Source organism: Streptomyces sp. W1SF4 (assembly GCF_003950035.1).
GTDB lineage: Bacteria > Actinomycetota > Actinomycetes > Streptomycetales > Streptomycetaceae > Streptomyces > Streptomyces racemochromogenes.
This window is the reverse complement of record NZ_CP034351.1, coordinates 338,026-392,912: the sequence shown is the minus strand read 5'-3', so window position 1 is coordinate 392,912 and position 54,887 is coordinate 338,026. Positions and strand designations below refer to the sequence as shown.

General features: G+C 73.8%; 52 protein-coding genes and 2 pseudogenes (2 of these 54 only partly in view). 26 read left to right on the top strand and 28 right to left on the bottom strand.

Going from position 1 to position 54,887, the window contains the following annotated elements:
* The 5 genes in view from D1J60_RS35665 to D1J60_RS35645 are tightly spaced (at most 22 nt apart) and all read left to right on the top strand, a layout consistent with a single transcriptional unit that may run on beyond the window.
* Positions 1-2,706: the 3' portion of a lantibiotic dehydratase gene (locus D1J60_RS35665; protein ID WP_125824646.1), read on the top strand. It extends 378 nt beyond the left edge of the window; only the last 2,706 of its 3,084 coding nucleotides appear in the window; its start codon lies beyond the left edge, outside the window; its stop codon occupies positions 2,704-2,706.
* Entirely contained in the window at positions 2,703-4,016 is a 1,314-nt protein-coding gene (locus tag D1J60_RS35660) for a lanthionine synthetase C family protein (protein ID WP_125824645.1), read from the top strand. Before D1J60_RS35665 ends, D1J60_RS35660 begins: the two co-directional genes overlap by 4 nt.
* Before the next feature lie 22 nt (positions 4,017-4,038).
* On the top strand, positions 4,039-5,019 hold the full coding sequence (locus D1J60_RS35655; RefSeq protein ID WP_125824644.1) for a thiopeptide-type bacteriocin biosynthesis protein: 981 nt from the start codon (positions 4,039-4,041) through the stop codon (positions 5,017-5,019).
* 20 nt (positions 5,020-5,039) lie between these two features.
* Entirely contained in the window at positions 5,040-6,854 is a 1,815-nt protein-coding gene (locus D1J60_RS35650; RefSeq protein WP_125824643.1) for an ABC transporter ATP-binding protein, read from the top strand.
* Positions 6,842-7,531, top strand: coding sequence for a GNAT family protein (locus tag D1J60_RS35645; protein WP_125824642.1), 690 nt, complete (start codon positions 6,842-6,844; stop codon positions 7,529-7,531). Before D1J60_RS35650 ends, D1J60_RS35645 begins: the two co-directional genes overlap by 13 nt.
* A 73-nt stretch (positions 7,532-7,604) precedes the next feature.
* Here the strand turns inward: D1J60_RS35645 and D1J60_RS38460 are convergent, their stop codons facing one another.
* The 3 genes and pseudogenes from D1J60_RS38460 to D1J60_RS35635 all read right to left on the bottom strand — a co-directional run bounded on the left by D1J60_RS38460 (position 7,605) and on the right by D1J60_RS35635 (position 10,693).
* Positions 7,605-8,357 (bottom strand): class I SAM-dependent methyltransferase, encoded by a 753-nt coding sequence (locus D1J60_RS38460; RefSeq protein ID WP_241253710.1) that lies wholly within the window; start codon positions 8,355-8,357, stop codon positions 7,605-7,607.
* 15 nt (positions 8,358-8,372) lie between these two features.
* Positions 8,373-9,587: pseudogene (locus tag D1J60_RS38455) on the bottom strand (glycosyltransferase); the annotation flags it as partial.
* Positions 9,588-9,691: 104 nt separating this feature from the next.
* Complete coding sequence (locus D1J60_RS35635) at positions 9,692-10,693, bottom strand: GNAT family N-acetyltransferase (protein WP_241253681.1); 1,002 nt, start codon at positions 10,691-10,693, stop codon at positions 9,692-9,694.
* A gap of 128 nt (positions 10,694-10,821) precedes the next feature.
* Between D1J60_RS35635 and D1J60_RS35630 the strand changes: the two genes are divergently transcribed.
* Complete coding sequence (locus D1J60_RS35630) at positions 10,822-13,530, top strand: helix-turn-helix transcriptional regulator (RefSeq protein ID WP_125824640.1); 2,709 nt, start codon at positions 10,822-10,824, stop codon at positions 13,528-13,530.
* A 129-nt stretch (positions 13,531-13,659) separates the two neighbouring features.
* Here D1J60_RS35630 and D1J60_RS35625 read toward each other — a convergent pair whose 3' ends face one another.
* Positions 13,660-14,916: an aminotransferase class I/II-fold pyridoxal phosphate-dependent enzyme gene (locus tag D1J60_RS35625; RefSeq protein ID WP_125824639.1), complete on the bottom strand. Its 1,257-nt coding sequence runs from the start codon at positions 14,914-14,916 to the stop codon at positions 13,660-13,662.
* Between the two features lie 64 nt (positions 14,917-14,980).
* Between D1J60_RS35625 and D1J60_RS35620 the strand changes: the two genes are divergently transcribed.
* Positions 14,981-16,435, top strand: coding sequence for a PLP-dependent aminotransferase family protein (locus D1J60_RS35620; RefSeq protein ID WP_125824638.1), 1,455 nt, complete (start codon positions 14,981-14,983; stop codon positions 16,433-16,435).
* A 29-nt stretch (positions 16,436-16,464) separates the two neighbouring features.
* Here the strand turns inward: D1J60_RS35620 and D1J60_RS35615 are convergent, their stop codons facing one another.
* The gene (locus D1J60_RS35615) at positions 16,465-17,301 is read right to left on the bottom strand and encodes a helix-turn-helix transcriptional regulator (RefSeq protein ID WP_125824637.1); all 837 of its coding nucleotides are present in this window, start codon (positions 17,299-17,301) and stop codon (positions 16,465-16,467) included.
* Between the two features lie 124 nt (positions 17,302-17,425).
* On the opposite strand from D1J60_RS35615, the gene D1J60_RS35610 reads away from it, so the two are divergent.
* Positions 17,426-18,163, top strand: a complete 738-nt coding sequence (locus tag D1J60_RS35610; protein ID WP_125824636.1) for an SDR family oxidoreductase — start codon at positions 17,426-17,428, stop codon at positions 18,161-18,163.
* 147 nt (positions 18,164-18,310) lie between these two features.
* Here D1J60_RS35610 and D1J60_RS35605 read toward each other — a convergent pair whose 3' ends face one another.
* The 4 genes from D1J60_RS35605 to D1J60_RS35590 all read right to left on the bottom strand — a co-directional run bounded on the left by D1J60_RS35605 (position 18,311) and on the right by D1J60_RS35590 (position 20,511).
* A complete protein-coding gene (locus D1J60_RS35605; RefSeq protein WP_125824635.1) occupies positions 18,311-18,577 on the bottom strand; it encodes a DUF4235 domain-containing protein in 267 nt (88 codons plus the stop codon).
* Positions 18,574-18,942: a DUF3618 domain-containing protein gene (locus D1J60_RS35600; RefSeq protein WP_125824634.1), complete on the bottom strand. Its 369-nt coding sequence runs from the start codon at positions 18,940-18,942 to the stop codon at positions 18,574-18,576. Before D1J60_RS35600 ends, D1J60_RS35605 begins: the two co-directional genes overlap by 4 nt.
* The gene (locus D1J60_RS35595; RefSeq protein ID WP_125824633.1) at positions 18,939-19,346 is read right to left on the bottom strand and encodes a phage holin family protein; all 408 of its coding nucleotides are present in this window, start codon (positions 19,344-19,346) and stop codon (positions 18,939-18,941) included. The genes D1J60_RS35600 and D1J60_RS35595 overlap by 4 nt, the downstream gene beginning before the upstream one ends.
* A gap of 121 nt (positions 19,347-19,467) precedes the next feature.
* Complete coding sequence (locus tag D1J60_RS35590; protein WP_125824632.1) at positions 19,468-20,511, bottom strand: YihY/virulence factor BrkB family protein; 1,044 nt, start codon at positions 20,509-20,511, stop codon at positions 19,468-19,470.
* A 115-nt stretch (positions 20,512-20,626) separates the two neighbouring features.
* Here D1J60_RS35590 and D1J60_RS35585 point away from each other — a divergent pair, with 115 nt between their 5' ends.
* From D1J60_RS35585 to D1J60_RS35575, 3 genes are all read left to right on the top strand, one after another.
* Positions 20,627-21,022 carry a hypothetical protein gene (locus D1J60_RS35585; protein WP_125824631.1) on the top strand — a complete coding sequence of 132 codons (396 nt, stop codon included), beginning with the start codon at positions 20,627-20,629 and terminating at the stop codon, positions 21,020-21,022.
* A 131-nt stretch (positions 21,023-21,153) separates the two neighbouring features.
* Positions 21,154-21,315 (top strand): hydrophobic protein, encoded by a 162-nt coding sequence (locus tag D1J60_RS35580; RefSeq protein ID WP_125603700.1) that lies wholly within the window; start codon positions 21,154-21,156, stop codon positions 21,313-21,315.
* Positions 21,316-21,589: 274 nt separating this feature from the next.
* Complete coding sequence (locus D1J60_RS35575; RefSeq protein WP_125824630.1) at positions 21,590-22,006, top strand: hypothetical protein; 417 nt, start codon at positions 21,590-21,592, stop codon at positions 22,004-22,006.
* 133 nt (positions 22,007-22,139) lie between these two features.
* Here the strand turns inward: D1J60_RS35575 and D1J60_RS35570 are convergent, their stop codons facing one another.
* The 3 genes from D1J60_RS35570 to D1J60_RS38450 form a co-directional block, all read right to left on the bottom strand.
* Positions 22,140-22,466 (bottom strand): plasmid stabilization protein, encoded by a 327-nt coding sequence (locus tag D1J60_RS35570; RefSeq protein ID WP_125824629.1) that lies wholly within the window; start codon positions 22,464-22,466, stop codon positions 22,140-22,142.
* A 93-nt stretch (positions 22,467-22,559) separates the two neighbouring features.
* Complete coding sequence (gene ligD / locus D1J60_RS35565) at positions 22,560-23,510, bottom strand: non-homologous end-joining DNA ligase (RefSeq protein WP_125824628.1); 951 nt, start codon at positions 23,508-23,510, stop codon at positions 22,560-22,562.
* 152 nt (positions 23,511-23,662) lie between these two features.
* On the bottom strand, positions 23,663-24,250 hold the full coding sequence (locus D1J60_RS38450) for a DUF5133 domain-containing protein (protein ID WP_241253680.1): 588 nt from the start codon (positions 24,248-24,250) through the stop codon (positions 23,663-23,665).
* Between D1J60_RS38450 and D1J60_RS35555 the strand changes: the two genes are divergently transcribed.
* Positions 24,231-24,449 (top strand): ANTAR domain-containing protein, encoded by a 219-nt coding sequence (locus D1J60_RS35555; RefSeq protein WP_125824627.1) that lies wholly within the window; start codon positions 24,231-24,233, stop codon positions 24,447-24,449. The two genes, D1J60_RS38450 and D1J60_RS35555, sit on opposite strands and share 20 nt — an antisense overlap.
* 29 nt (positions 24,450-24,478) lie before the next feature.
* On the opposite strand, the gene D1J60_RS35550 is transcribed toward D1J60_RS35555, so the two are convergent.
* The 3 genes from D1J60_RS35550 to D1J60_RS35540 form a co-directional block, all read right to left on the bottom strand.
* Positions 24,479-25,240: an STAS domain-containing protein gene (locus D1J60_RS35550; protein ID WP_125824626.1), complete on the bottom strand. Its 762-nt coding sequence runs from the start codon at positions 25,238-25,240 to the stop codon at positions 24,479-24,481.
* 68 nt (positions 25,241-25,308) lie between these two features.
* Positions 25,309-25,680: a helix-turn-helix domain-containing protein gene (locus tag D1J60_RS35545; RefSeq protein WP_125824625.1), complete on the bottom strand. Its 372-nt coding sequence runs from the start codon at positions 25,678-25,680 to the stop codon at positions 25,309-25,311.
* 79 nt (positions 25,681-25,759) lie between these two features.
* Complete coding sequence (locus tag D1J60_RS35540) at positions 25,760-26,116, bottom strand: STAS domain-containing protein (protein ID WP_164721113.1); 357 nt, start codon at positions 26,114-26,116, stop codon at positions 25,760-25,762.
* A gap of 241 nt (positions 26,117-26,357) precedes the next feature.
* Here D1J60_RS35540 and D1J60_RS35535 point away from each other — a divergent pair, with 241 nt between their 5' ends.
* Both D1J60_RS35535 and D1J60_RS35530 read left to right on the top strand, forming a co-directional pair.
* The gene (locus D1J60_RS35535) at positions 26,358-27,107 is read left to right on the top strand and encodes a ZIP family zinc transporter (RefSeq protein ID WP_125824623.1); all 750 of its coding nucleotides are present in this window, start codon (positions 26,358-26,360) and stop codon (positions 27,105-27,107) included.
* Positions 27,108-27,273: 166 nt separating this feature from the next.
* Positions 27,274-27,549 (top strand): isoamylase early set domain-containing protein, encoded by a 276-nt coding sequence (locus tag D1J60_RS35530; protein WP_125824622.1) that lies wholly within the window; start codon positions 27,274-27,276, stop codon positions 27,547-27,549.
* An 11-nt stretch (positions 27,550-27,560) separates the two neighbouring features.
* Here D1J60_RS35530 and D1J60_RS35525 read toward each other — a convergent pair whose 3' ends face one another.
* From D1J60_RS35525 to D1J60_RS35515, 3 genes are all read right to left on the bottom strand, one after another.
* Entirely contained in the window at positions 27,561-28,751 is a 1,191-nt protein-coding gene (locus D1J60_RS35525; protein WP_125824621.1) for a PP2C family protein-serine/threonine phosphatase, read from the bottom strand.
* Between the two features lie 397 nt (positions 28,752-29,148).
* Positions 29,149-29,937 (bottom strand): hypothetical protein, encoded by a 789-nt coding sequence (locus tag D1J60_RS35520; RefSeq protein ID WP_125824620.1) that lies wholly within the window; start codon positions 29,935-29,937, stop codon positions 29,149-29,151.
* Positions 29,938-30,013: 76 nt separating this feature from the next.
* Positions 30,014-30,361, bottom strand: coding sequence for a carboxymuconolactone decarboxylase family protein (locus D1J60_RS35515; protein ID WP_125824619.1), 348 nt, complete (start codon positions 30,359-30,361; stop codon positions 30,014-30,016).
* 122 nt (positions 30,362-30,483) lie between these two features.
* On the opposite strand from D1J60_RS35515, the gene D1J60_RS35510 reads away from it, so the two are divergent.
* The 3 genes from D1J60_RS35510 to D1J60_RS35495 all read left to right on the top strand — a co-directional run bounded on the left by D1J60_RS35510 (position 30,484) and on the right by D1J60_RS35495 (position 36,000).
* Positions 30,484-31,389 (top strand): LysR family transcriptional regulator, encoded by a 906-nt coding sequence (locus D1J60_RS35510; RefSeq protein ID WP_125824618.1) that lies wholly within the window; start codon positions 30,484-30,486, stop codon positions 31,387-31,389.
* Positions 31,390-32,179: 790 nt separating this feature from the next.
* On the top strand, positions 32,180-34,882 hold the full coding sequence (locus D1J60_RS35500; RefSeq protein WP_164721112.1) for a LuxR family transcriptional regulator: 2,703 nt from the start codon (positions 32,180-32,182) through the stop codon (positions 34,880-34,882).
* 101 nt (positions 34,883-34,983) lie between these two features.
* Positions 34,984-36,000 (top strand): helix-turn-helix domain-containing protein, encoded by a 1,017-nt coding sequence (locus D1J60_RS35495; protein WP_125824616.1) that lies wholly within the window; start codon positions 34,984-34,986, stop codon positions 35,998-36,000.
* A gap of 51 nt (positions 36,001-36,051) precedes the next feature.
* On the opposite strand, the gene D1J60_RS35490 is transcribed toward D1J60_RS35495, so the two are convergent.
* From D1J60_RS35490 to D1J60_RS35465, 6 genes are all read right to left on the bottom strand, one after another.
* Positions 36,052-36,786, bottom strand: coding sequence for a GPR1/FUN34/YaaH family transporter (locus tag D1J60_RS35490; protein WP_125824615.1), 735 nt, complete (start codon positions 36,784-36,786; stop codon positions 36,052-36,054).
* A 17-nt stretch (positions 36,787-36,803) separates the two neighbouring features.
* Positions 36,804-38,690: an amidohydrolase gene (locus D1J60_RS35485; protein ID WP_125824749.1), complete on the bottom strand. Its 1,887-nt coding sequence runs from the start codon at positions 38,688-38,690 to the stop codon at positions 36,804-36,806.
* A gap of 163 nt (positions 38,691-38,853) precedes the next feature.
* Entirely contained in the window at positions 38,854-39,684 is an 831-nt protein-coding gene (locus D1J60_RS35480; RefSeq protein ID WP_125596799.1) for an alpha/beta hydrolase, read from the bottom strand.
* A gap of 61 nt (positions 39,685-39,745) precedes the next feature.
* On the bottom strand, positions 39,746-40,264 hold the full coding sequence (locus D1J60_RS35475; protein WP_125824614.1) for a DoxX family protein: 519 nt from the start codon (positions 40,262-40,264) through the stop codon (positions 39,746-39,748).
* Between the two features lie 2 nt (positions 40,265-40,266).
* Complete coding sequence (locus tag D1J60_RS35470) at positions 40,267-40,929, bottom strand: hydrolase (protein WP_125824613.1); 663 nt, start codon at positions 40,927-40,929, stop codon at positions 40,267-40,269.
* A gap of 175 nt (positions 40,930-41,104) precedes the next feature.
* The gene (locus D1J60_RS35465; RefSeq protein ID WP_125824612.1) at positions 41,105-41,896 is read right to left on the bottom strand and encodes a DUF4239 domain-containing protein; all 792 of its coding nucleotides are present in this window, start codon (positions 41,894-41,896) and stop codon (positions 41,105-41,107) included.
* Between the two features lie 346 nt (positions 41,897-42,242).
* On the opposite strand from D1J60_RS35465, the gene D1J60_RS35460 reads away from it, so the two are divergent.
* The 5 genes from D1J60_RS35460 (at position 42,243) to D1J60_RS35440 (ending at position 49,559) form a co-directional block, all read left to right on the top strand.
* Positions 42,243-43,820 (top strand): aldehyde dehydrogenase family protein, encoded by a 1,578-nt coding sequence (locus D1J60_RS35460; protein WP_241253679.1) that lies wholly within the window; start codon positions 42,243-42,245, stop codon positions 43,818-43,820.
* On the top strand, positions 43,817-45,349 hold the full coding sequence (locus D1J60_RS35455; RefSeq protein WP_125596787.1) for a GMC oxidoreductase: 1,533 nt from the start codon (positions 43,817-43,819) through the stop codon (positions 45,347-45,349). Before D1J60_RS35460 ends, D1J60_RS35455 begins: the two co-directional genes overlap by 4 nt.
* Positions 45,346-46,467: a glycine betaine/L-proline ABC transporter ATP-binding protein gene (locus tag D1J60_RS35450; RefSeq protein ID WP_241253678.1), complete on the top strand. Its 1,122-nt coding sequence runs from the start codon at positions 45,346-45,348 to the stop codon at positions 46,465-46,467. Before D1J60_RS35455 ends, D1J60_RS35450 begins: the two co-directional genes overlap by 4 nt.
* Positions 46,468-46,705: 238 nt before the next feature.
* A complete protein-coding gene (locus tag D1J60_RS35445; RefSeq protein WP_241253709.1) occupies positions 46,706-48,589 on the top strand; it encodes an ABC transporter permease subunit in 1,884 nt (627 codons plus the stop codon).
* A 1-nt stretch (position 48,590) separates the two neighbouring features.
* A complete protein-coding gene (locus D1J60_RS35440) occupies positions 48,591-49,559 on the top strand; it encodes an ABC transporter substrate-binding protein (protein WP_125824611.1) in 969 nt (322 codons plus the stop codon).
* Between the two features lie 60 nt (positions 49,560-49,619).
* Here the strand turns inward: D1J60_RS35440 and D1J60_RS35435 are convergent, their stop codons facing one another.
* Both D1J60_RS35435 and D1J60_RS35430 read right to left on the bottom strand, forming a co-directional pair.
* Complete coding sequence (locus D1J60_RS35435; protein ID WP_125824610.1) at positions 49,620-49,925, bottom strand: putative quinol monooxygenase; 306 nt, start codon at positions 49,923-49,925, stop codon at positions 49,620-49,622.
* A 104-nt stretch (positions 49,926-50,029) separates the two neighbouring features.
* Positions 50,030-50,878, bottom strand: coding sequence for a dienelactone hydrolase family protein (locus D1J60_RS35430; protein ID WP_125824609.1), 849 nt, complete (start codon positions 50,876-50,878; stop codon positions 50,030-50,032).
* Between the two features lie 224 nt (positions 50,879-51,102).
* On the opposite strand from D1J60_RS35430, the gene D1J60_RS35425 reads away from it, so the two are divergent.
* Positions 51,103-51,993, top strand: coding sequence for a helix-turn-helix domain-containing protein (locus tag D1J60_RS35425; protein ID WP_241253708.1), 891 nt, complete (start codon positions 51,103-51,105; stop codon positions 51,991-51,993).
* 111 nt (positions 51,994-52,104) lie between these two features.
* Here the strand turns inward: D1J60_RS35425 and D1J60_RS35420 are convergent.
* Positions 52,105-53,029, bottom strand: a pseudogene (locus D1J60_RS35420) (aminoglycoside phosphotransferase family protein).
* A gap of 173 nt (positions 53,030-53,202) precedes the next feature.
* On the opposite strand from D1J60_RS35420, the gene D1J60_RS35415 reads away from it, so the two are divergent.
* Positions 53,203-53,391: a hypothetical protein gene (locus tag D1J60_RS35415; protein ID WP_125824607.1), complete on the top strand. Its 189-nt coding sequence runs from the start codon at positions 53,203-53,205 to the stop codon at positions 53,389-53,391.
* A 16-nt stretch (positions 53,392-53,407) separates the two neighbouring features.
* On the opposite strand, the gene D1J60_RS35410 is transcribed toward D1J60_RS35415, so the two are convergent.
* Positions 53,408-53,938, bottom strand: a complete 531-nt coding sequence (locus tag D1J60_RS35410; RefSeq protein WP_125824606.1) for a GNAT family protein — start codon at positions 53,936-53,938, stop codon at positions 53,408-53,410.
* A 168-nt stretch (positions 53,939-54,106) separates the two neighbouring features.
* On the opposite strand from D1J60_RS35410, the gene D1J60_RS35405 reads away from it, so the two are divergent.
* Together D1J60_RS35405 and D1J60_RS35400 are read left to right on the top strand one after the other, a co-directional pair.
* The gene (locus tag D1J60_RS35405; protein WP_125824605.1) at positions 54,107-54,409 is read left to right on the top strand and encodes a DUF6087 family protein; all 303 of its coding nucleotides are present in this window, start codon (positions 54,107-54,109) and stop codon (positions 54,407-54,409) included.
* A gap of 102 nt (positions 54,410-54,511) precedes the next feature.
* Positions 54,512-54,887 carry the start of a hypothetical protein gene (locus tag D1J60_RS35400; protein ID WP_125824604.1) on the top strand. It continues 443 nt past the right edge of the window, so the window shows 376 of its 819 coding nt (coding positions 1-376); its start codon is at positions 54,512-54,514; its stop codon lies beyond the right edge, outside the window.

The following is a 54,887-nucleotide window of genomic DNA, read 5'->3' as shown; positions in this document are numbered from 1 at the left end:
GGCCCCGGGGACAAGCACGTCCGCCTCGACGCGGGCTGGTTCGCCGCGCAGGCCAGGACCTGGCTCGAAGAGCCGCGCCTGCGCCACGCCGCCGACGTGCTGGTCAACGACCTGTGTTTCCTGCGGGGAGACCGGCTGGTGCTCGGGTGCGGCCGTGACGACTACCGTGGCCGCGAGGTGACGGTGCGCGCCACCGCCTTCGTCCGCTGGGTACTGAACGAGGCGGCCGCACGCCCGGTCACGTGGGCGGCTCTGCTCGACAGGGCGGTCGCAGCCCATCCGGCCGTGGACCGGGAGCGGCTGGACGCGGTTCTGCTCCAGCTGGCACGCACCGAGTTCCTGCTGACCACGCTCGCCCCCGAGTCCCTGGACGAGAAGGCCCTGGCCCGTGTCCTGGACCTGCTGGGCGAGGACAGTGCCGAGGGCCGTCGCCTCACCACGGTCCTCGGCGCCCTCGAGGAATTCCGGAAGGCTCCGCCGGGTGGCGGCGCCGGCCTGTGGCACGCCGTCCACCTGGCCGCGGGGGTGACCGGCCCCGACGCCTGCGTGGCACAGGTCGACCTCGCCATGGCGGCGGACGTCGCGGTCCCGCCCTCCGTCACCGAGGAAGTGGAGAGGTACGCCTCCGCGCTGTGGAACATGACCCCGCAGACCGAGGTCTACGCCCACATGCGCGAGTACCGCGAAGCCTTCATGGACAAGTACGGCGAGGCGGGCGCCGTGCCGCTCCCCGAGCTGATCGACCCTCACACCGGCCTCGGCTTCCCCCGTGGCTACGGCAACCCGCCGGTCTCCCGCGACGCGCGCCTCGCCGCGTACGAGGGGAACAAGGAGGACACGCGGGACGGCCGCCGCCTCGAAGTGCTCGGCCGGCTGATCCAGCGCGGAATGCTCAGCCCCGACCGGGAGATCAACCTGAGCCCCGCAGACGTCGAGGCACTGACCGCCGGGCACGCAACGCCTCCCCCGCCGGCGCTCGAGCTCACCTTCCAGCTGCTGGCGGACCACACCGACGACCTGGACCGCGGTGACTTCACGCTGGTCGCGGCCCCGATGATCGGCTCGGCCACCGCCGGAGCCTCGATGGGCCGCTTCGCCGCCATCGCGGGCATCGAGCAGCCGCTGGGCACCCTGCTCCGCGCACCGGCCCCCGAGGGCATCACGGCGCAGCTGGTGTTCAAGCCGATGAACTCCCGGGCCGGCAACGTCACCCAGGCCGGCCGGCTCGTCCCGTACGAGATCGTCGTGGGCGGCATGCCCGATGCCGGCTCCCCCGCCTCCCTCGACTGGCGCGACCTCCTCGTGGCCGCCGACGGTGAGCGGCTCTGGCTCGTGCACGCGCCGAGCGGGCAGGAAGTGCACCCCGTGGTGCCCCACATGCTCAACCTGGAGACGCACGCGCCCAATCTCGTCAGGCTGCTCGCGGAGATGAAGCACTCCGGAGCCGCCCGCATCCTCCAGATCTGGGACTGGTCCGGCTTCGGCGCCGCCCCCTGGCTCCCCCGGGTCCGCCTGGGCAAGGCCGTGATCTCGCCCCTGCGCTGGCGCCCCAGCCTGGCGATGCGCGACGGCGCCCACTCTCCCGAGGCCTTCCTGACGGCACTGGAGGAATGGCGGGAGGAGCTCGGCGTGCCCGACCGGGTGTGTGTCTCCCAGGCCGACAACAGCTACGAGATCGACCTGCGCGAGCCGTTCCACCGGGAGCTCCTGCGCAGGGACGTCACCAAGGCGCAGGTGAGGATCACCGAGACGATGCGTGCGCTCGGGTCCTGTGGCTGGGCCGGCGGAAGAGCGAACGAGATCACGGTCCCGCTGGTGGCCCGCCTGCGGCCCGGCGCGACCCGCACGGCGCCGCCGCCCAGCCCGGTACCGGCCGTGCACCACTCACCCGGCGGAGAGTGGTTCTACGCCGAGCTGTCCGCCGTGCCGGAGACGCACGACGAGTTGATCTGCTCCCTCGACGAGATGCTCCGGCCCCTTCACGGACAGCTGGACAGCTGGCACTTCGTGCGCTTCCTCCACCCCGAGCCCCAAGTACGCCTAAGGGTCCGCTCGTCGGATCCGGACATCGCCGCAGGCCTCCAGGCACAACTGGAGCAGCTGCGCGTCCGCGGGCTGATCAGGGGATTCCGGGTGTGCCCGTACGAGCCGGAAACGGCCCGGTACGGCGGTCCGGACGTGATGGCCGACGCCGAGTCCGTGTTCTGCCTCGACAGCCAGACCGCGGCAGCGGAGCTCCGGCTGCTGCGGAGCGGGCGCGGACTGTCGCGGGAGCAGCTGACCGTGGCCAACTACGGCCTCATGCTCGACGCCCTCATGCCGCAGGAGTGGCCGGAGTGGATCGGGACGTTGTTCCCCAAGTCCACCGACGGCTCCCTGACGCGCCGGCTCGTCTCGGACACCGCACGCCTGGTCGTCCCGGGGGCGAGCGCCCTCAACCTCGAGCAGGCCCTCGCCACGCCAGGCCTCGCCGAGACCTGGCGGACGGCGCCGGCTCTGGAAGCGGTGGCGACGAAGCTGGACGCCGTCGCGCGCCGGACCGGCAGCCAGGCCGCCCGGCGCCGGGCGGTCCTCAGCTTCCTGCACATGCAGCACAACAGGCTCGTCGGCATCGACCGGGCGGCCGAGCTGCGCACCCTGACCCTGCTCGCGCACATCGCACGGGCACACACCGACCGTCTCAAGCACCACGGGGGACAGCGATGAGCGAGCAGACCCGCCGGACAGCGCGGGCGGTGGCGGACGCCCTCGCCGACCGCCTCGCGGACCCCCGGGCGATCCCGGTCGGCGACCTTCCCGGCGAGGCCCGACACGTCAACATCTCGGAGGTCGAGGCGGGGACGCTGGCCCGCGGTCATTCGGGCATCTCGCTGCTCTTCAGCAGCCGGGCCACGGGGAACTCCGCCGCCGCGGCCCACGGACACCTGCAGCACTGTTCGCAGCTCCTGCGCAAGCTGCCGCAGCCCGGGTTCGGCATGCAGGCCCACCTCACGGGGCTCGGGTTCGCCATGCTCGCGGCCCGCACCGCCACCGGCGGCTACGGCCAGGCCCTGGAGCAGCTGGACGAACACATAGGCCGGGCGGCCGAAGCGCTGTGCGCCCCTGCCGCAGCCGGGTCACGGGAGCTCGACCGGTTCGACGCCGTCAGCGGCCTCACCGGCATCGGCCGCTACCTGCTGCTGCGCGGCGAACCCGTGGCGCCGACGACGGAGAAGGTGCTGGACTCCCTGGTCTCCATGGCCCTCGAAGGGACGGCCCCTTCCGCCTCCGCCGACGGTGGCCTCCCCGGTTTCTGGGCGGACGAAGCCCCCTCCCCCTACTTCGCGGCCGACTCCGACGTGGCGCGGCACGGCCATCTCAACCTCGGCCTCGCCCACGGGATCCCGGGACCCGTCGTGCTGCTCTCGCTCGCCTACGCGCAGGGCATCCGCCGGCCGGGGCTCCTGGAGGCGGTGGAGCGGCTGTCGGACCTGCTGGTCGACTGGGTCCAGTACGACGGGTACGGCCCCTTCTGGCCCGGCTACCTCTCCCGGAGCGAGTTCCTGACGGGCACCCTCGCCTCTCCCCGTACGCGCCAGTTCCGCTGGTGCTACGACGTACCGGGGGTGGCCAGGGCCCTGCAGATCGCCGGCCGGGCCACGGACCGGCCCGACTGGACCGCTCTCGCCGGCGAAGCGGTGGCCGCGGCACTCTCCGTACCCGCCGAAGCCTGGGGGGAGACGGGCATGGGCATGTGCCACGGCTGGGCCGGTCTCCTGCACCTCCTGGGCCACTTCACGGACGGCCCCCACGCCACGGCCGTCAGGGCCGCCCGGGACGACATCGCCACGCGGATCACGGACGGCTTCAACGAGGCGTTCCGCTTCGGCTACCGCCCGGCCCACGCGGACAACCCGCACGGCGGCGACTACCCGGGGCTGCTGGACGGTGCGGCCGGGATCGCCCTGGCACTGGATTCCTACGCGGACGAGGGAAGGCAGGCGTTCCCCTGGGACGCCGCCTTCCTGACCGCCTGATGCGGCGAGGAGCGGGCACGGCATGAGCGCACAGCACACATTCGACCCCTCTGCCCTACGGCTCGGGCCGCACGCGGAGCCCCTGCCGCGGTTCCTCAGGAGGGCCGCCGACGAACTGGAGGGACACGGCACACACGACCCGCGCCTGGTCGCGGCGATCGAGGCCCTGCTGGCCGGCGGACTGGACGCGGTGCACGAGAGGACGGACCGACCGCAGTGGGCGGAGTACCGGCTGCACCTGCCCGCGGCCATGGGCCAACCGGAGCTGTACGCGGCTCTCGGCCACCTCGCTCGGCAACTGCTGTCCACGGAGCGGGCCGAGGACTTCTTCTTCATGCACAAGGAGCCGGGCATGCGGGTCCGGTTCAGGTTGCCCGCCTCCGGCGGGAATCCGCAGGAGACGGTCGGCGTCCTCGACGCCGCCATGGCCGAATGGCGGCACCGGGGGCTGGCCGAGGCCTGGTCACGCGCGGTGTACGAACCGGAGCAGCACCTCTTCGGCGGGCCGGTGTCCATGGCGAGCGTGCACCGCCTCTTCACCGCGGACTCCCTCGCCTGGGCGGAGCACTGGGCGCGCCGGCCCGAGGACCGCAAGCCGGCCTGGGCGGTCTCCCTGGTGATGATCGAGGCCCTGCTCGACGAGCTCCGGATCGTGGGCTGGGAAGACCGCGACGTCTGGGACCGTCTGCGCCGGCAGGCCGGGCGGAGCATGGCCGGCGAGGAACCGGAAGGCTGGGGCGAGACCGTCACGAAGATCCACCGTGTGTGGTCCGAACCGGGCAGGCTGGCATCCATTACCCGGCCCTGGAACCTGCCGTACCCCGAAGCGTTCGCGCGTGCCGCCCGGACGGAGTGCCCGCGCTGGCTGGCGGAGTACTTCGCCTCCCCCGAGGCGTACGTCGGGCCGCGGGAGGCGGCCGCCTTCTTCATCGTCTACCACTGGAACCGCGCGGCACTCCCGTTCAGCCGGCAGTGCGCGATCGTAGAGGCGCTGCTGCGGTGACCGACCATCAGGGAACGAGCATGACCGTCACCACCGACGCCGGGACCGGTACGCCCAGAGGGGGGAAGGCCTCGCCGTCCGCCGCCCCGGCCGCACGCCGGGTGGCGAGGCTGTTCCGGCCCCACCGCGGGAAGATCCTCCTGATCATCGCGCTGGTCGTCATGGACACCGCCGCGTCGGCCAGCTGGCCCTTCCTGCTCAGGGAGATCCTCGACGCCGCCCTGCCACACGGCGACATCGGCCTGCTGACGCTCCTGGCGGCGGGAATGGTCCTCGCCGCGGTCGTGGCGAACGCGTCCGGGGTGCTCCAGAACCTGCTGTCGAACCGCGCCGGCCACGAGGTGATGCACGAGCTGCGTTCCAGGACGTACGAGCACGTCCAGGGTCTGCCGGTGAGCTTCTTCACCGCGGCCCGCTCGGGCGACCTCCAGGCCCGCCTCACGAGCGACATCGCCGGCATGGAGACCACCCTCACCTCGACGCTGACCTCGGTGCTCTCCAACGGTGCGAGCGTCCTGGCGACCCTGACGGCGATGCTGCTGCTCGACTGGCGCATGGCCCTGTTCGTCCTGCCCCTCCTGGCGGCGTTCGTGGCCGTGAGCCGTTGGGTGGGTGCCGAACAGCGGAGCCTGACGGACGACCGGCAGCAGCGCGTGGCGGACATGACCGGGATGATCGAGGAATCGCTCTCCGTCTCCGGGGTGCTGCTCCGGCGCAGCATGGGGCGCAGCAGCTCGACGGCCGCCCGGTTCCGCGAGGCGTCGAGGCAGCTGGCGGCGGTGTCCTTGAAGGCGGGGCTCTCGGGGCAGTGGCGCATGTCGGCACTGGGCATCCTGATGGCCAGCGCCCCGCCCCTGCTGTACTGGGGGGCCGGTGTCATCGCGCAGGCCGAGGGGTCCCTCCCCTCCACCGGAACCCTCGTCGCCTTCGTCGCCCTCCAGCAGGCACTGGTGTGGCCTGCCACACAGCTGTTGTCGACGGGGGTGCAGCTCCAGGCCTCGATGTCCTACTTCCAGCGCATCTTCGAGTACCTCGACGTGGAGAACGACATCGTCGAGAGCGAACGGCCGGTGGTCCTGCGGGAGACGCGGGGCGAGGTCCGCTTCGACGGTGTCGGTTTCGGCTACGCGGCCGGGGGCGCCTGCCTGTCCGAGGTGGACCTGGTGGTCCCGGCCGGCAGCCATCTGGCGGTCGTCGGCGCCACCGGCTCGGGCAAGACGACCCTGGGCCACCTCGTTTCGAGGATGTACGACGCACGGGAGGGCACGGTCCGCATCGACGGTGTCGACGTACGGGACGTCTCCTTCGCCTCGCTGGCCGACACGGTGGGCGTGGTCGCGCAGGAGCCGTTCTTCTTCAACGAATCCGTCCGGCAGAACCTGCTCTACGCCAAGCCGGACGCCGACGAGGAGGAGCTGTACGCCGCGGCGCGGACGGCCCGGATCCACGAGGTGGTCCTCGCCCTCCCGGAGGGCTATGACACGGTCCTCGGCGAGCGCGGGCACCGGCTGTCCGGCGGCGAACGGCAACGGCTCGCCCTGGCCCGGACACTGCTGCGCAGACCGCCGGTCCTGGTCCTCGACGAGGCCACCAGCGCCCTCGACGTGGAAACGGAGGCCGCGGTCATGGCGAGCCTGGAGAGCGCAGCCCACCGGGTCACGCGCATCACCATCGCGCACCGCCTGTCGACCGTGCGCAACGCCGACCGCATCATCGTCCTCGACCACGGCCGGATCGTCGAGAGCGGCCGTCACGAGGAACTGACCGACCGGGGCGGCCGTTACGCGGAACTCATCGCGGCCCACGAGAACGGAGCCCTGGCATGGACCCGGTGACCTTGTCCGACGATCGGCTGATCCTGCGGCCGATGCGCCCGTCCGACGCCGGACACGTACTCGCCGGATGGCAGGACGAGACGGTGCGCCGGTGGACCGAGGTGCCGGCCGAGCCGACGCTCCGGCAGGCGCGGGCGTTCGTGGAGGTGGTGTGCGCCCAGGGCTGGCAGGACGCGACCAACCTGATCTTCGCCGCCGAGCTGAAGCGGACCGGCGAATTCGTCGGTTCGCTGGGCGTGTTCGGCCTGAGCTGGGCCGGCCTGTCCGAGCAACTGGCATGGGTGGGCTACTGGACCGCAGCCGGCCAACGGGGCCGTGGCCACACGTCGGCGGCCCTGCGCATGATGTCCGCATGGGCGTTCGGCGCCCTCGGCGTCGACCGGCTGGAGGCGGTGGTGGAGGTGGGCAACGACGCCTCCCTGGCCTGCGCTGAGCGGGCCGGCTACGTCCTGGAGGGAACCCACCGGGCCCGCACGGTCCAGAACGGCTCCCGCCGCGACGCCTGGGTCGCGGCCCTGCTCCCGCAGGATCTGGACCGGCCGTCCTCCGTCCCGTACCCGTGCGCTGCGCCCGGGCCGCCGCATCCTGCCGGACAGTGGCCGGCGCGCACCGGCCCGGCGGCCGGCACTGTCGGCGACGGCCGGCCGGCCACGGGCGCGGTCCGCCTCCCCGGGTAGGCCGGTCACGGCGGCCACGCCATCGGCCGGGCCGCTGCGCCGGGCCCGCTCGACGGGGTCGGCGCTGTCGTGTTCACCTCGTTCCCGGTCGTCCAGGGGTCTGGCGCAGGACCAGGCAGAGGAAGCCGAAGCTTTCCCGGTATCCGTGCAGCCACTGCGACCGGTGGGTGTCGGCCGTCGCCAGTACGTGGGCGGCGGCCGGGTCCGTCGGGTGGTCCAGGGCCCATGCCGCCAGCGAGCCCCAGCATGCCCACTCGTAGGCGTCCAGCTCGCCGCGGGTGCTGACGTGGCCGTGGACGGGGGTCCAACCGTCGGCGACGACGCGGTCCACCGTGGTCGCCAGGGTGTCGAGGTCGCCGAACATCTCGACGGCCGCCGGCGAAGGGGGCCGGTCCCAGAACGACTCGCCGATCAGGACGCGGCCGCCGGGAGCCAGGTGCCCGCGGGCCGCCGCGAGCGTGGGCAGGAGACCGCCGAAGGCGTGGGTGGCGCCGACGCTGATGACCAGGTCGAACGGCTGTGAGGAGACGAAGTCCGCGGCGTCCTCCTGGTGGAGGACCAGGCGCTCGCCGACTCCGAGTCCGCTCGCCGCCCGGCGGGCTTGCGTCAGGGCGGCTTCGGAGACGTCGACGCCTTCGGCGTGCAGGTGCGGGCGTGCGGCCAGGGCGCGCAGCAGCCATTCCGCCGTGCCGCATCCGAGGTCGAGGACGCGCTCGTCGCCTCGCGGCAGGCCGTGTTCGAGCAACCGGCCGACCGCGTCGTCGTCGAGCGGGGACTTGATGGGGTGACGGGCATGGGCGATCTCGGAGATCTGTTCGCGGCTCATCGGCGCGGCCTGTTCCGTGCCGAGGAGCAGGTTCGCGGCCACCGTCGTCCCGTCGGTGCGGATCGTGCCGGCGACGGCCTTCGCCCGTGCTGCCGTTTCGGGGGCGAGCGCTGTCGCGAGGGCGGCCGACAGGGACTCGGAGGTCGGGGCCGGGCCGTCGTGGGCCGCGCCGATGCCGAGCTCGGCCACGCGGCCGGCCCAGTAGGGCTGGTCCGCCATCTGGGGTACCACGACCTGGGGCGTGCCGGCTCGGGCGGCCGTCGTCGTGGTGCCCGCGCCGCCGTGGTGCACGATGGCGGCGACCCGGGGGAAGAGGGCCTGGTGGTTGACCTCGTCGACGGCGAAGCAGTCGTCCTCGCCGTCGCCCGGTTCCAGGTCGGCCCAGCCGCGGGAGAGCAGGACGCGGTGGCCCTGCGCGCGGACGGCCTCGATGGCGGCCCGGGTGACATGGTGCGCGTCGCGCACGGGAATGCTGCCGAAGCCCACGTACACCGGTGGTGTTCCGGCGTTCAGGAACGCCTCCAGATCGGCGGGGAGCGGGCGTTCGTCCGGTCGGATCCACGCGCCGGTCTGTACCACGTCGAGGTCCGCGGGCTCGGGCCACGGGCTCAGGACCGGGTCGGCTGCCAGCAACGGCCGATCGGTGAGGACGTGGTCGCGGACGCCGTCCACCGGGGGCAGGCCGACCGATGCCCGGTGCGCGTTGACCGCCTCGCCGAACAACGCGTTCAGGTTCTGCGCGTTCAGCTCCCACAGGACCCGGTTGTCGGTCACCTCCGGCGGGACGGGCCGGCCCGGCCACGGCAGCGGCGGGTGGTGCGGCGACGGCAGGAACGCCGGAAAGTAGGCCACGGGCACGTAGCGGATGCCCCGTCGCTCCGCCACCGACCGCGCGGCGGCCATGGCGGGGAGCAGGCCGGTCGCCACCACCACGTCACAGCCCTCCGCGCTCGCGGAGACCGCGTCGTACGTGGAGGTGAGCAACGCGGCCGTGCGCTCGGCCAGGCCCTCCGCCGCGGTCGGCGCCGCCCCGGTCACGACCGCCTTCACGACCGGCCGCAGCGGCCGGCCGATGGGTGTCAGGGGGAGGTCCTGCTTCTCCAGCAGCTCCGCGAAGTCCGGCGGCGCGCACATGCGCACCTGTGCGCCGAGCGCCCGCAGACTCACTGCGAGTCCCACCATCGGCTCGACGTCTCCGCGCGACCCGTACGCCATCAACAACACACGCATTGAGCGACTCTCGTTTCCGTGGATGCCGGCCTCGGCCGGTCGATGTGCGGCATCAGCGGCAGGCGGCCGGCTACGGCAGCCACCGGTCGACCGCGGTGCGGAGCTCAGACCGCCGGGACGTCGAGCTGGTACTCACGCGTGCGCCGGTAGAGGCGGAAGCCCAGTGCCTGGTTGACCGCCAGCATGTGGACGTTGTCCTCGGCGTTGTCCGTCTCGATTTCGACGACTTCCTGGTGGTCGGCTCGCAGTCGGCGGACCATGGCGGCCTTGACCCACAGCCCCAGCCCGTGGCCGCGGTGCGCCGGCACGACGGCCGTGTCGTACTGCTGGGCCCGCGGCGACGCTCCCCGGGGAATCACGATCTCGGTGTAGCCGGCCACGGTGCCGTCGTCGTGGACGGCGGCGGTGGTCAGGAGCACGTCCCCTCGGTCGGAGACCACCTTGGCCATGGCGCGGACGCGTTCGGGGTCCCACGCCACGCTGCCGTAGTCGAGGTCGCCGGTGGGCATGTCGTTCATCGCGTTCTTGGCCGCGGCGAAGGCGTCGGCGAGATCGTCGGGAACCGTTCCCGTCCAGCCGGCCAGCCTGTACCCGGTGTGCCTGGTTCCGGCGGCCAGGAGCACGGCTTCCTCGTCCAGCCGGTCGAAGTGCAGCAGCAGGTGATCCAGGCCCAGCGCCCGCCGGAAGCCCCACCGTTCGCAGAAGGCCTCGCCCGGGCTGTCGGCCGGGGCTTCGACGATGAGGCTTCGGCGCCCCTCGGTGCGGCAGGCCGCCACGACTGCCGACAGCAGGCGCGAGCCGGCTCCCCGTCGCCGGTGTGCGGGGTCGACGTGGAGTTCCAGTTCGGCGAGGTGGTCCCTGCCCGGGGTGGCGAACAGCCGCAGGCCCGCGACGGCGAACGGGACTCCGTCCGCTCCGGCGGCGAGCCAGGTCAGCCGCTGGCTGTCCAAGGGGGGCTGGGTGAGCTGGGCGTGGACCTGCCCGGGCCCGGGAAGCGGCACTCCCGGCAGGTCGTGGGCCATCGAGGCGGTGACGACCCGGTGCCAGACGGTGGCGTCGGTGACCGAAACGCTGTGGAGCGGTACGACGTGGACGAGCTCGGACAAGGTGAGGACTCCCGCGATCGATGTGGCGTGATGCACGGAAAGCTATGGCGGTCTGACGGACCGGCACATCGGTCGGCATGACTTAACGCCTTGATCAACAAGGCGGGGTCGTTAGGTATGTTTACCCCATGCTGTACGGGCGGGAGACCGAGCAGGACCAGATACGCCGGATACTCGACCGTGCCGGCGACGGTGCCGGCTGTGCGCTGGTGATTCACGGTGAGGCCGGGATGGGCAAGACGGCACTGCTGGAGTACGCCGCCGGGCTCGCGGGCCCCGGGCGGGTACTGCGGACCGTGGGCATCGAGTCGGAGATGGAGCTGGCCTTCGGTGGTCTGCACCAGCTCCTGTGGCCCGTCACCAGCCATCTGGAGCGGCTGCCCGAGCCGCAGGCCGCCGCGCTGAACGCGGCGTTCGGGCTGTCCGGGGAGGCGGTGCGCGACCGCTTCAGCCTGGGGACGGCGGTGCTGACGATCCTGTCGCAGGCCGCGGGCGGCGGTCCCCTCCTGTGCGTGATCGACGACTCCCAGTGGCTGGACCGGGCGTCCCTGGACGCTCTGACGTTCGCGGCCCGCCGGCTCCACTCCGAGGGCGTGGTGATGCTGTTCGGCGTACGCGACGGTGTGCCCGGCGGGCAGATCGCCGGCTTGCCCCGGCTGCTGCTGCACGGCCTCGACCCCGCGGCCGTCGACGCCCTGCTGACCGACCGCGTCGCCGCCCTGTCGCCCTACGCGCGGGACCGGATCGTGGAGCAGGCGCAGGGCAATCCGCTGGCCCTGCTGGAGCTGCCCGCGGCCCTCACCGCCGAACAGCGCGCAGGCCAGCTGAACCCGATCGCCCTTCCCGCCGGGCTGGCTTCGCCCTCCAGCCGGATCCAGGAGACGTTCCAGGAGCAGATCCGCCGCCTGCCCGACCCCACGCGGGCCATGCTGCTGGTGGCCGCCGCCGACGACTCCGGCGACCTGGACCTCGTACTGCGGGCGTCGACCCGCTTCGGCGCCACGCTGGAGGACCTGGAACCGGCTGAACACGCCGCGCTCGTCGTGCTCACCGAGAACAGGGTCGCCTTCCGCCACCCCCTCATCAGGTCGGCCACCTACCAGAACGCCGCCCTGGCCCGGCGCCTGGCAGCCCACAGGGCGCTGGCGGACGCGCTGGACGGGGAGTCGGGCGTCGGCAAGCACACCGACCGCAGGGCCTGGCACCTGGCGGCCGCCACGACCGGAGCCGACGAGGCCGTCGCCGCGCAGATGGTGGGCGTCGCGCAGAGGGCGGGAGGTCGTCAGGGCACGGCGTCCGCCTCGGCTGCCTACGAACGGGCGGCGCAGCTGACCGCGGACTCCGCCGGGCGCGCCCGGCTCCTGGCCGCCGCGGCCTTCACCTCGGCCGAGGCGGGGCAGTTCCACCGCACCGCGGCCCTCACCGACCGCATCAACGCACTCACCCTGGACCCGGTCATGCTCGCGGACTTCGCGCGCGTGCGGGCCATCGTCGAGCTCGACCGGGGATCGCCGGGCGAGGCCGCGCGCATCCTCCTCGAATGCGCGGACCGGATCAGCCGCTCGGCCGATCTGGCTCCGGTGCTGACCGAGGCGGTCCAGACGGCGCGGTCCTCGGGCGACGGGCAGCTGCTGGCCGAGGTCGCCGCCCGGCTCCCCGACTCGCCGGACTACGCGGTGGCGAGGGCGATGACGGGCCCCCTGGACGCCGTCAGGGACACGATGCGTCAGGCGCGGGCCGCGGGGAGGGAGGCCGGGTTCGCCGAAAGGATCCTGGCCAGTACGTACGACCAGCTCTTCGCCGATCACCGTGCCGCTCTCGACACCGCGACCGACTGCGTACGCGACTGCCGGGACCAGGACGTGGTCGGCTGGCTCCACACCGCACTGCACCTCCTCGCCGACGCCCAGCTGTCGCTGGGGCTCTACGATGAGGCCCGCGCCGCCGCCACCGAAGGGCTGGCCGTCGCCGAGCAGTTCGGCCGCCGCCACCGCGAAACGTACCTGCGGGCGACCCTGGCCACGATCGCGGCCCTCCAGGGCGAACAGGAACGGTGCGCCGGCCTGAGCGAAGCGGCACTGCGCTACGCCGATGCGCACGGCATCGAACTGGCCGCCGCCCACGCGCACCGGGCCCTCGGCCTGCTCGCCCTCGGCCTCGGCCACGCCGGGAACGCCCTGACCCACATGGAAGCCGCGCGGTCCCGAGTGGGGCACCCCGCTCTGGCGGCCTTCCTCCTTCCCGATCTGGTGGAGGCGGCCGTCCGGGCCGGGCAGCGGGAGCGCGCCGCGGAGCCCGTGGAGCTGCTGGCCCAGTGGGCGCAGGCGGCGAACCGGCCCGCCGCACTCGCCCTCTCACATCGCTGCCGGGCACTGACCGGTCCCGAGGGCGAGGCCGAGCGGCATTTCACGGCCGCCCTGCGCCTGCACGACGCGGACACCACGCAGCCTTTCGAACGCGCCCGCACCGAGCTGCTGTACGGAGAATGGCTGCGCCGCGAACGACGCCGGACCGACGCGCGCAGCCGCCTGCGTACCGCCCTGGAAGCGTTCGAGACGCTCGGCGCCCAGCCGTGGGCGGCCCGGGCCCGCACCGAACTCCAGGCCAGCGGTGAGACCCTGGACCCCGACAGCCGTCCGAACGCACTCCTCGGCCGGCTCAGCCCGCAGGAGCGCGAAGTCGTACGGCTCGCCGCCACGGGCGCCACCAACCGCGAGATCGCCACCCGGCTCTTCCTGAGCCCCCGCACCGTCGGCCACCACCTCTACCGGGCCTTCCCCAAGCTCGGCGTCAGCAACCGCACCGAGCTCCCGACCCTCCTGGGTCAGGACCGATGAGCCGGCGGAGCGCGCCCGGCCGGGCACGGGGGCTTCGGCGCTGACGCGCGGTACGCGGCATGCGGCGTGCGGCATGCGGCGTGCGGCATGCGGCATGCGGCATGCGGCATGCGGCATGCGGGGTCGGTCCTACAGGGCCTTGGTCAGGGCCTGGTCGAGGTCCGCCCACAGGTCCTGGACGTGCTCGATTCCGACCGAGACCCGGACCGTGCCCGGTCCGATGCCGGCTGCCGCGAGGGCGTCGGCGCCGAGCTGGCGGTGGGAGGTGGAGGCCGGGTGCATGACGAGGGTCTTCACATCGCCGAGCGAGGCGCTCAGCGATGCCAGTCGGACCGCTTCGACGAAGGTCCGGCCGGCTTCGCGGCCGCCCGCGAGGTCGAAGGAGACGACCCCGCCACCGCCCCGCGGCAGCAACCGCGCCGCCACCTCGTGGTCGGGGTGCCCCACGAGGGCGGGGTGCCGGACGGCGGTGACCGCCGGGTGCGCGGCCAGCCTCGCGGCGAGCTCGGCGGCGTTGGCACACTGCCGCTCGATGCGCAGCGGCAGCGTCTGCAGTCCGCGCAGGGTCAGCCAGGCGGCGAACGGATCGGTGGTGGCGCCCTGTTCGACCGCGTGGTGGCGGACGGCGCGGTAGGTCTGCTCGTCCCTGAAGACGGCGATGCCGCCGAGAACGTCGGCGTGACCGGCGAGGTACTTGGTCGCCGAGTGCACGACGATGTCGGCGCCGTACTCGATCGGACGGCACAGCAGGGGCGAGGCGAAGGTGTTGTCGACGACGGTGGCGACTCCGGCCTCGCGGGCGACGCCGATCAGGGCGGGCAGGTCGGAGACCCGCGTGGTGGGGTTGGCGATGGTCTCCAGGTAGAGCAGCCGGGTCTCCGGGCGCAGCGCGGCCCGCACCTCGTCGGGGTCGGAGCCGGAGACGTAGGTGACCGTCACGCCCCAGCGGGCGGTGAGGTCGGCGAGGAGGGCGTACGTGCCGCCGTAGAGGCACCGCTGGGCGACCACGTGGGCGCCGCCGGCGAGCAGTGCGAGCATGACGCCGCTGATGGCGCCCATCCCGGAGGCGTAGGAGAGCGCGGCGGCCCCTCCCTCCAGGCGGGCGACGGCGGTCTCCAGGGCGCGGACCGTGGGGTTGCCCAGTCGGCTGTAGACGAAGGTGTCGGTCGAGTCGAACGCCTCGGCCATGGCGTCGGCGGTGTCGAAGGCGAAGACGTGTCCCTGGTGGAGGGGGACACCGAGCGGCCTGCTGCCGCGGATCTCGGTCTGCGGGGAGTGGACGGCGAGGGTCTCCGGGCGCGGTGCCGGGGCGGAGGGGTGGGCGGCGGCGGGGTGCGTCTCGGCGGAGGGGTGGAGGGCGGCGGCGGGGTGCGTGTCGGTGCTCATGACGTCCACTCTGAGCACGCGGGGCTTGCGGTGACAGGACCAATCCCGGCAGATTGGTCTCCTGATGGAGCCAATTGCGCTGGACGACCTCGTCGCCCGGCTCGGCCGCTGGTCGGCCGGCCGGGGACCCCTGTACCTCCTCCTGGCCACGCGGATACGGCAGTTGGCGGACGACGGGCTGCTCCCGCCGGGCACGCCGCTGCCGGCGGACCGCCGGCTCGCCGTCGCGCTCGCGGTGGGGCGTACGACGGTGGTGTCGGCGTACGAGACGCTGAGGCAGGAGGGCCGTCTGATACGCCGCCAGGGCAGCGGAACCCGGGTGGCACCGGCGGTCCTGGCGCCGGCGGAGCCGCGGGTGACGGTGACGTCCAACCCGCTGTTCCTGCACCTCCTCGACCCCTCGGGGCGGGACGGGGTGATCCTCCTGAGCTGTGCCGCGCCCGTCGGTCCGCCGCCCGCTGTCGCCGAGGCGTACGGAGGGCTCGTCCTCCCGGCCGACGACCTGGGCTACCACCCGGCCGGCCTGCCCGTGCTGCGCGAGGCGGTGGCGCGGCGCTACGGGCGGCGGGGCGTGCCGACCTCCGCTGAGCAGGTCCTGGTCACCACCGGCGCCCAGCAGGCCATCGCGCTGCTCACCCGGCTGCTGCTCGCGCCCGGCGACGGTGTGCTCGTGGAGGCGCCGACCTATCCCGGTGCGCTGGACCTGTTCCGTGAGGCGGCGGCGGTGCCGTATCCGGTGCGGATGGGGCCGGACGGCCTCGACGTGGCGGAGGCGGTCAAGGTGATGGAACGCCACCGCCCTGCCATGGCGTACGTGATGCAGCGCTTCCAGAACCCGACCGGCGCGGTGCTGCCGCCGCTGCAGGGGCGGCGCCTGGTGGAGGCGGCGCAGGCGTACGGGGTGCCGCTGGTGGACGACGAAGTCCTCACCGACCTGGGCTTCGGCGACGTCCCGGAGCAGCCGCCGCTGTCCTCCTGCGGTTCCGAGGTGATCGCCGTGGGTTCGCTCAGCAAGGCGGTGTGGGGCGGCCTGCGGATCGGCTGGGTCCGGGGGCCGGCCCCGCTGGTGGCCCGGCTCGCCCGGCTGAAGGCGATCCACGACCTGGGCAGCGACGTTCCGGCGCAGCTGGCGGCGGTGCGGCTGCTGGAGGACTTCACGCCGCTGCTGCACCGCCGGGTGCGGGAACTGCGGGTCGGCCACGACCGTCTGCGGGCGGAGCTCGCCCGCCGGCTGCCCTCCTGGAGCTGTCCGCCGGCCGAGGGGGGCCAGACGCTGTGGGTGCGGCTCCCGTACGGTGACGGGGTCGCCTTCGCGCAGGTCGCGTTGCGCCACGGGGTGGCGGTGCTGCCGGGCTCGACGATGGATGCCCTCGGCGGGAGCACCCGCATGCTGCGCCTGCACTTCCTGCTCCCGCCGGACGTGCTCTCGGAGGCGGTGCGCAGACTCGCGGGGGCGTGGGCCGAGTACGCTCCGCGGCCCGGGGCCCGCACCGCGGCCCTGAGCGCGATCACCGTCTGAAGCGGACGACGCGCCGAGCGGGGAGTCGGTCAGTGCCGGTCCGGGGCGGGGATCGCCGTGGCGTGCACGGAGCCGAGCAGGCGCAGGGCCTGCGCGCTGGGGCTGTCGGGCTCCGCGTGGTAGACGATGAGCTGCTGGCCGGGGGCGTGGCGTACGTCGAAGGCGTGGTAAGTGAGGTGGAGGGCGCCGACGTCGGGGTGGCGGAAGTGCTTGGCCGCGCGGGTCTTGCCGCGCACGGTGTGGGTGCTCCACAGGCGGGCGAAGTCCGCGCTCCGTGCGAGCAGTGCGTGGACGAGTGCGCGTAGCCGCGGGTGGCCGGGATGTAGCCCCTCGGCTTCTCGGAGGTGGCCGACGACGGCCTTGGCCGTGTGGTCCCACTGGGCGTGGAAGTGCCGGCCGGCCGGGTCGAGGAAGACCATCGTGGCGAGGTTGTCCGCCGGGCGGAAGGGTGAGTAGAGGGCTTCGGCGAGGGCGTTGGCGGCCAGGATGTCGAGCGCGGGGCCGGTGACGACGGCGGGGGTGTCGGTGTAGCCGTCGATCAGCTCGCGCAGGGCGGGGTCCGCCTGGCCCTCCGCGCAGTGGGGGCGGGCCGGCACCGTGCCGGCGAGCCGGTGCAGGTGGGCCGCGGCGTCGGCGTCCAGCAGCAGGGCGCGGCTGAGCGCGTCCACGACCTGGGCCGAGGGGTGGCGCTCGCGCCCCTGCTCGAGCCGCGTGTAGTAGTCGGCGTTCACGCCCGCCAGTACGGCGACTTCCTCGCGGCGCAGCCCGGCCACGCGGCGCGTGCCGTGACTCGCCATGCCGACGTCGCCGGGCCGGACGGCGGCGCGGCGCGCGCGGAGGAAGTCTCCCAGGTGGTTGTCGTTCACGGCCCCAGGCTAGGCGGCTCGTCGCGTGCGGTGCCTGGGTGTGTCGCACCCGGGCACCTCCCGGCCTGGGCGGCGGCCGGGGCCCGGCACAGACTCGGTTCCCTGCCCAGACGAGGAGCCGGAATTGAACGCCCACACCACCAAAATCGTCGCCGTCACCGGAGCCAGCAGCGGGATCGGCGAAGCCACCGCCCGCCGGCTCGCCGCCGACGGCCACAGCCTGCTCCTCGGAGCGCGCCGCACCGGGCGTCTCGACGCGCTGGTCTCGGAGATCACCGCCCTGGGCGGCACGGCCGCGGCCCGGCGGCTGGACGTCACCGACGCCGCCGACGTGCGGGCGTTCGTCCTGGCCGCCCGCGACCTGTACGGGCGGGTGGACGTACTGGTCAACAACGCCGGTGTCATGCCGCTCTCGCCGCTGGCGGAGCTCAGGACGCGGGAGTGGGACCGGATGATCGACGTGAACCTGCGGGGGGTGCTGCACGGGATCGCCGCTGCCCTTCCGGTGATGCGCGCCCAAGGCGGCGGGCACATCGTGAACGTCGGGTCCGTCGGGGCGTACGAGGTCGTCCCCACCGCGGCCGTGTACTGCGCCACCAAGTTCGCCGTCCGCGCGGTCTCCGAGGGCCTTCGCCAGGAGTCCGCCGGCGACCTCCGGGTGACCGTGGTCTCCCCCGGTGTGACCGAGTCCGAACTCGCCGACGGCATCACGGACCCGGCGGCCCGGGAGGCGATGCGCGGCTACCGCTCAGTGGCACTGCCGGCCGACGCCATCGCGGGCGCGATCGCCTACGCCGTCTCCCAGCCGCCGGAGGTGGACGTCAACGAGATCGTGGTCCGCCCGTCGGCGAGCGCCCAGTAACACCGACCGGACGCCCCCGCCCCCGCTGCGGCCCGGCGCGTGGCGACCGGCGGGGCCCCGGCCGGTGCTGAGCGGTAACGTCCCGTACGGTGCGGAGCCTGGTCCGCCGGACGGTGCGGAGGAGCACCGCTCCGGGCCGGGGAGGGGTCAGCCGGGCCAGGTTCCGGTGAGCCGGCGGGTGGTGGCGGCTCCTGCCCGGTCGACGGCGGCCCTGACGACGGCGAAGATCGCCCCTTGCAGGGCCGCGGCGAGAAGGACCTCTTGCCAGGTGCGGTGCTCGTCGGTGGCGTCAGGGGCGTCGTCTTCGTGGCCGATCACCTTCCACGCCTGCCTGAAGGCCAGGCTCGCGGCCATGCCGCTGACGGCGCCGAGGGCGAGTCCCACGGGCTTGTAAGCGATCTTGGATGCCTTCACTTGTGCCTCCGGTTTCGGCGCAGGAGCAGGAAGACGGCCAACGCTGCGGCAGCCACCAGCAGCGGGGTGCGGTTGCTCCGCGTCAGGGTGGCGGCCGAGGCGGCCTTGTCGAGGACGGGGTCCGGGGTCTTGTCCTTGATCAGTTCGGCGGCCTGGGTGGCCTTGTCCCGGAGGTGACCGGTCAGGAGCGCGGCCTGCTCGGCGGCCTGCTCCTTGACCTCGGTGGCCTTCGCCTTGGTCTGCGCCTTGACGTCGGTCTTGGCGGCCAGCGCCTCGACGGTCTGGCCGAGCTGGTCGCGGGTCCGCTCGACCTGCGCGCGCAGCTGGTCCGGGGTCGGCTCGTCGGCCTGGGGCTGGTTGCTCATCGGTGGGCCTTCTCCTTGATCTCGGCCACATCGGCCTTGATGCTGTCGATGGTCTTCTCGGGGGCGGGACCGCCGGCCCGGGCGACCTGCTTCTTGCCGACCATCCCCAGCAGTGCGGCCAGGGCCGCCAGGGCGGCGCCGATGATCAGGGCTGATGCCCACAGCGGCAGGACCAGGGCCAGAGCGGCGACGGCGGCGGCGACCAGCGCCTGGGCGGCCAGGACGCCGACGAGGCCGGCGCCCCCGAAGAGGCCTCCGCCCAACCCGTACCGCTTGCCCTTCTGGGTCATCTCCGCGCGGGCCAGCTGCATCTCTTCCCGGACCAGCTCCGAGATCTGCTGCGAGGCCCGCGTCACGAGCTCGCCCACCGGCGCGTCGCTGCCGTGGCTTCCCATGGCGCTCATCGAACTGTTCACCTTCCTCCACTCCGCAGGGGGTTCTCGGGGCGCGCATACCCTGCCGTCAGCCGGTCACCCACGGCCAGGGCGGCGCAACGGTGGCGGTGTGCCGGCCGCCGTCCGGCCCTCAGCCCAGGCGCTCATGGTCTTCCTCGCTCCATTCGCGGGTGTCCCGCGGCTCGACGTAGGGCTCCTCGTCCGCGGGGTGGCCGCCCGCGATCGCGCGCTGACGCACCATCTCGGCGTCGAACTCCAAGCCCAGCAGGACGGCCAGGTTGGTGATCCACAACCACACCAGGAAGATGATCACGCCCGCGAGGGTGCCGTACGTCTTGTTGTACGAGCCGAAGTTCGCGACGTAGAACGCGAACCCGGCCGAGGCGACCATCCAGATCACCAACGCGAGGCAGCTGCCCGGGGTCACCCACTTGAAGCCACGGCCCTTGGCATTGGGCGCGGCCCAGTACAGCAGCGCGATCATGACCGTGACCAGGACCAGCAGGACGGGCCACTTCGCGATCGCCCACACCGTCATCGCGGTGTCGCCCACCCCCAGCGCCGAGCCCGCCTGGCGGGCCAGGGTGCCGGTGAAGACGACGATCAGCGCGCTGACCACGGCGAGGATCATGAGCACGACGGTCAGCCCGACGCGCAGCGGGAGCACCTTCCACACCGGCCGGCCTTCGGGCATGTCGTAGACGGCGTTGGAGGCGCGGATGAACGCGGCCACGTACCCGGAGGCCGACCAGATCGCCACGAGCAGACCTACGATCGCCAGGAGCGAGCCGATGCCGGCGTTGCCCTGGAGCTGCTGCACCGCGTTGCCGATCACGTCCCGAGCCGCTCCGGGGGTGAGCTTTTGCAGGTTGTCCAGGACCTGCCGGGTCGCCGACTCGCCCGCGACGCCCAGCAGCGACACCAGCACCAGCAGCGCGGGGAAGAGGGCCAGCACCCCGTAGTAGGTCAGCGCCGCCGCCCGGTCCGCCAGCTCGTCGTCCTTGAACTCCTTCAGGGTCCCGCGCAGCACCGCCTTCCAGGACCGCTTGGGCAACTCGGAGAGCCGATCCGGTGCCCGTTCCTCAACCTGCCGGCCAGGGCCCGGGCCCGGGTCGGCGGCCTCTCCGACGGGGCGCCGGTCGCCCTCGGGTTCTGATCTCTTCGTGGGTCTCATAGGGGGCGCTTTTCCATTCCGGCCGCGCCCATGCGGCTCGCGCCGCAGCGACTGCTCTCGGTTCGGTCCGGTTTCGTCCGAACCGCCGTGACCCGGTCTCAGTAGGATCATGATCATGAATGAGTGGAGTGCTCTTGGCCCGGCGGACGAGAAGCTGACGCAGGAAGCGGCCGAAGTCGCTGTGACCTGGGTACTCGCGGGACAGCTGACGGATGAGCGGTCGAAGCAGTTGATCGTGGGCGACCACCTGAGGAGCCACAGCTGGATGGGCGAAGCGGATTGGGTCCACCGCTGGGAACGAAGCTTCCTTGACGCCCTGGCGACGGCCGCCGACAGCGAGGAAGGCCGACAGCTCGTGGCCGCGGCGAAGGACACGGCGCTCCGGGACATGCAGAGCCACATGTACTTCGAACTCGACCAGGCGGGCTGGCTCGGCCCCACCCCCGGCCACCAGCGCGTCTGCGCGTCCCTGCGCCGCATCATCGCCACCGGCCCCCCGAAGGCCCCGTAGAGCTCTGTCCTGCCTGGCCCTTTGACGAGGCGGCCATCTCAACTGCCCCTCGACGGGCGTAGGAAACACATAAAGTTCGCGCGCATGAGCGGTGGGTGGAGGGGCACACGACGGCTCGGAGGTTGATAACTATGGTTCCCCTGCTTCTCGTTCTCCTGCTCGCCCTGATCCTCTTCGGTGCCGGTTTCGCGGTGAAGGTCCTCTGGTGGGTCGCCATCGCGGTGCTGGTGCTGTGGCTGGTCGGTTTCGTCGCCCGTCCCAAGGGCGGCAGCGGCCGCTGGTATCGCTGGTAGCCGTCTCCACGCGGCGGTGGCCCGCACCCTCTCCGAGAGGGTGCGGGCCACCGCCGTTTTCCGTGCCGCTTCCCGGCCGGGACGCGGCACTTGTCCCGATGTCCGGGTGAGGGCGGTTGCCGCGGGTATGCGAGGCGACAACCGGGACGGCTGTCGTGACGCAGCAGGGAACCTGCTCACCTCCACCGATCGGCGGCCGCCCCGGCCCCGGGGCCGTCCCCCGCCGCCGGGCGGCGCCTTCCCCGTGGCCGGGCCGGGGTCCTAGGGTGTGTGCATGGACATGCGGGCGGGTATCGAGGGCCTGGCCGAGGAGGCCGAGCAGCAGGTCCGGGACCACACCTGGGAACTGGTCCCCGCTGACCGGGTGGTCGCTTCGAAGGCGGCCGCCGATCTTCACACCGCCGTCGGCCCCCCGCACGTGCAGGAGGCCCTGCCGGCGGTCGACCGGCTGGAGTGTCTGCGGGAGGCTCTGGCCGTGCTGGCCATCGCCCTGGCCAGCGTCCACGGGCGTCTGGCCTGGTTCCTCGGCGCGGCCACGACCGTCCTCGCCCCGGTCCTGCACTGGCGTGCCCTGCCCGTGGAGGGCGGGTCCGCCTTCGGCACCACCGCGGCCACCCCGCAGCAGTACGCGGACGCGGAAGGGGCGATCCACCGCCTCCAGGCCGCCCTCACCCGCATCACCACCACCTGACCGGCCGCAGGACCGGCCCCGCCCGACCAGCCCGCCCCGGCGGGCACGGCCGTGAGGGGCCCTGCCGCGCCGAGTCCCGGTGCAGCCCTCAGCCGGCCGCTCCGACGGGCGGGCATGCGCCGTGGGAGGGCCGTCAGTGGCCGAGGGCGTTCTTGAGCTGCTGCTTCGTCATCGTCGAGCGGCCCTCGATGTTGCGCTCCTTCGCCTCCTGATACAGCTCGTCCTTGCTCCGCTCCGACGAACCGCCTCCACCCGACCTCTGGCCGCCCTGCTGCGAGGCCGACCTGCCCTGCGTGGAACCGCGGCCGGCCGTCTTGCTCTCCCCCGCCCGCGCGCGTTCCTTGTTCACCGTCCGGGAAGCCATCTCCTTCGCACGGCCCTCCGACATGCCGCGCTCCTCACCGGACTCCTTGATGTGCTCGTACTGGCGCTCACGCTTCGCGCTGGAACCTCTGGGCATGACACATCCCTGTCTCGACGTTGTCGGGTCACGGCCATGCTGAGGGCCGCCACCCCTCCCCGCACCTCCACCCGGGCCAGACGAGCAGCAGCCTCACACCGCGTGCTGTGGTGTTCCTTCGTCGGGCGCCAGTGCGGTGAGCAGGGCGCGGGCGTTCCGGAGGGAGCGGGGCCGGGGAGGGGTCGTCCACGGGTCGTCCGCCAACAGGCCGTCGATGGTGGAGAGGGTCCAGCGACGGGCGGTGAGCCGGGGATCGTCGAGGTCGCTCCAGGCCAGGGGGGCGGCGACCGGCGCGCCGGGGCGGGCCCGGACGGCGTAGGGGGTGACGGCCGTCTGGGCGTAGGCGTTGCGCCCGATGTCGAGGAACAGGCGGCCGCGCCGGTCCTTCTTCCTGGGCTCGGTGGTGAACCGGTCGGGGTGGCGGGCGGCCAGGACGCCGGCGACACCGCGCGCGAAGGCGCGCACCTCGTCGAAGGGCGCACGGCCGTCGAGGGCGATGACGACGTGGAGGCCGCGGGAACCCGTGGTCATGAGCAGGGACGGCAGTTCCAGCTCGCCCAGGAGGTGGTGGAGGCCGCGCGCGGCGTCCCGTACCGGCGCGAAGTCGTCACCGGCCGGGTCGAGGTCGAACACCAGCCGGTCCGGGTGGCCGGGCCGTTCGGCCTTGGACAGGAAGCGGTGCGGGGTGATGCACGCCTGGCCGGCGAGGTAGAGGAGCGTGGCCGTGTCGTCGCACAGGGCGTAGGTGACGGTTCCGTCCTCCTTGGGCAGCTCGGCCCGGTGGATCCAGTCCGGGAAGTGGTCGGGGACGTCCTTCTGCATGAACGCCGGGCCGTCGATGCCGTCCGGATGCCGTTCCAGCATCAGGGGCCGTCCGCGCAGGTGGGGCAGGATGCGGGGGGCGACCGTCCGGTAGTAGCCGGCGAGGTCGCTCTTGCTGATGCCGTCGCCGGGGAAGAGGACCTTGTCCGGGCGGCCGATCTCGACGGTGCGGCGGCCGGCCCGGAGGCGCTCCGGCGGGGTGGAGTGCTGCTTCGGGGTCATGGGCCCTCCCGGCCGGTGGTCTGCGGGTCGTCGGCGGCTCGGCGAAGTTCCTGTCGGCGCGGCTACCCGGGATCGCCGCCGTCACCCCTGGCGTTCGCGCCCGGCTGTCCGGGGCGGGTCAACCGCGCCGGCGAGCCACGGCCCGCGGCCCGCTACGGCTTCGGGGCGGCCCCGGGCGTCATCCTGCGCGCGGCCAAGTACTGTTCGGCGGCCTGGAGAGCCGCGTGGGTGCTGCGTTGCCCGATCAGGACGCACAGCGTGTACGCGGCGTTGCCGAGGTCGGCGCGCGTGGCCGGATCCTCGGGGGATGCCAGCAGACGGCGTCGGACGGCGCGCAGGTGGTTGAGGTGCTGGCGCAGGACGAGGGCGTTGGGCATGAGGCGGGAGGCGCCCGCGTCCGGCTCCGTGGGCGAGGTGCGGGCCCGGTCGATCGTCTGGGCCAGTGCCCGCTCCAGCCCCGGCTCGACGGGGGCGGCGCCGGCGTGCAGGGCGAAGACGGCCTCGGCCACGGCAGCCGCCGCGGTACCGGTCAGGCGGGCCGCCGGCTTCGAGGCCGCCCACGGCTTCCCCCTGCGCCTGGGCGACGAGACGATCGGCGCGCTGAACCTCCTCGCCCGCACCCCGGCCTCCATCCCCCCGCAGGACGCGAGCCTCATGAAGGCGCTGGCCCGCGTGGCCGCGACCTCCGTGCTGACGTGGACCGGGAGCCGCTGCGCCCGTATGACATCGTCACCCGCCACCCAGGCGGCGCTCTCCTCGAAGGGCGTACCGGACATCGCCGCCGGCATGCTCGCCGCCACCGCCGCCATCACCCCCGCCGAGGCGGGAGCGCGGCTGCGGGCCTACGCACGCGTGCACCACCGGCGGCCCGCCGACATCGCCGACGCCCTCGTACGCAGGACCCTGAGCCCCCGGTCCGTCCTCGCGCCGGAGACCTGACCGGGGGGGGTGGGCGCGGCGCGGGTGTCCTACACCCCTGGCCGCAGGCGTTCGGGCCCGGCGCGGCCGGGTCCCGGGCGGGTCCGGGGCTCGGAGGCCGCTCTGGCCGCTCCGGCCGTGCGGACGGCGGTGGCGAAGTCCTGGAGCCGGCGCAGCAGCCGGGTGGGCCTTTCGGTCTGCGGGTACTGCTGATCGACGAGGTCCAGGAGTCCACGCGGCTGGGGCTGCCAGTTGTAGGCGAAGAACGCGATTCCGCGCGCGTCCAGGCGGCGTGCGAAGCCGATCAGCGCGTCCAGGCCCGTGACGTCCATGAGGGTCAGGTCCTGCATGTCGCAGGCCACCACGTCCACGTCCGCGAGACCGGCCGTCGCCTCCTCGAGAACCGCTCCGGTGCTCTCGTCGAGCCGGCCGACGGGGGCGAGGTGCACGGTCGGGCCGTAGCGGCGGTGCTCGACCCACAGGACAGGGGGGCGGACGGTGAGCACCCGCTCCACCCCGGACAGGTGCAGGACGCGGGCCACCGGCCGGCTGAGCGCGGTCAGGACGAGCGTCTTGCCGGCCTGCGCGGCCAGCTCGTCCAGGTCCAGCAGGACATGCAGTCCTGCGCTGTCGCAGAAGGTGACGGCGGCCAGGTCGACGTCGAGTCCGGTGTCGCCGGCTTCCAGGGCCGCGGTGAGTTCCTCGCGCAGGCCCGGAGCTTCGTCCATGTCGATCTCGCCGCTGACCCGGGCCAGGACCCGCTGGGGGCCCGATTCGAAGACCACGGCGACGTGGTCGGGCTGGGAGGTCATGGCCTTGCTCCCTTCGCGACCCAAGCTGCGTGAGGCCCTCGGGATGGGGGTGGCGCGCGGCCCGCGGCTCAGCCGCTCCGGTCGCGCTCACGGGGGTCACCGTGCGGCGAGGGCCGGCCGGCCGTCCCGGCCTTGGAGGTCAGGTCGACCAGGAGTTGCAGGAGGTCCGCGACCTCGTGGCCGCCCTCGGCAGGGTGGCGGAAGGGGGTCCCGGGCGTGACCTTGTAGAGGTTGCGGCGGCCGTTGCGCACCCGGGTGAGGTACCCGGCGCTCTCCAGGTCCGCAACGATGGACTGCACCGCACGCTCGGTGATCAGGCAGGTCCGGGCCATGTCCCGCAGCCGTATCTCGGGATCTGCCAGGATGCTGGCGAGGATCCGGGCGTGGTGGGTGACGAACGTCCAGCTGGTCCGAGGCCCTGTCGGCCCTATCGGCTCCATGTCTGAATTATGCGCTTTGTGATTCCGGATCGGCCAGACCCGAACCCGGATGCGCCATGCCGCTGACGAGGGGGGCCGGTCAGAAGGGCGGGGCCGGGTCGATCGTGAACAGGGCCGAGGCGTTCGTCATCTCCAGCAGCCGCAGGAACTGACGCCGGGGCCCGGCGAGGCGCAGATCCTGCCCGGCTCTGGCGGCGAGGGTGCGGGCGGTGAGGAGGGCGTTGAGGCCGGAGGAGTCGCAGAAGGACAGGTGCCGCAGGTCGGCCACGACGCGGGCGGGCCGGGGCTCGGCGGTCAGGGCGTCGTGGAGGGCCTGGCGGAAGGCCGTGGCGCGGACGAGGTCCATCTCGCCGTAGGGGCGGACCACGGTGACGCTGCCGCGGGCGTCGACCTCGATTCGTTCGCTGCCGTCCTCGTCTTCGTGGTGGCCTTGCACGCGGGGGTCCTCTCGCCGGTCCGCCCACCGTAGGACCCGGCAGCGGATGCCGGCCCGCGCGACACCGGCCGCAGCGGGGGTTGCCACCGGCCGGGTGAGCGGCCCGGGCGTCGGCCGCGTACACCGCCGGCGGGGAAGCCGGGCCGCTCACAGCGCCGGCGACCCGAGCCGGCACAGGCCGTTGCGGCCCGGGTTGGCGGGTACACGCGCAGCATCTGATGTCAGCGGGAGAGGGGATGTCGTGGTGGGAGCGCTGGTTGCGGGTGGGTGGGGCCTGTTCGCGGGCGCGGCGCTGCTGGTCGGCGCCGCCATCGGCCTGTTCGTACGGGTCCCGCCCCGCTGGATCGCGCTCGTCATGGCGTTCGGCAGCGGCGTGCTGATGTCAGCGGTGTCCTTCGAGCTGATCGCCGAGGCGTACGAGCGCTCCGGCATCGGGCCCGTCGTCTGGGGCGCGGTCGGCGGGGCCGCGGTGTACTCGGGGGCGAACGCGCTGCTGGCGCGGCGCGGTGCCCAGCACCGCAAGCGCTCCGGGGAGCAACAGCCGTCGGAGTCGCAGTCGCCCGGTTCGGGCAACGCCATCGCGCTGGGCGCGCTGCTCGACGGGGTTCCGGAGTCGGTGGTGATCGGCACCAGCCTCCTGGGAGGCGGGCACCTGGGCGCGGCGACGGTGGGAGCGGTGTTCATCAGCAACCTGCCCGAGGGCCTGGCCAGCGCCGCCGGCATGCGCGGCGCGGGGCGCAGCCGCCGCTACGTCTTCACCCTGTGGGGCGGCATCGCGCTGATCAGCGGCTTGGCGGCACTCGCCGGGTACGCGCTGCTCGGCGGGGCCTCCGAGGCGGTGCTGGCGGTGATCACGGCGGTGGCGGGCGGGGCGATCCTCGCCATGATCGCGGACACGATGATCCCCGAGGCCTACAGCAAGGTGCACCTGCTGACGGGCCTGGTCACCGTGGCCGGGTTCTTGTCCGCGTTCGCCCTGGGCCACCTCTAGGGTCTGTCGGCCCCCGGCCGGACCGTCACACGCTGGGGTGCTTCGGGGTGTGGCGGGTGGGTGAGCGTGCGGCCGGGACGGCGGCGTCAGCGGTCCCGTCCCGTGGCCGGCGTCGAGCATGGGGCCGTATCCCGCCCCATCCGCTTCAGCCGTGAGGAGCCCTGCCGTGCTGGAACGCGCCCTGCGCAAGAACTCCGCCAAGGTCACCTTCGTCCTGCCCGCCGACACGCCCGCGGCCGAGGTGAGCGTGGTCGGGGACTTCAACGACTGGCGTCCCGGCGTCCATGCCCTGACCCCGCGCAAGGACGGCAACCGGGCCGTCACCGTGGAACTCCCCAAGGGCAGCAGCCACTCCTTCCGCTACCTCGCCGCCGGGGACTACTGGTTCAACGAGGACATGGCCGACGCCCAGGACGGCCCGAACAGCCGCATCCACACCTGACCGGCCGGCTTTCAGGTGGTCGTGGGGTCGGCGGCCTGGGGGCCGTGCCAGTCCAGGCACAGGACGGTGGCGTCGTCCCTGGGCGGGCGGCCTTCGTAGGCGTCGGAGACCGCGCCGACGAGCGTGCGTACGACCTCGCGGGGGTGGTCGTAGGCGGTCTTGCGGAGCAGACCCGGGAGGTCGACGGTTTCGGCGTCGCGTTCCTGCATGCCGTCGGTGTGCAGGAGCAGCCGGTCGCCGGGCCTCAGGTCGAGGTCCTGCACCTGGTAGGTGCCCTGCAGACCGAAGCCGAAGGGCAAGTTCACGGCCAGGGGCAGTTCGCTGACCGTGCCGTCGCGCAGCCGCAGGGGCCAGGGGTGGCCGGCGTTGACGAGCTGGGCGCTGGTGCCGTCGAGGGCGATGCGCAGGAGCTGGCCGGTGGCGATGCTGTGGTGGCCGTGGTCGAGGAGGGCCCGGTGGAGCTGGCGGGCCTGTTCGGCGAGGGTTTCGCCCGCGCGGCGGGCGCCGCGGGAGGCGTTGACCAGGAGGGTGGCCATGAGGGAGGCGTTGACGTCGTGGCCCATGGCGTCGGTGATCGAAAGGTGCAGGGTGTTCTGGTCGAGGCTGTAGTCGTAGGTGTCGCCGGCGATGTCGGAGGCCGGCACCAGAGCGCCGGCGAGCGTGAACTGGGGGGCCTCGCAGGAGGAGGCGGCGGGCAGGAGCTGGCGCTGGATCTCCGCGGAGAGGCTGACCTCGGTGGTGCGGTTGCCCCAGTGGTAGAGGTCGGTGAAGCGGCGGTCGGTGACGATGATGTACGCCAGCGCGTGCGCGGCTTCCTGGATCTGCTCCAGCACGCCCGGGGTGACGTCGGGGAGGAAGAGTTCCAGGACGCCGATGGCGTCCCCGCGGTTGGTGACCGGCGCCAGGACGCGCCGGCCCTGCCCGCCGTCCGGCGCCAGGAGCAGGCGCTGATGGTGCAGGACCTCGTCGTAGACGCTGCTGCCGGCGAGCGGCACCTGCGCGGCTCGGTCCTCCCGCTGTGGGCCCGCCGTGTCGTGGACGCGCAGCAGGCGCCGCCCGACGACGTCGACGAACAGGAACGACACGTACGCGGCGCCGAACCGGTCGCGCAGGTTGCGGGCCACGACGTCGAGGGAGTTCACCGGCGCCGCGGCCTCCGCCGCCGCCAGCACCTCGGCCAGCCCGATCCGATCATCCGCCACATCCGCCTCCTAGGGGTCTGCGAACTCTCCTTCCCCCGAAACGACGAAACCCCCGGACTGACACGACCACCTGACGCCGTGGGAAATCGGGTACGCGCCGCGGATACGGCCTGCGAGGCTGTGGGGATGACCGAGACGACCCCGTACGACGCCGACCGCGCCCGATTCACCCGACAGGCTCTCGCACGCCTCGTGCTGTGCGATCACGCGGCGGACGTCGCGGACGGCGCAACCGGGCTGATCGCCACCGAGAACGACCCCGACACCGGCCGAAAGCGCGTAGCCCGGCTGCCCACGGCAGCGTACGACCCCGCTTGGGCATGCGACCGGCTGGACACCTGGGCGGGAACCGGCTCGCTCTGGCCCGCCGTCGGCGGCCTCGGGCGGGAGGTCGGGGTCAGGGGGCCCATGGCAGGCGGAGGGCCTCGATTTCCGTGTCGTTCAGGAGGGCCTCGATGAGCGGGGCGGGGCCCGCGACCTTGGTGGCCCAGAGGTCGTAGTCCGTGCAGAGGACCCAGGACCGGTCCTGGGCCCAGAGGTTGGAGGGGGTCCAACCGTCCTCCTCCGGGTGGTCGTACAGTGCCTTGGCATCCGCGAGCGTGCCGGCCCGCAGGTGCAGGTCGTCGAAGTCCTCAGCCCTGTGCAGCAGCGGGTTGTAGTAGGCCGTGCAGCGGGTCTGCGGACCCTGCGGGCTGTGCTGGGTGAGGATGTCGACCAGGCGGTTCCAGTCGGTCCGGTCCAGACGGCCCTCGGACGGCCCCGCGATGCCGACCGGCCAGCCGCTCGGCTCCCGGAGCGAGGGGAACGAGCGGTGGCACGGCAGCCGCCCCTCGGGCGCCACGGGATCACCGGTCCGCTTCGAGAGTTCCGCCCAGCGCAGCCGGCGCCAACGGGGGCCGGGGGGCTCGCCCGGCGTTCCCCCGAACACGTCCGCGGGGTCGAGGCCCGGGATGACCTCGGGCCCGCCGCCGTTCAGTACGGCTCGTTGGTACGCGGCGTAGGACATGCCGGTGGGCCCGAGTTCGTGTTCGTACATGGAGTGCAGGACCCAGGCGGCGTCGGGCAGTGCCGGCGGCATGAAGCCTGTCAGGCCGTCATCGTCGGCGAGCTCCCGCAGCCAGTCGGTCCCCCCGGCCGAGGTCAGCGGCCACCGGGCCGTCGCCACGGCAGCGGATGTCTCGTTCATCCGTGTCATCCGTTGAGGATCTCACCTGCCGCGGCGAGCGCCGGCCTCACTTCCCGGCGTTGAGGTCAGCCCCGGCTCAGGTGGCGGACGGGGCGTGGTGGCCGTGCTGTTCGTAGAGGCGGTCGGCGAGGAGGGCGTGGGCGAGGGTTCCGCCGGCGCGGACCGAAGCGGTGACGAACGCGGTCTCGGCGAGTTCCTCTGCGGTGACGCCGTGCTTGCGGGCGGCTGCGGTGTGGACGTCGAGGCAGTACGCGCACTGGGTGACGAGGGCCACGGCCACGGAGATCAGCTCGCGGTAGCGGCGCGGGACGGCGCCGTCCTCGCGGTCGACCGCCTTCTGGAAGGCGAGCCAGGCCGCGAACTCGGGCGCCGCGGCGGCGCCCACGGAGCGGGCGCGGTGGAGGTCGTCGGGGTGGGCGTACATGGGTACTCCTTGGGGAAGTGGAGGTTGGTGGGGGGGGACGGCTCCACCTCATCCCGGGTGCTGCCTCCGCGTCCAAGACCGGTTCCGTGGGGGCGGTGCCGTTGTCGGTATCGTGGCCGGTCATGGACTTGAGGGCGTTGCGCTGTTTCGTCGCGGTCGCGGAGGAGGGCCACTTCGGCCGCGCCGCCGGGCGGCTCCACCTCGCCCAGCCGCCCCTCAGCCGCCGGATCCGCGATCTGGAGGCGGACCTGGGGTGCCGGCTGTTCGACCGGATCCCGACCGGGGCGCGCCTGACGGCGGCGGGAAGGGTGCTGCTCCCGGAGGCGCGCGACCTGTTGGCGCGGGCCGAGCGGGCCCGCGAGCGGGTGCGGGCGGCGGAGTCCGTACGCGAGGTCGTCCTGGGCGCCGTCGCCGGAGCCGGCCTGGACTCCTGCCCCGCCGCGCTCGCGGTGCTGCGCGACACCCACCCCGGGCTGCGGCTCAGGCTGCACGAGGCGCCGGTGACCGATCCGACGGGCGGGCTGCGGGAGCGTCGGGCCGATCTGGCACTGACCCGTCTCCCCTTCGACACCGCGGGGCTGACCGTACGTCAGCTCGGCGTCGAGCCCCTGGTGGCGGCGCTGCCCGCGGACGACGCGCTCGCCGCGCGGTCGCGGCTGCACGTGCGGGAACTCGCGGGGAGGCCGCGCTTCCGGCTGCCGGCCGGCACGGACGCGCGGTGGCGCGCGTACTGGCTCGCCGCTGCCGAGGACACTCCCGGGCCGGTGGTGACGTCCGTCGAGGAGTGCCTGCACGCGGTGGTGTGGGACGGGGTGACCGGGATACTGCCGGCCGGGGCCGCGCGCCGGCACGCGCGCCCCGGCATCGCGTTCGTCCCGGTCGACGGCCATCCGCCGAGCCGCGTGGTGCTGGCCCGCCGCGCGGACGCCCCCGATCCGCTCGTGGACGCGGTGGCCGCCGCTCTGGCGGACGCCCATGCTTCGGCGGGCGCCCTGGCCGGTGTCGACGCCGCCGTTCCGGTCGCGTAGCGGGCGGCCGCCGCCGGTGCCGAAGCCTCCCGCCCGGCGTCCTCTCGGATACCGCCGCACCGGTGCCGGCCCCTCGCGGACCGCTCGGGCGGCAGGCGGGCCGTCGGCAGCCTCGCCTCCCCCGCCCAGGAGACTCAGCCATCGCGGTGGTGGTTCACTTGCCGGACAGCTTGGTGGGGGTCAGGGGAGGTCGTGTGGAGGAGCCAGGGTTCCGTGTGCTGGTGACATCAGCCGGCAACCGGGGAACAGAGGCCGTACGTGCCATACGTACGGTCACCGGCCTCAGTCTCTGGAACAGCAAGCTTCTGCTCGCCGGAGCACCCGTGGAGATCATGGTCCCCGGCTCGCTCGAAGCTGACGAGGTGGCTGGGGTCCTTGAGGACGCGGGCGCCGCTGCCACGCTGCTCTGCGATTGCTGCGGCCGCGGCATCAGGCGGGGAGCCTTCCCCCTCGATTCCCCACGGTTCGACGGCCCGTGGGTTCTTGAGATCTGCTGGGCGAGTGGCTCACCCACCCCATGCGAGCCGGCCGGTTCGGGCTGAGGGGCGGGCGTCGGGCTCTGTCGCGGGCCGCCCCCGTGAGGGCCGTGCGGGGGGGCGGGCCGGTTGGGGTTTGTGTGGCTGTGGGGGTGCGCTCCGGTGTCCGCAGGATCTGTGGTGGGGTGTGTCGTGCGCCGTCGTTCTTCCGCGAATTCGCCCTCGGGGCCGCGGCGGTTATGCTCCGGGCCGGTGACCTCGGCCGGTTCGGGCGGAGGCCGTAGTCCCGCGCGAAGAGTTTCAGGAGTTCTGTGGTGATCGGACGTCAGGAAGCGCGGGCGTTCGTCGCCGAGGCGCTCTCCCCCCGCGGGTCTTCGGCGGTGCTGCTGCTCGGGGAGGCGGGGGTGGGCAAGACCCTGCTGCTGGACACCGCCGTCGAGGAGGCCGTCCGGGCCGGGGCCCAGGTGCTGCGCGTACGGGGCAACGCCGCCGAGTCCGAACTCGCCTTCGCCGGCCTGCACCAGCTGCTGCTGCCGGTCCTGGACGGGACCGGCGGCCTGCCGCCCCGTCAGCGGGCCGCGCTGCTGGCGGCGTTCGGGCTCGGGGACGACCCGGCGCCGCCCGACCTGATGATGATGAGCCTGGCCGTGCTCACCCTCACGTCCCAGGTCGCCTCCACCGCCCGGCTGGTGCTGGCCGTCGACGACGCCCAGTGGCTCGACCGCGGCAGCTGCCAGGTGCTCGGTTTCCTCGCCCGCCGCCTGGACGGCGAGTCGATCGGCCTGGTCGTCGCCGCCCGCGGCTGCCGCCCCGACTGGCTCGACCCGGCCGTCCCGGAGCTGGTCGTGCCGCCGCTCCCGCCCGCCGAGGCGGAGGAACTCCTCGCCGCGCAGCCGGGCGCGCCCGTCGGTCCGGCCCGCCGCCGGCTCCTCGAGACCGCCGCCGGCAACCCGCTGGCGCTGGTCGAGCTGGCGCGGTCCGCCGCCCGCGGTGGGGACCGGCTCCCCGCCGTCGGTCCGGTACCGGTCACCGATCTGCTGGAGCGCACCTTCGCCGCCCAGGTCGGCGAGCTGCCGGCCGCCACCCGTGCGGCGCTGGTGGTCGCCGCCGCCGCGGAGGGTGCCACCCTCGCCGACGTCCTCGCGGCCCTGCCGTCCGGTCCGGACACGGAGGTGTGGCTGCCCGCCGAGCGGGCCGGACTGGTGCGTCTGGAGGCCGACCGCATCAGTTTCCGCCACCCCCTGATCCGGTCCGCCATCTACGGCGCCGCCCCGTTCGCCGAGCGGCGCCGCGCGCATCTGGCGCTGGCGGCCGCCCTCGGCTCCGACCCCGACCGGCGGGCCTGGCAGCTGTCCGCCGCTGCGGTCGAACCCGATCCGGCGGTCTCGGGCGAGCTGGAGGGCACCGCCATGCGCGCCCTCGCCCGCGGGGCCGTCGCCGAGACCGTCGCCGGACTGGAACGCGCCGCACAGCTGCACCCGGTGGCGGCCGAGCGGACACGGCTGCTGTCGACCGCGGCCTACGCGGCCGTCGTCGCCGGTGACACCGACCGGGCCGAAGCCCTGGCCGCCGAGGCCTCCCGCCTCGACGCCGGTCCGGAGGCCCGGCGCTGGATATCGGCGCTCAGCGGCCTCGTCGCGATGCTGACCCTGCGCATGGAGCGCGCCTTCGCCCTCGTGGTGCCGGACGAACTGCCCGGCGCGGCACAGATCGACGCGGGTGTCAGCACGATCGCCACCGGCATCGCCTACCACTCGGGTCTGCCCGCGCAGCGGGAGCGGATCCGCCCCATGCTCGCGGCCCGGGCCGGCGACGAGGGCATGGCCGGCCACCCGTTCCACCTGTGGGACACCGGCTGCACGGACCCGTTCGTCCACGGCCCGGCGATCCGCGCCCTGCTCCCCGCCGTGACGGCCGCGCCGGGTCTGATCCCGACCGAGAGCCACACGCTGGGCGTCCTGTGCATGCTGCTCGACGAAACCGAGACGTCCGTCAGCCTGCTGGGCGAACTGGTCAACCCGCAGTGGGAGGGCGCCGCGGACTTCCACGCCGGCACCGCCGCCGCCGACCTGGCCTTCGCCCACCTCGACGGCGGGCGGTGGGCCGACGCCCGTCTCGGCGTCGAGCGGCCGGCCGAGCGGTTCCTCGCCGGCCGGCACACCCTCGGGCCCGCGCGCGCCCTGGCCGCCCTCGCCACGGTGTGCGCGCTGACGGGCGAGCCGGAGACCGCCCTGCGGCACGCGGCGGCCGTCCTCGCGGTCACCGAGCCGGCCGGAGCGCTCGCGACCGCGGCGCGCGCCCACCGTGCCGCCGGCCTGGCGGCCACCGCCCTCGGCGACCACACCTCCGCCCACCGTCACCTGCGCGCCCTGTACGACGAGCCGGGGGCGCCGCTGCACTACCACCTGTCCTGCTACGGCGTCGCCGATCTCGCGGCCGCCGCCGTGCTCACCGGGCGGACCGGGGACGCCCGTACCGTACTCGCCCGGGTCCGCGCCGAGGTCGGCGACGGGGCCTCGGTCCGGCTGCGCCAGATCCTGCTGCGCGCCACGGCCCTGCTCGCGGCCCCGGAGGAGGCCGGCGCGTACTTCCGGGAGGCCCTGGAGGACCGGGAGGGCGGGCGCTGGCCCTTCGAGCGGGGCCAGGTGTGGCTGGAGTACGGCGAATGGCTGCGCCGGCGACGGCAGATCGCCGACGCCCGCGACGCCCTGACCAAGGCGCGCGAGGTCTTCGAGGGGCTCGGCGCCGGATCCTGGGCGGCCCGCGCCGAGGCCGAACTGCGCGCGGCGGGCGTCGCCGTCGAATCGGCCCGCACCAGTGCCCTGCGCTCGCTGACCCCGCAGCGGCAGCGGATCGTCCGTCTCGCCGCCCAGGGGCTGACCAACCGGGAGATCGGCGAGCGGCTGTTCCTCTCCCCGCGCACCGTCGGCACCCACCTCTACCAGGCCTTTCCCGTCCTGGGCGTGTCCGCGCGCGCACAGCTGCGCGACGTGGTGGAGCGGGAACCGGGGGACTGAGACGGCCCGGTGCCACGGCGTACGTCACGTGACGGATGGCCGCAGGGCGAGGGGGGCCGAGAGTGGGAGCGGAACGACCCGTATCCCGTTCGGAGCCCCCCATGTCCGTCGTAGAGACCACCATCCTTCCGCTACCGCCCCGTGAACGCGCCGATTACTGGTGCGAGTTGGTGTCCGGCACCTTCATCCCGCTCGACGTCCGGCTGCACGAGCCGGTGCCCTCGGCCGGGACGATCGCCAGCAGGTCGCTCGGCCCGCTCCAGATCTCCGAGGTCGAGGCCGGACCCCAGACGGTGGACCGCAGCGCTCGCCGGATCGCGCAGGGCGGGGAGGAGTACCTGACCGTCACCCTCCAGCGCCGGGGGACCGCGCGGCTCACGCAGGACGGCCGTCAGGCCCTCGTGGGGCCCGGCTCGTTCACCTGCTCGGACGCCGGGCGGCCTTACCTGCGCGAGCAGCCCGACGCCTTCCGCTTCACCACCTTCCGGGTGCACAAGACGAGCCTGGGCGTCTCGGACGACGATCTCCGGGCGGCCACCGGCACGTTGTTCGACGGGGTGTCCGGGACGTCCGGCCTGGTGGCGGCGTTCCTGGGCCGGCTCGCCCGGCAGGCCGCCGGCTTCGACCCGCACACCGGCCACCGGCTCGCCCTGACCGCCTCCGACCTGCTGGCCCTCCTGGTCCGCGAGCGGCGCGGCCGGCTCGATCCGCGGGCACCGGAGCACGCGCGCGGGATGCTGACGCGCGTGCAGGAGTACGTCCTGCTCCATCTGGGTGATCCCGGCCTGTGCCCGGAGCGGGTCGCCGCGGCCCACCACGTGTCGGTGCGGTACCTGCACAAGCTGTTCCACGCCGAGGGCACGACGTTGGGGCGCTGGGTCCTGCGCGAACGGCTGGAGCGCTGCCGCCGGGAGCTGGCCCGGCCCGGCCGGGGCGTCCCGGCTGTGGGGGCCGTCGCCCAGCGCTGGGGGTTCGTCAGCCCCTCCCACTTCAGCCGTGCCTTCCGTGCCGCCTACGGCATGTCGCCCCGCGAATGGCAGGCCGCCGCCCGCCTCCGCCCCGCCGGGGGCTCCGGGGACCGGGTGGGCGGGTCCCCGGAGCCCGTCGCGGGTGCGTAGCCGGTCCGCCGGGTGGCGGGCGGCGCGCCCGGCGGGTGGCGGGGCGAGGGGTCACAGGGTGCGGCGTACGCCTGCCTGTCGTTCGAGGTTGCGCAGCTGCACGGCGAGGTCCCCCTCCACGGCGTGGTGCGCGGGGCCGGTGCGGCCGAGGGGCAGGACTTCCTCGCCGCGCACGTCTTCGAGCATGAGCGCGAAGGCCGCGTAGCCGGCGGCGAGCGCCACCAGGATTCCCAGGCCGCCGGCCGTGCGCGTCAGCCACTCGGCCCCGGTGACGCCGCCCAGGCCGGTGGCCGCCCAGCGGGGCAAGGAGGCCACGAGGACCAGCCACAGGGCCCGCTTGGGCCTGGTCACCGCGGCCATGAGGGCCCCGAAGCACACGAACGCCAGGTTGAACACGCCGAGCACCCTGGGTCCGCCGGGCGCGCCGCTGCCCATGACCAGGGCGTATGCGAGCCAGCTGCCGGCGAACGTGCCCATCAGGGTGGCGGCGATGACGTCCCGGGCCCCGAAGGCCAGCACGCTGACGACGAGTTGCAGGGCGAAGGCGGGCAGGACGCACAGCGCTACGGCCTGCCGGTCGGCGGGCCCCAGGACGCCCAGTTGCAGGCAGCCGGTCATCACGGAGGCGATGGCCACCGTGAAGAAGCCCAGCGGCATCGGCGAGGCGATGGGGTGCAGCGTGATCCGGGTCATCGCCCGGAGGTCGGGCTCGAAGCGGCGGCCGGCGCCGGGTGCGCTGGCCCCGGCGCCGGGTGCGGTGGCCCCGGCGGTGGGATCGGTGTCCATCCGTCCACTCCCCTCGTTCAGTGCGACAGGCACGGGTCGACGGGGTGCGCGGGTCGCGGCGCGGGGCCGGAGTCCGGGCGGGCGGCCCGCCAGGCGCGGTGCCGTTCGGATTCGGCGGCGGCTTCGGCCACGGCGTCGGCCTGGGCGGCGCCGTGGCGGTCGCCGGGGGCGGCGTAGCCGCCGAAGCGGGCCACGGGGCTCCACGCCGGGGAGACGGCGGGTGCCGGCTCCGCCAGCCCGGTGTACTCCTCGGTCGCGTGCACGATGCGTCCGCCGACGACCGTGAGCACCGATTCGATGGCGGGGATGACGTCGTCCGGGACGGTGAAGTAGTCGTGGGAGAGCACGGCCAGGTCGGCGAAGCAGCCCTCGCGCAGGACGCCCTTGACGTCCTCCTCTCCGGTCAGCCGCGCCCCGCCCCGGGTGTACAGGTCGAGGGCCTCGTGCCGGTCGAGGAGGGCGGCGGGCGGGTAGAGCGGGGTGCCGCCGACGGTGCGGCCGGTCACCAGCCAGTGCAGGGCGACCCACGGGTTGTACGAGGACACGCGGGTGGCGTCGGTTCCGGCGGCCACCGTCAGCCCCCGGTCGAGCATGGCGCGCACCGGGGGCGTACGGGAGGCGGCCGCGGCGCCGTAGCGGTCGAGGAAGACGCGGCCCTGGAAGGACATGCGGTTCTGCACCGACAGCGAGCCGCCGAGGGCGGCGATCCGGTCGAGGCTGTCGTCACGCACGGTCTCGGCGTGGTCGAACAGCCAGCGGTTCCCGGCGGGGAACAGGCCTTCGGCGGCGAGTTTCTCGAAGACCGCCAGGTCACGGCGGATGGTCTCGTCGTAGGTGGCGTGCAGCCGAAATCCCCAGCCGTTCTCCATCAGCAGCCGGACGGCCTGCTCGAACTCGCTCTCGTAGTCCGCGGCGAGGGCGGGCCGCGGCTCGGCGAAGTTCTCGAAGTCGGCCGCCGCCCAGGTGAGGTTCTCGCCGGCTCCGGCCAGGCGCAGCCATGCGTCTCCGTCGCCGGGCCGGACCGTCTGCGTCCAGCGGCGCAGGTCGTCCAGTTCCTGGCCCGCGGTCTGCGGGAAGAGGTAGTAGGCGATGCGCAGGGTCAGTTCGCCGGAGCGGGCGAGGTCGGTGACGGTGCCGTAGTCGGTGGGGAAGTTCTGGAAGCCGCCGGCCGCGTCGAGCGCCGAGGTGAGGCCGAACCGGTTGAGTTCGCGCAGGAAGTGGATGGTCGAGGTGCGCTTGTCGGCCGGGTCGAGCCCCGGAGCCCGGGCGAGGGTGGAGTACAGCACGAGGGCGCCCGGCGCCGCCAGCAGGACCCCGGTGGGTTCGCCGTCGCGGCCGCGTACGATCTGCCCGCCGCGCGGGTCGGGGGTGTCGCGGGTGAACCCGGCGGCGATGACGGCGGCCCGGTTCATGAGGGCGGACTGGTACAGGTGCAGGACGAAGACGGGGGTGTCGGGTGCGGCCGCGTTCAGCTCGGCGACCGTCGGCATGCGGCGTTCGGCGAACTGCTCGGGCGTCCAGCCGCCGACGACGCGGATCCACTGCCCCTTCGGTGTGCGGCCGGCCTGCTCGCGCAGCATGGCCAGGGCGTGCCGCAGGCTGCGCACCCCGTCCCACCGGAGTTCCAGCACGTAGTTGAGGCCGCCGCGGATGACGTGCAGGTGCGAGTCGTTCAGCCCGGGGACCACGCGGCGGCCGAGGGCGTCGACCACGCGGGTGGCGGGTCCGATGAGCCCGGCCAGGTCGTTGTCGTCCCCGAGGGCCAGGATCCGGCCGTCGCGGACGGCCACGCCGGCGGCCGCGGGGCGGGCGGGGTCCCCGGTGGACACCTTGGCGTTGCGGACCACGAGGTCCGCCGTGGCGGGGTGGGCCCGGGCCGAGGGGAGCAGGCCTGCCACGGGCATGCTGCTGCTGTCGCTCTGCGCTGCTGTTTCCGGTACCGGGCGGTCGTCCACGGGGAATCCTTCGTCGGTCGTCGGTCGTCTGCGGTGGGGGTACGGGCGGGTGCCGGGCCGGTGGCCGCTCCCGGGCGGGAGACGGCCACCGGCGCGCCGGGGCGGGGGCCGGTCAGCCCAGGAAGTCGAGCAGGGCGGAGTTGACCTCGTCGGCGTGCGTCCACAGCAGGCCGTGGGGGCCGCCCGGGACGACCTTCAGCTCGGCTCCGGCGATCCGGCGCGACAGCGGGATCGCGGTGGAGTCGATGGGCAGGGTGCGGTCGGCGTCGCCGTGCACGATCAGCGTGGGTACGTCGATGCGGGGCAGGTCGTCGCGGAAGTCGGTCAGCCAGGCCCGTACGCAGTCCAGGGTGCCCTTGGCGGAGGCTCCGACGGCGACGTTCCAGCTCGCCGCGACGGCCTGCGCGCTGATCCGCTCGCCGCCGAGCACGTCCACGTTGTAGAAGTCGGCGAGGAAGTCGGTCATGAACGCGAACCGGTCGGCGCGGATGGCTTCCTCGATGCCCTTGAAGACCTCGGCGTCGACGCCGGCCGGGTTGTCGTCCGTCTTGAGCAGGAAGGGCGGGACCACGCCGATCAGGACGGCCTTGGCTATGCGGTCGGAGCCGTAGGTGCCCAGGTAACGGGTGACCTCGCCGGTGCCCATCGAGAAGCCGACCAGGACGGCGTCGCGCAGGTCGAGGGCGGTCAGCACCTCGTTGAGGTCGGCGGCGAAGGTGTCGTAGTCGTAGCCGTCGGAGGGCTGGTCCGAGCGGCCGAAGCCGCGCCGGTCGTAGGTGATGACCCGGTTTCCGGCGGCGAGCAGGGCGGCGGTCTGCTTCTCCCAGGAGGCGCCGTTGAGCGGCCAGCCGTGGATCAGTACGACGGGCCGGCCGGTGCCGTGGTCCTCGTAGTAGAGCTCGACGGGTGTGGAGTCGCCTTCGGCGACCTTGATGTACGGCACGGGTGTGCTCCTCGTTCGGTGGGAGGTGGGAGGTGGGTCGGAGGGGGAGGTGGGGCGGGCTTCAGGGGTTGCGGGTCCCGGGCGGGCGCGGCTCGTCCGGGGTGCGGTGCAGGACGAGCCGGGTGAGCAGCCCGCTGCCGAGGCCGGCCGCGAGGACGAGGGCCGTCCACCACAGGGGGTACGGCGTCAGTCCCAGAGCCCCGTCCAGGGACCAGGCGCCGGGACCGGTGGCGGCGAGGGCGGCGGCCGCTCCGATCAGGACGAGGGGGTACTCGTAGCCGTCGTCCTGCACCCAGAGGCCGTGGGGCCACTTCACGGTGAGGGCGACGGTCATGACCCCGATGGCCCCGGTCGCGGCGAGCGGGGTCAGCAGCCCGGTGGCCAGCAGCACTCCGGAGCCGATCTGGCCGCCGCCGGCCGCGAGGGCGGTGAGGGCACCGCCGCGGAACCCGTCGGCCCGGAACTCCCGGGCCCCGCCGTCGAGGCCCTTGCCGCCGAGGTGCGTACTGATCTTCTGCACTCCGTGACCGGCGACCAGCAAGCCCACCAGCAGTCGCAGGATCAGCAGGCCGGCGTCCAAGATCAGCCGGCCGCGTGGGTGCCGATGACGGACTGCGCGTACACCACGCCGAGGCCGTAGGCCCCCGCGTGCTCCTTGACGATCTCCATGACGGCCGGGTAGGTCTCCTCCCGGGCCCAGTCGCGCTGGAGTTCCAGGAGGACCTGCACCCAGGTGACGGGGACGGCGCCGGCGGCGGTCATCCGCTGGAGGGCGTGCTCGTGGGCGGCGGGGGTCACACCGCCGGAGGCGTCGGTGACGACGTACACCTCGTAGCCCTGCTCCAGTGCGGAGAGGGCGGGCAGGACGAGGCAGACCTCGGTCCACAGCCCGGACAGGACGATCTTGCGGCGGCCGGTGGCGCGGACCGCCTCGACCAGGGCCTCGTCCTCCCAGGCGTTCATGCTGGTGCGGTCCACGGGCTTCTGTTCCGGGAAGACCGCCGCCAGCTGGGGCAGGAGCGGGCCGGAGAAGGACTCGGCGGCGACCGTGGTCAGCACGGCGGGCACGCCGAAGGCCCGGGCCGCCTTGGCGAGGCCGACGGTGCTGTTGATGATCGCGGTGCGGTCGCCGCTGCCGGTGCCGAAGAACATCTGCGGCTGGTGGTCGACGAAGAGCATGACCGAGTTGTCGGGGGTCAGCAGGTCCGTGCTGGGGGCGGCGTGCACGCGGGTGATGTCGAACATGGGGGTTCCTCTCGCGGGACGGGGTGCGGAACGCGGGAACCGCACCGGTCGCGTCCGGCCACCGCACGGCGGCGGCGACCGGCACTCCCCGAACGTATGGCCGTTCGGATCACGCGAGTTGCCCGAGCGCGCCGGGCCCCTTGCCGCTCCGTGCACCCCCCTCGGCCCCGTCCCCTCAAGGGGCCCAGTACGGGGCGAGGGCCCCCTCTCGGTAGGGGGCGGGGCTGACGCTGAGTTCGCCGGAGAAGGGGCGGTCCAGGACGAAGACCAGGAGCAGGCTGAAGCCGACCAGTGCGGCGAGCGAGGCGACGAAGAGGATCTGGACCCTCAGCTTGCGCAGGCCGTAGAGGAACGTGAGGGGGATGAGCACCAGGGCGCCGCCGAAGGCCAGTGCTTGCAGCAGCGGGGGCAGTTCCTGGCGGGCCATGGTGATGCGGGCGCGGCGTTGGGAGGCGACGTCGTCGAGGTGGTCGACGGCCTGCTCGTAGAACACCTGCTGTGCCGCGCCCTGGGGGACGTAGGTCTGGAGCACGCGGAACGCGTCCTGCAGATGGGCTTCGGTGGCACCGTAGCTGGGGTCGCCCTCGCGCATCCGGGGCCATTGGTCTTCGACGACCGCGTGGACGTAGCCGCTCATGGCCGAGTCGAGGCGGGCGCGCACCGGTGGGGGGAACGCGGCGGCGTCGCGGGTGATGAGTGCCGCGCTGGTGGCTTCGTTGGCGACGATGGTCTCGGCCTCGTCCAGTTGCGTCCACAGGGTGACGATCACGAAGGCGAGGATGATCCCGTAGATGGCGCCGAACATCCCCAGGGTCACGCCGACCATGTCGTTGTGCTCGCCGCTTGCCAGCGAGGGGTGCCTGCGGCGCAGCAGCACGCTGCCGGCGACGGCCAGGAGGACGGTGACCCCGACCGCGACGACGGCGAGCGTGAAGGTGCTGTAGTGGTTGAGCAGCCATAGGGACATGGGCGTGGAGTGTAGGGTCGCCGCCCTCGCGCAAGCCGTCGCGCACATGCCGCCCAGGCGGTCGGGAACAGCCTCCGGGCGGTGACGTTCACACGATCGGATGAAGCTCCACGCCTGTGGTCGTCGATGCCGGGCGGTGCAGGACGACGGGCGTCGTCACCCTACCCCCGCCTATGGAAATTTCCGTTTTTGTACGGATATGACGCGTGAAGTGGATCACTCTGTTCCGCGCCTTCCACATGCTCGCGCAGCACGCGGGCACCCGCCCTCCCAGGCGGCCGGCAGGGCGCCCTGGTTCTCCGGGTCACCAGCGGAGGACCTGAAGGGACGAAAGGCAGTACCCGACGTGACCGCAGCACAACAGACCATCCACGTGGGCGGCGAGTGGCGAGCATCACTCTCCGGAGAGACCCGCCGGATCATCGACCCCGTCGACGCCACCGCCTTCGCGGTCGTCGCGGAGGGCGGGATCCGGGACGCCGACGACGCGGTGGCCGCCGCCCGCGCCGCGTTCGACGCGGGCGCCTGGCCCCGTACGCCGGTCTCCGAGCGCGCCGCCCTGCTGCGCCGGGTCGCCGACCGGCTGGAACACGAGCGGGAGCGGATCGGCGCCCTGGAGAGCCGGGACGCGGGCAAGACGCTGGAGGAGGGCCGCACCGACGTCGACTGCGTGCGCGACGCCTTCCGCTACTTCGCCGACCTGGTGGAGAAGGAGAGCGCGGAGCGCGTCGTCGACGCCGGTTCGCCGGACGTCCACAGCGTGGTCGTCCACGAGCCGGTGGGCGTCTGCGCGCTGATCACCCCGTGGAACTACCCGCTCCTCCAGGCCAGCTGGAAGATCGCGCCGGCCCTCGCCGCCGGCAACACCTTCGTCGTCAAGCCCAGCGAGATCACTCCGCTGAGCACGGTCGCCCTGGTGGAACTGCTGCTGGAGGCCGGGCTCCCGCTCGGCGCCGCCAACATCGTCACCGGTCCCGGCCACACCGTCGGCGCGCGGCTCGCCGAGCACCCCGACGTCGACCTGGTCTCGTTCACCGGCGGGTTCGTCAGCGGCACCGCGGTCGCCCGGGCGGCGGCCGACAGCGTCAAGAAGGTCGCGCTCGAACTGGGCGGCAAGAACCCCAACATCGTCTTCGCGGACGCCTGCGCCACCCCCGAGGGCTTCGACACCGCCGTGGACCAGGCCCTCAACGCCGCGTTCATCCACAGCGGCCAGGTCTGCTCGGCCGGCTCCCGCCTCATCGTCGAGGAGCCGCTGCACGACCGGTTCGTCGCCGAACTGTCCCGCCGGGCCGAGCTGATCCGGCTGGGCCGCGGCACCGACCCCGGCGTCGAGTGCGGGCCGCTGGTCTCCGCCGCCCAGCGGGAGCGGACCGAGGAGTACGTCGCCTCCGCCCTCGCCGAGGGCGCGGTGCTCCGGGCCGGCGGAGTCCGGCCCGAGGGACCCGGCTTCTTCTACCGGCCCACCGTCCTCGACCGCTGCCACCGCGGCATGCGCGTGGTGCGCGAGGAGGTCTTCGGCCCGGTCCTGACCGTGGAGACCTTCCGCACCGAGGAGGAGGCCGTCGCCCTCGGCAACGACACCGAGTACGGCCTGGCCGGCGCCGTGTGGACCTCGGACGCGGAGCGGGCCGGGCGGGTGGCCGCACTGCTGCGCCACGGAACGGTGTGGATCAACGACTTCCACCCCTACCTGCCGCAGGCCGAATGGGGCGGCTTCGGCAAGTCCGGCATCGGCCGCGAACTGGGCCCCGGCGGCCTCGCCGAGTACCGCGAGGCCAAGCACGTCTACCGCAACCTCTCCCCGCGCCCCGTCCGGTGGTTCGCCGGCGCACAGGACGACGGCGTCCGCAACGACGGCGTACGGAACGACGGCGTACGGAACGACGGCGTACGGAACGAGCACCAGAAGGACCAGGCATGAACCAGCCCAGCGAGCAGGTGTACGACTACGTCGTCGTCGGCGGCGGGACCGCCGGATCCGTGATCGCCTCGAGGCTGACCGAGGACCCGTCGGTCAGCGTGGCCGTCATCGAGGGCGGACCCAGCGACGTCGGCCGCGAGGACGTCCTCACCCTCCGGCGGTGGATGGGGCTGCTCGGCGGCGAGCTGGACTACGACTACCCCACCACCCGGCAGCCCCGCGGCAACTCCCACATCCGGCACAGCCGGGCGCGGGTGCTGGGCGGCTGTTCGTCGCACAACACGCTGATCTCCTTCAAGCCGCTCCCCTCCGACTGGGACGAGTGGGCCAAGGCCGGCGCCGAGGGCTGGGACGCCGACTCCATGGACCCCTACTTCGACCGGCTGCGCAACAACATCGTCCCGGTCCACGAGGACGACCGGAACGCCATCGCCCGGGACTTCGTGGAGGCGGCGCAGGGTGCCCTGGGGGTCCCCCGGATCGAGGGGTTCAACAAGGGCGCCTTCCACGAGGGCGTCGGCTTCTTCGACCTGGCGTACCACCCGGAGGACAACAAGCGGTCCTCGGCCTCGGTCGCCTACCTGCACCCCTTCCTCGACCGGCCGAACCTGCACATCGCCCTGGAGACGTGGGCGTTCCGGCTGGAGCTGGAGGGGACCCGGGCCACCGGAGTGCACGTGCGGACCGCCGACGGCCGCGAGCACGTGGTGCGGGCCCGGCGCGAGGTGGTGGTGTGCGCCGGCGCCGTGGACTCGCCGCGGCTGCTGCTGCACTCGGGCATCGGACCGCGCGCGGACCTGGAGGAGCTGGGCATCCCGGTCGTCCACGACCTGCCGGGAGTCGGCGAGAACCTCCTCGACCACCCGGAGTCGGTCATCGTGTGGGAGACGAACGGCCCGATACCGGAGAACTCGGCGATGGACTCGGACGCCGGGCTGTTCGTCCGCCGGGATCCGGCGGCCCCGGGGCCGGACCTGATGTTCCACTTCTACCAGGTGCCCTTCACCGACAACCCGGAGCGCATCGGCTACGAACGCCCCGCCCACGGCGTGTCGATGACCCCGAACATCCCCAAGCCGCGCAGCCGCGGCCGGCTCTACCTGACGAGCGCCGACCCCGAGGTCAAGCCGGCGCTGGACTTCCGGTACTTCACCGACGAGGACGACTACGACGGCCGGACCCTGGTCGACGGCATCCGGATCGCCCGGCGGATCGCGGCGGCCGAGCCGCTGGCCGGCTGGCTCAAGCGCGAGGTCTGTCCGGGCCCGGAGGTCACCTCCGACGAGGAGCTGAGCGCGTACGCCCGGCAGGTGGCGCACACCGTGTACCACCCGGCCGGGACCTGCCGCATGGGGGCCGAGGACGACGCGCTCGCCGTCGTCACGCCCGATCTGAGGATCCGGGGCCTGTCCGGCGTCCGGATCGCCGACGCGTCCGTCTTTCCGACCATGACCGCCGTCAATCCGATGATCGGGGTGCTGATGGTCGGGGAGAAATGCGCCGAACTGCTGGGAGGTACCAGCCGATGAACCAGACCACGAGCCCGTCGCATGCCGCGTCGAAGGCGCGGCCGCGGAACCGGGCGGCCCGGGGCACGGACTCCGGGGCCGTCTTCGCCGTGCGGAACCTGTGGAAGGTCTTCGGTCCGAAGGCCGAACGGGTCCCGGCCGATCCGGAACTCGCCTCGCTGGACGCCGCCGCGCTGCGCGAGCGCACCGGCTGTACGGCCGCCGTCCGCGACGTCTCCTTCGACGTCCGCGAGGGCGAGGTGTTCGTGGTGATGGGCCTGTCGGGCTCCGGCAAGTCGACGCTGGTCCGCTGCCTGACCCGGCTCATCGAGCCGACCTCGGGCAGTCTCCGCGTCGACGGCGAGGACGTCCTGGCCATGGACCCGGCCCGGCTGCGCGAACTGCGCCGGCACCGGGCCTCGATGGTCTTCCAGCACTTCGGGCTGCTTCCGCACCGCACCGTGCTCGACAACGTGGCCTACGGCCTGGAGATCCAGGGCGTAGGCCGCGGCGAACGCCGCGAGCGTGCGGCCGCGTTCGTGGCGAAGGTCGGCCTGGAGGGGATGGAGCGGCGCCGGCCCGGGCAGTTGTCCGGCGGGCAGCAACAGCGGGTGGGGCTGGCCCGCGCGCTCGCGGTCGACCCCGAAGTGCTGCTCTTCGACGAACCGTTCAGCGCGCTCGACCCGCTGATCCGGCGGGACATGCAGGAGGAGGTCGTACGGCTGCACCGCGAGGAGGGCCGCACCATGGTCTTCATCACCCACGACCTCGGCGAGGCGCTGCGGCTCGGCGACCGGATCGCGCTGATGCGCGACGGCCGCATCGTGCAGCTGGGCACGCCCGAGGAGATCGTCGGCTCCCCCGCCGACGACTACGTCCGCGACTTCGTCCGCGACGTGCCGCGCGAGCAGGTGCTGACGGTCCGCTCGGCGATGCGCCCGGCACGGGCCGAGGAGACCGGCGCCGGACCGGCGCTGGCACCGACCGCGACCGTCCACGAGGCCATCGAGGCGGTCGCCCGCACCGGGGAGACGGCGCGGGTCGTCGAGAACGGGCGGTGCCTGGGGGTGGTGGACCAGTCAGTGCTGCTGGGCGTGGTCGCCGGAGTCCCCGCCGCGGCCCAGAGGGCGGTGGCCTGATGCACGCCCCGGGCACGTGGCCGCCTCCCCGCTCCGGCTCACCCGTCCCCCGGCCGGGGCGGTGCGGCCGGTGAGCGCCAGTACCACCTCCGCTCCGGCCGACCGTACGGCGCCGCCCGGCGCCGTCCCCCCTGCCGCGGCCGGACGCCGTGCCGGCGGCGGCACCGCGAAGGCGGGGGCCGCCGCGCGCACCCGCTCCGGTGGCGCCGGGGCCCTGCTGCGCCGCCGCGGCGCGCTGATCGGTGCGGGCACTGCACTCCTGCTCGTCCTGGGCGCCGTCCTGCTCGGCGGCGGCGGCTGGCCCGGCGCGCTCACCGTGGACGTGTCGGCGCCGCTCGACCGCGTCGGCGACTGGATCATCGACAACCGCGACGGCCACCCGCTCTTCCTCTACTTCCTCGGGCACGTCAGCAACGCCGTGATCGTCTGCGTGCGCGCCGTGTACCTGTTGCTGCTCGCCCTCGGCTGGGCCGGGGTGACCGCGGCCGCCGCCCTGGTGGCCTGGCGGCTCGCGGGGGTGCGCCTCGCGCTGGTCTCCGCCGCCGCGTTCGCCGCGTGCGGGCTGCTCGGCATGTGGGTCCCGACCATGCAGACCCTCGCCCTGATGGTGGTGGCGGTCCTCGCGTCCGTGCTGCTCGGCGGACTCCTCGGGCTGGCCGCCGGCCTGTCCGCCCGGATGGACCGCGTGCTGCGCCCGGTGCTCGACACCATGCAGGTACTGCCCGCCTTCGCCTACCTGCTGCCGGTGGTGCTGGTGTTCGGCATCGGCGTGCCGGCCGCGGTCCTGGCGACCGTGGTGTACGCCGCCCCGCCGATGGCCCGCCTGACCGCGCTCGGACTGCGCGGGGCGGACGCCGGGGTCGTGGAAGCCGTCACCTCCCTCGGAGCGACCGGCCGGCAGCGGCTGCTGACGGCCCGGCTGCCGCTGGCCCGGAAGGAACTGCTGCTCGGCGTGAACCAGTCGATCATGATGGCGCTCGGCATGGCCGTCATCGCCTCCGTGATCGGCGCGGGCGGTCTCGGCGACCGGGTCTACCAGGCGCTGGCCTCCGTGGACGTCGGTGCCGCGCTGGCGGCGGGCCTGCCGATCGTGCTGCTCGCCGTCGTCCTGGACCGGGTCACCGCGGCCGCGGGCGCCCGGCTCGGGACCACTGCGGCCCCCGGCGCCCGACGCGGCCGCGCCCTGGCCCTCGCGTCGGCCGCCGTCGTCGCCGCGACCGCCGCGGCCGGCCACCTCACCGGCCGGCTCGGCTGGCCGCGGGCGTGGACCGTGGACACCGCCGGGCCCGTCAACCGGGCCGTGGACTGGATGACCGCGCACCTCTACACCGGGGTGCCCGTCGTCGGCGGCAGCGCCGACTGGGCCTCCCACTTCACCACCGGTGTCCTCAACCCGCTCCGGTCCGGCCTGCAGTGGCTGCCGTGGTGGTCGGTCCTGCTGGGGATCGGCGCGCTCGGCCTGCTCATCGGCACCTGGCGGACCGCCGCCACCGCGGTCCTGGCGATGGCCGCGATCGGTGTCCTCGGCGTGTGGGCGCCCGCCCTCGACACCCTCTCCCAGGTGCTGGCGGCGGTCGCAGCGACCCTGCTGCTCGGCTTCGCCCTCGGCGCGGCCGTCGCGCGCGGCGGCCGCCTGGACCGGCTGCTGCGGCCCGTCCTCGACGTGTTCCAGACGCTGCCCCAGTTCGTGTACCTGATCCCGGTGGTCGCGCTGTTCGGCGTGGGCCGCGCCCCGGCCGTGGCCGCGGCCGCGGTGTACGCGCTGCCCGCGGTGGTGCGCATCACCGCTCAGGGCCTGCGGGCGGTCGACCCGGGCGTGGTGGAGTCCGCGCGGTCCCTCGGGGCGACCGGGCGCCAGGAGCTGCTCCAGGTCCGGCTGCCGCTGGCCCGGCCGGCGCTGCTGCTGGCCGTCAACCAGTGCGTCGTCCTGGTCCTGGCCGTGGTCGTGGTCGGCGGCCTGGTGGGCGGCGGGGCTCTGGGCTACGACGCCGTGCTCGGCCTCGCCCAGGGCGACCTGGCGACCGGCCTCGTCGCCGGCGCCGCGATCGTCTGCCTGGGCCTGGTGCTCGACCGGGTCACCCAGCCGACGCAGCGCCCCACCCACACCGGAAAGGGGGCCTGACATGGCTCGCACCCGCATCACCGCCCTGGCCGCCGCCGCGGCCCTGACCGTCGGGGCCGGCCTCACCGGCTGCGGCGCCGCCGACATGACCCGCCAGGCCTCCCCGTTCGCGGACACCCGGGGAGCCCGGACGGTGACGCTGTCCGTGCAGTCCTGGGTGGGCGCGCAGGCCGACGTGGCCGTCGCCCAGTACCTGCTGGAACACGAGCTCGGGTACCGGGTGGACACCGTGCAGATCGACGAGGTGCCCGCCTGGGACGCACTCAGCCAGGGCCGGGTGGACGCCATCCTCGAGGACTGGGGGCACCCAGACCAGGAAGAGCGCTACATCGACGGCAAGGGCACCATCGTGCGCGGCGGCGACCTCGGGGTCACCGGACACATCGGCTGGTTCGTGCCGACGTACTTCGCCGAGCAGCACCCGGACGTCACCGACTGGAAGAACCTGAACGCGTACGCCGCCGAACTCCGCACGGCGGAGAGCGGGGGCAAGGGGCAGCTCCTCGACGGCTCCCCGTCGTACGTCACCAACGACAAGGCGCTGGTGAAGAACCTGGGCCTGGACCTCCAGGTGGTCTTCGCCGGCTCCGAGGCGGCCCAGATCACGCAGATCAAGCAGTTCGCCAAGGAGAGGAAGCCGTTCCTGACCTACTGGTACGAGCCCCAGTGGCTGTTCGAGAAGGTGCCCATGACGGAGGTGAAGCTGCCCGCGTACGAGAAGGGCTGCGACGCCGACCCGGAGAAGGTGGCCTGCGCGTACCCGCACACGCCGCTGCAGAAGTTCTTCAACGCCCGGTTCGCGCAGGACGGCGGTGACGCCGCCGCCTTCCTGAAGCGGTTCCGGTGGACGAAGGACATGCAGAACGACGTCGCGCTGATGATCGCGGAGGAGAAGCTGGCCCCACAGGAGGCGGCGGCCCGCTGGGTGAAGGAGAACCGCGCCACGTGGCAGGCCTGGCTGCCCTCCTGACGGCGGGGGCCGGGCGCGCGCCGTCCTCGTCGCCGAAGGGGGCAGTCAGGGAGAAGGCCGTCAGGGAGAACAACGGTCCGCGGTGGTGAACACGTGCTCGGCCGGCGGGCCGACCAGCAGTCCCGGACCCGCCGCGAGCGCCTCCGTCAGGTGCGGGCTCGACAGGTGCGCCTCGAACGCGGCCCGGTCCTCCCACTCCTCGAACACCAGCCACGCACTCGGGTCCTCGGGGTGGACGTACGCCTGGTAGCTGATGTTGCCCGGCTCGGCCCGCGAGGGCGCGACCAAGGACAGGGCCTGCTCACGCACCTTGTCCTCGGCGCCAGGGGCCGCCTTGAGCAGGGCGACGGCGGTGACCTTGGGCATGGTGCGCTCCGTTCGACGCGTACTTCCGGGACGCGCGAGTCTATGTCCGCGCCCCGTACGCCACAACGCGCTGCCGTTCGGGCTGCCGCCTGCCCGGGTCGAGGTCAGGTCAGGGCCTGCCGGGCCGGTGAGGTGGCGGGCCGGGACGTGGGCGGGTGGAGGCGGTCGGTGAGGAAGGTGAGGATCTCGTCGCGGGCCCGGACCGTGGGGTGGCCCGCCTCGTCGACGAGGTGGGCGGTGACGACGCTGTGCGGCGTGCCGACCAGGTCCGCGAAGAAGGGCGGCGGCGCCGGGTTGGCGGCGGTGTCCGGGAGGACCCGGCCGTCGAAGGCGTCGCCCAGCAGGGCCCGGTAGGCGGCGAAGCGTTGCCCCGTACACCAGCGGTCGCCCTCGAAGCGGTAGGCGAGGACGGTGAGTCCGTCGCGGTCGAGGCGGTCGCGCACCGCTTCCCCGTCCGCCGGGTCCAGCTCGATTCCGCCGGGGTCGTCGAGCGGCAGGGACGGGTGGTTGACCACCGGGGCGATCACGGTGGGCTCCAGGGCCATGGTGAGGGCGAAGTTCCCCGTGAAGCACAGGCCGATCGCCCCCACCCCCGGCCCGCCGCACTGCGCGTGGGCCCGGCGCGCCAGGCCGCGCAGCCAGAGCGTCACCGGGCTGGTGCCGCCTCCGGCGAAGGCGCGGAACTCCGCGCTGACGCATGCGCGGCGGACGACCTCCCGGCCGCCGTCCACCGTGGGGAAGGCGCCGTCCGTCCCGAAGAGGGAGGGGACGTGGACGGTGAAGCCCGCGTCCCGCACCCACCGCGCGAGCCGCAGGACGTCGGGGCTGATGCCCGGCATCTCGGGCAGCACCACGACCGCGGGGCCGGTCCCCGCCACGTACACGGTCTTCTCCACCCCCTCCACGGCCACGGTCCGGCGGATGAAGTCGGTGAGGGGATCGTCTTGGGTCATGGGGCCAGCCTGACGCCGAACCTGCCGCCGGGTGAGGGGCGGGATCGCCAGGGCCGGAGGCGATCTCGCCATATCCTGGGCGGGGGCGGGAGGGGGTACGGGTGAGGGCGGCGGGCGGGCATTCGGCGGAGGGCGGCGGCGGGCCGGGGGAACTGCGGGTCGGGGTCCTGGCGTACCCGGGCTGCTTCGCGTCCGAAGTGTTCGGCGTGCCGGACCTGTTGACGATGGCCGGGCACGTGGCCGGGCCGGACGCGCCCGCCTGCCGGGTGACGGTCGTCTCGCCGCGCCGCCGGGTCACGGCTTCGGGTGGCGCGAGCCTGGAGGTGCGGCCCCTGCGCGAGGTCGACGTTCTCGTGGTCCCCGGCTTCGAGCTGCTTCCGGGCACGGATCTCGACGCCCTGCTCGGCCGGCTCCTCCCGGAGACCGCGGCGATCCGGGCGCAGGCCGCCGCCGGCACCGCCGTGGTCTCCCTGTGCGTCGGCGCGTTCCTGCTCGCCGAAGCGGGCCTCCTCGACCGGCGCCGGGCCACCACCTCGTGGCTGCACGCCGGGGAACTGGCCCGGCGCTGTCCCGCGGCGCACGTGCAGCCGCAGCACCTGGTCGTCACCGACAGGGGCGTGACGACCACGGCCGCCTTCAGCGCCATGTACGACTTCACCCTGGACCTGATCCGCCGGCACCACGGCGCCCGGGTGGCCCGGACCACCGCCCGTGTCGCGCTCCTCGACGACGCGCGGGCCTCCCAGACCCCGTACGTCGATCCCCGGCTCCTGCCGCAGCCCGGCCGGGAGTTCTCCCAGCGGGTCATGCGGCGGCTCGACCAGAACCTCGCCGAGCGGTACGACCTCGCCGCCCTCGCGGAGGTCTTCCAGGTCAGCACCCGTACGCTGCTGCGCCGCTTCGCCGAGGAGACCGGGCACAGCCCGCTGGTCCACCTCCAGGCCGCCCGGGTCCGCCGGGCCCGCCACCTGCTGGAGTCCACCGACCGGACGGTCGCCGCGGTCGCGGCGGCCGTCGGATACCAGGACCCCGGCACCTTCGCCGCGCTCTTCGCCCGCCACACCGGCCGGCGCCCGAGCGCGTACCGGGCCGCGTTCCGCCGGGCAGCTGGCTGAAGTCGCGTCACCTGCCGGCCCCTTCGGCTCATCGGCCCCGGCGGCAGCCCGAAGGGGTCCGGGACTCCCTGGCCGCGGCGGCGCACCGGCTCGCCACGACCGGGAAGGGGCTCAGTGGCGCGGGAGCGCCTCGGCCACGGCGATCCGGGAGGGGGCGATGGTGGTCCGCCCGTCCTCCACGTCCCACAGCGTGTTCTGCAGCAGCCGGCCCAGCGTCCAGCCGGCCGCGCGCTCGCGGTCCGGTTCCAGGGCCTCGGTCAGCAGGTCGAAGCGGCGCCGCACCACCCGCGGGGCGTCCCCGGTGGCCTCGACCTTCTCCCAGCCGGTGTCCAGGGCCGGCCACAGGTCGAAACCCGGGTCGCCGGCCAGGGGTTCGGGGTCGATGGCGAGCCATGGTTCCCGCTCGGCGGCCAGCACGTTCTCGTAGTGCAGGTCCCAGTGCAGGAGCCGGTCGCCGGGCTCGTCCGCCAACTCGGCGACGGCCGCTGCCCAGGCGCGCAGCCGCCTCCGGTCGTCCGGGTCCGGCAGCGAGACGACGGCCTGCGGCACTGCCGCCGGCATGTCGCGTGCGATGTCGTCGAGACGGCGCAGTCCTGCGGGCGCCGGGACGGCGTGCAGCCGGGCCATCAGGCCGGCCAGGGTGCCCATGGCCGTGTCGTCGTCGACGACGGACGCGAGGGTGCGCGAGGCGTCCAGGCGCTCCAGCAGCATGGCACTGCTCTCCGGGTCGTGACCGAGCAGCCGTACGATGCCCTCGCCCTTCCAGGTCCGCAGCCCGATCAGCGCGGCAGTCGTCTCCTCGCGGGGCATCTGGAGCTTCAGCGTGGCCCTGCCGCCGCCCTCGCGCCGCACCGGCACCACCAGCGAGGCCTCGCCGGAGCCGGCGGCACCGTCCCGTTCCAGCCGCCACCGGCCGAGGAGCTCGGCGACCAGTGCGGGCAGGGGCAGTGATCCAGGCCCGTTCCGCCTCGCCGCCGTTCTTCGTGTACGAGGTGATCAGGGCGTCGGGGACGTCGATGTCTTCCGGCGATGTCATGCGGCGGTTTCCTTCGACGCGTGGATTTCCCGCCCCGGCCGGGCGGGGTCAGAGCGTTGGGCACGGTGTCAACGCGCCATTCCGGCAACCGATATGACGCATCGTGTTTACCGTGCTCCATTCCGGTAACAATGAGTAGCGAGAGATATCCGAACCCGACGGAAGGCAGGAACATGACCCTCGTCACCGCCCTCATCCTCGTCGCGGTCGCCGCCCTCATCGGCCTGCTGGCCCTGGCCCCCACCGCACCCGCACGCCGCAACCCCGTGCCCGGCCGCCGGAACCGGGGCGCCCACCGCCGCACCGCTCCGCGACTGGACGACATCCCCGGCCAGCGGGGCATCCACCGCCACGCCGGCTGACGGGCCGCGCCAGGCATCAGGGCCGCAGCAGTCCGCCCACCCACCAGTCGTGCGGCTTGCCGTCGTTGGCGATGCCGCGATTGCGCAGCGTCCCTTCGACGGTGAAGCCGAGCGCCTCGGCGACGGCACGCGAGCCGGTGTTCCCGGTCATCGCCCACCACTCGATGCGGTGCACGTCGATCGCGGCCCAGCCCCAGTCGCACAGGGCCCGAGCGGCCTCGACCGAGTACCCGCACCGGCGCTGCTCCTTCACCGCCCAGTAGCCGAGCTCCCAGACGCCGCGGCTGATCAGGGTCAGGCAGTACGAACCGACCAGGGCGCCGGTGTCCTTGCGGAACGCCCCGAGGGTGTAGTCCTTGTCCTCGGCCCACTGGGCGGGCAGCTTCTCGCGGACGAGTTCCTCGGCGTCGGCACGGCGGTACGGCACCGGCACCGGGGTGTAGAACTGGATGTCTTCGTCCTGGCAGGCTTCGTACACCGCGTCCACGTCGGCCGGCGTGAAGGCCCGCAACAGCAGACGATCGGTCTCGAGAGTCACTGGATCCATCGCGGCAGTATGACGACCATCGGCAGGCGGCGCCCAGCGAATTTCCCCGCCGAGCCCCACTCGCCCCCCACGCGCACAACTCCCTGGCTGGTCAGCCGCGTTCCGGCTCGGGACGTTGCGGTTCGCGGAGGCGGTAGGGTGCTGCACCTGATCGACGGAGGTATGCCGATGGACCCCCAGGACGAACCGCTCGACCAGTGGGCCGCGCGCCGCGAAGGCCGGTTGCGCAAGCCCGGCGAACTCAAGGCCGTCACGCTCGGCCCCGGCCCCCAACGTGCCGCCCACCTCGACCCCGACGCCCCGCGCCTGATCCTGGAGTGGGACGGCTTCCAGTGGGCCGCCGTGAGCGTGGTCGACGACTACGCCGCCGCGTGCCGCGTCCTCGCCCCGCACCCCCCTGCGGAGGCCGTTCAGGTCCCCGGACACACGCCGCGGCTGGGGAAGGGAAAGGGGAGGCACCGCAAGCCCTGACGGACACCTGGCCCCGACACCGCCGGCAGTCCGAGGGGGGTGCGTACCAGGTCAGGGCCCCGCTGCCGTCCCGCTGACCCGTACACGCCATAACCTCAGCCCGTGACCCACAGCCACAGCGGCGGCCGGAACGAGCAGCCCCACCCCGCCGCCCTCCCTCCCCTTCGCACGCTGCTGGACCGTACGGACTGGGCGTCCCTCGCGACGGCCTGCGGGACGGGCGAGGCCCTGCCGGCGGCGCTGGCACGCCTGACCGACCCCGACCCGGTGGTCAGGGAGTCCGCTCTGCACGATGCGCTGGAGCCGGTGACCCACCAGAACAGCATCTACGAGGCCACCGCCCCGGTGGCGCTCTACGTCGCGGCGATCCTCGGCCATCCGTCCTTCACGTCGGCGCCCGACGACCCCGCCGCCGACGCCGAGACACGGATCGCCTCGACCCTCGTACGCCTGCTGGCCTGGCTCGGCGACACCGCCT

Excerpts from the sequence above, each read along its gene's own strand:
- D1J60_RS35660 (WP_125824645.1), top strand. The coding sequence starts at position 2,703 with ATGAGCGAGCAGACCCGCCGGACAGCGCGGGCGGTGGCGGACGCCCTC.
- D1J60_RS35655 (WP_125824644.1), top strand. The coding sequence starts at position 4,039 with ATGAGCGCACAGCACACATTCGACCCCTCTGCCCTACGGCTCGGGCCG.
- D1J60_RS35650 (WP_125824643.1), top strand. The coding sequence starts at position 5,040 with ATGACCGTCACCACCGACGCCGGGACCGGTACGCCCAGAGGGGGGAAG.
- D1J60_RS35645 (WP_125824642.1), top strand. The coding sequence starts at position 6,842 with ATGGACCCGGTGACCTTGTCCGACGATCGGCTGATCCTGCGGCCGATG.
- D1J60_RS38460 (WP_241253710.1), bottom strand. The coding sequence starts at position 8,357 with ATGAGCCGCGAACAGATCTCCGAGATCGCCCATGCCCGTCACCCCATC.
- D1J60_RS35630 (WP_125824640.1), top strand. The coding sequence starts at position 10,822 with ATGCTGTACGGGCGGGAGACCGAGCAGGACCAGATACGCCGGATACTC.
- D1J60_RS35625 (WP_125824639.1), bottom strand. The coding sequence starts at position 14,916 with ATGAGCACCGACACGCACCCCGCCGCCGCCCTCCACCCCTCCGCCGAG.
- D1J60_RS35620 (WP_125824638.1), top strand. The coding sequence starts at position 14,981 with ATGGAGCCAATTGCGCTGGACGACCTCGTCGCCCGGCTCGGCCGCTGG.
- D1J60_RS35600 (WP_125824634.1), bottom strand. The coding sequence starts at position 18,942 with ATGAGCAACCAGCCCCAGGCCGACGAGCCGACCCCGGACCAGCTGCGC.
- D1J60_RS35595 (WP_125824633.1), bottom strand. The coding sequence starts at position 19,346 with ATGAGCGCCATGGGAAGCCACGGCAGCGACGCGCCGGTGGGCGAGCTC.
- D1J60_RS35590 (WP_125824632.1), bottom strand. The coding sequence starts at position 20,511 with ATGAGACCCACGAAGAGATCAGAACCCGAGGGCGACCGGCGCCCCGTC.
- D1J60_RS35585 (WP_125824631.1), top strand. The coding sequence starts at position 20,627 with ATGAATGAGTGGAGTGCTCTTGGCCCGGCGGACGAGAAGCTGACGCAG.
- D1J60_RS35580 (WP_125603700.1), top strand. The coding sequence starts at position 21,154 with ATGGTTCCCCTGCTTCTCGTTCTCCTGCTCGCCCTGATCCTCTTCGGT.
- D1J60_RS35575 (WP_125824630.1), top strand. The coding sequence starts at position 21,590 with ATGGACATGCGGGCGGGTATCGAGGGCCTGGCCGAGGAGGCCGAGCAG.
- D1J60_RS35570 (WP_125824629.1), bottom strand. The coding sequence starts at position 22,466 with ATGCCCAGAGGTTCCAGCGCGAAGCGTGAGCGCCAGTACGAGCACATC.
- ligD (WP_125824628.1), bottom strand. The coding sequence starts at position 23,510 with ATGACCCCGAAGCAGCACTCCACCCCGCCGGAGCGCCTCCGGGCCGGC.
- D1J60_RS35555 (WP_125824627.1), top strand. The coding sequence starts at position 24,231 with ATGACATCGTCACCCGCCACCCAGGCGGCGCTCTCCTCGAAGGGCGTA.
- D1J60_RS35550 (WP_125824626.1), bottom strand. The coding sequence starts at position 25,240 with ATGACCTCCCAGCCCGACCACGTCGCCGTGGTCTTCGAATCGGGCCCC.
- D1J60_RS35545 (WP_125824625.1), bottom strand. The coding sequence starts at position 25,680 with ATGGAGCCGATAGGGCCGACAGGGCCTCGGACCAGCTGGACGTTCGTC.
- D1J60_RS35520 (WP_125824620.1), bottom strand. The coding sequence starts at position 29,937 with ATGAACGAGACATCCGCTGCCGTGGCGACGGCCCGGTGGCCGCTGACC.
- D1J60_RS35515 (WP_125824619.1), bottom strand. The coding sequence starts at position 30,361 with ATGTACGCCCACCCCGACGACCTCCACCGCGCCCGCTCCGTGGGCGCC.
- D1J60_RS35510 (WP_125824618.1), top strand. The coding sequence starts at position 30,484 with ATGGACTTGAGGGCGTTGCGCTGTTTCGTCGCGGTCGCGGAGGAGGGC.
- D1J60_RS35495 (WP_125824616.1), top strand. The coding sequence starts at position 34,984 with ATGTCCGTCGTAGAGACCACCATCCTTCCGCTACCGCCCCGTGAACGC.
- D1J60_RS35490 (WP_125824615.1), bottom strand. The coding sequence starts at position 36,786 with ATGGACACCGATCCCACCGCCGGGGCCACCGCACCCGGCGCCGGGGCC.
- D1J60_RS35485 (WP_125824749.1), bottom strand. The coding sequence starts at position 38,690 with ATGCCCGTGGCAGGCCTGCTCCCCTCGGCCCGGGCCCACCCCGCCACG.
- D1J60_RS35470 (WP_125824613.1), bottom strand. The coding sequence starts at position 40,929 with ATGTTCGACATCACCCGCGTGCACGCCGCCCCCAGCACGGACCTGCTG.
- D1J60_RS35465 (WP_125824612.1), bottom strand. The coding sequence starts at position 41,896 with ATGTCCCTATGGCTGCTCAACCACTACAGCACCTTCACGCTCGCCGTC.
- D1J60_RS35455 (WP_125596787.1), top strand. The coding sequence starts at position 43,817 with ATGAACCAGCCCAGCGAGCAGGTGTACGACTACGTCGTCGTCGGCGGC.
- D1J60_RS35450 (WP_241253678.1), top strand. The coding sequence starts at position 45,346 with ATGAACCAGACCACGAGCCCGTCGCATGCCGCGTCGAAGGCGCGGCCG.
- D1J60_RS35440 (WP_125824611.1), top strand. The coding sequence starts at position 48,591 with ATGGCTCGCACCCGCATCACCGCCCTGGCCGCCGCCGCGGCCCTGACC.
- D1J60_RS35435 (WP_125824610.1), bottom strand. The coding sequence starts at position 49,925 with ATGCCCAAGGTCACCGCCGTCGCCCTGCTCAAGGCGGCCCCTGGCGCC.
- D1J60_RS35430 (WP_125824609.1), bottom strand. The coding sequence starts at position 50,878 with ATGACCCAAGACGATCCCCTCACCGACTTCATCCGCCGGACCGTGGCC.
- D1J60_RS35425 (WP_241253708.1), top strand. The coding sequence starts at position 51,103 with ATGGCCGGGCACGTGGCCGGGCCGGACGCGCCCGCCTGCCGGGTGACG.
- D1J60_RS35415 (WP_125824607.1), top strand. The coding sequence starts at position 53,203 with ATGACCCTCGTCACCGCCCTCATCCTCGTCGCGGTCGCCGCCCTCATC.
- D1J60_RS35410 (WP_125824606.1), bottom strand. The coding sequence starts at position 53,938 with ATGGATCCAGTGACTCTCGAGACCGATCGTCTGCTGTTGCGGGCCTTC.
- D1J60_RS35405 (WP_125824605.1), top strand. The coding sequence starts at position 54,107 with ATGGACCCCCAGGACGAACCGCTCGACCAGTGGGCCGCGCGCCGCGAA.